This window comes from Streptomyces roseolilacinus (assembly GCF_014649335.1).
GTDB lineage: Bacteria > Actinomycetota > Actinomycetes > Streptomycetales > Streptomycetaceae > Streptomyces > Streptomyces roseolilacinus.
Window position 1 is genome coordinate 113047 of sequence record NZ_BMSV01000013.1, and the last position, 56386, is coordinate 169432.

50 protein-coding genes and 1 pseudogene (1 of these 51 cut by a window edge) are annotated in these 56386 nt (G+C 74.3%); 28 read left to right on the plus strand and 23 right to left on the minus strand.

All coding sequences use genetic code 11. The features are described 5' to 3' along the window. The 3 genes from hpt to folE form a co-directional block, all read left to right on the plus strand. On the plus strand, positions 1 to 426 hold the 3' portion of the coding sequence (hpt, locus tag IE106_RS26775; RefSeq protein ID WP_037947448.1) for a hypoxanthine phosphoribosyltransferase. 114 nt of this gene lie to the left of the window's left edge; only the last 426 of its 540 coding nucleotides appear in the window; its start codon lies beyond the left edge, outside the window; it ends in the stop codon at positions 424 to 426. Between the two features lie 207 nt (positions 427 to 633). Continuing rightward, positions 634 to 2661: an ATP-dependent zinc metalloprotease FtsH gene (ftsH, locus tag IE106_RS26780; protein ID WP_189537799.1), complete on the plus strand. Its 2028-nt coding sequence runs from the start codon at positions 634 to 636 to the stop codon at positions 2659 to 2661. 98 nt (positions 2662 to 2759) lie between these two features. After that, positions 2760 to 3365, plus strand: coding sequence for a GTP cyclohydrolase I FolE (folE, locus tag IE106_RS26785; protein ID WP_189537800.1), 606 nt, complete (start codon positions 2760 to 2762; stop codon positions 3363 to 3365). A 40-nt stretch (positions 3366 to 3405) separates the two neighbouring features. On the opposite strand, the gene IE106_RS26790 is transcribed toward folE, so the two are convergent. The 6 genes from IE106_RS26790 to IE106_RS26815 form a co-directional block, all read right to left on the minus strand. Then, on the minus strand, positions 3406 to 3891 hold the full coding sequence (locus tag IE106_RS26790) for a DUF3180 domain-containing protein (protein ID WP_189537801.1): 486 nt from the start codon (positions 3889 to 3891) through the stop codon (positions 3406 to 3408). Positions 3892 to 3945: 54 nt separating this feature from the next. Further along, positions 3946 to 4545 carry a 2-amino-4-hydroxy-6-hydroxymethyldihydropteridine diphosphokinase gene (folK, locus tag IE106_RS26795; protein ID WP_189537802.1) on the minus strand — a complete coding sequence of 200 codons (600 nt, stop codon included), beginning with the start codon at positions 4543 to 4545 and terminating at the stop codon, positions 3946 to 3948. Then, positions 4542 to 4901, minus strand: a complete 360-nt coding sequence (gene folB, locus IE106_RS26800; RefSeq protein ID WP_373295989.1) for a dihydroneopterin aldolase — start codon at positions 4899 to 4901, stop codon at positions 4542 to 4544. The genes folK and folB overlap by 4 nt, the downstream gene beginning before the upstream one ends. A gap of 154 nt (positions 4902 to 5055) precedes the next feature. Further along, positions 5056 to 5517: a nuclear transport factor 2 family protein gene (locus IE106_RS26805; RefSeq protein WP_189537804.1), complete on the minus strand. Its 462-nt coding sequence runs from the start codon at positions 5515 to 5517 to the stop codon at positions 5056 to 5058. Beyond that, positions 5514 to 6377 carry a dihydropteroate synthase gene (gene folP / locus IE106_RS26810; RefSeq protein WP_189537805.1) on the minus strand — a complete coding sequence of 288 codons (864 nt, stop codon included), beginning with the start codon at positions 6375 to 6377 and terminating at the stop codon, positions 5514 to 5516. The genes IE106_RS26805 and folP overlap by 4 nt, the downstream gene beginning before the upstream one ends. 98 nt (positions 6378 to 6475) lie before the next feature. Next, entirely contained in the window at positions 6476 to 8314 is a 1839-nt protein-coding gene (locus IE106_RS26815) for a phosphatidylglycerol lysyltransferase domain-containing protein (RefSeq protein ID WP_189537806.1), read from the minus strand. 160 nt (positions 8315 to 8474) lie between these two features. Here IE106_RS26815 and IE106_RS26820 point away from each other — a divergent pair, with 160 nt between their 5' ends. Beyond that, positions 8475 to 9587 carry an alpha/beta hydrolase gene (locus tag IE106_RS26820; protein ID WP_189537807.1) on the plus strand — a complete coding sequence of 371 codons (1113 nt, stop codon included), beginning with the start codon at positions 8475 to 8477 and terminating at the stop codon, positions 9585 to 9587. Here IE106_RS26820 and IE106_RS26825 read toward each other — a convergent pair. Then, positions 9574 to 10749: an ABC transporter ATP-binding protein gene (locus IE106_RS26825; RefSeq protein ID WP_189537808.1), complete on the minus strand. Its 1176-nt coding sequence runs from the start codon at positions 10747 to 10749 to the stop codon at positions 9574 to 9576. The two genes, IE106_RS26820 and IE106_RS26825, sit on opposite strands and share 14 nt — an antisense overlap. Positions 10750 to 10909: 160 nt before the next feature. Here IE106_RS26825 and IE106_RS26830 point away from each other — a divergent pair, with 160 nt between their 5' ends. From IE106_RS26830 to IE106_RS26845, 4 genes are all read left to right on the plus strand, one after another. Then, positions 10910 to 11728 carry an ABC transporter permease gene (locus IE106_RS26830; RefSeq protein ID WP_189537809.1) on the plus strand — a complete coding sequence of 273 codons (819 nt, stop codon included), beginning with the start codon at positions 10910 to 10912 and terminating at the stop codon, positions 11726 to 11728. A 3-nt stretch (positions 11729 to 11731) separates the two neighbouring features. Then, on the plus strand, positions 11732 to 12415 hold the full coding sequence (locus tag IE106_RS26835; protein WP_189537810.1) for an ABC transporter permease: 684 nt from the start codon (positions 11732 to 11734) through the stop codon (positions 12413 to 12415). Further along, positions 12415 to 13392: an ABC transporter substrate-binding protein gene (locus IE106_RS26840; RefSeq protein ID WP_189537811.1), complete on the plus strand. Its 978-nt coding sequence runs from the start codon at positions 12415 to 12417 to the stop codon at positions 13390 to 13392. Before IE106_RS26835 ends, IE106_RS26840 begins: the two co-directional genes overlap by 1 nt. Before the next feature lie 107 nt (positions 13393 to 13499). Further along, positions 13500 to 14474 (plus strand): coiled-coil domain-containing protein, encoded by a 975-nt coding sequence (locus IE106_RS26845; protein ID WP_189537812.1) that lies wholly within the window; start codon positions 13500 to 13502, stop codon positions 14472 to 14474. Positions 14475 to 14566: 92 nt separating this feature from the next. On the opposite strand, the gene IE106_RS26850 is transcribed toward IE106_RS26845, so the two are convergent. Both IE106_RS26850 and IE106_RS26855 read right to left on the minus strand, forming a co-directional pair. After that, positions 14567 to 15727: an NADH-quinone oxidoreductase subunit D gene (locus IE106_RS26850; RefSeq protein WP_189537813.1), complete on the minus strand. Its 1161-nt coding sequence runs from the start codon at positions 15725 to 15727 to the stop codon at positions 14567 to 14569. Between the two features lie 4 nt (positions 15728 to 15731). After that, on the minus strand, positions 15732 to 16775 hold the full coding sequence (locus tag IE106_RS26855; RefSeq protein ID WP_373295990.1) for an SAM-dependent methyltransferase: 1044 nt from the start codon (positions 16773 to 16775) through the stop codon (positions 15732 to 15734). 88 nt (positions 16776 to 16863) lie between these two features. On the opposite strand from IE106_RS26855, the gene IE106_RS26860 reads away from it, so the two are divergent. Both IE106_RS26860 and IE106_RS26865 read left to right on the plus strand, forming a co-directional pair. After that, the gene (locus IE106_RS26860) at positions 16864 to 18060 is read left to right on the plus strand and encodes a sensor histidine kinase (RefSeq protein ID WP_189537814.1); all 1197 of its coding nucleotides are present in this window, start codon (positions 16864 to 16866) and stop codon (positions 18058 to 18060) included. Positions 18061 to 18128: 68 nt separating this feature from the next. Continuing rightward, complete coding sequence (locus IE106_RS26865; protein WP_189537815.1) at positions 18129 to 18809, plus strand: response regulator transcription factor; 681 nt, start codon at positions 18129 to 18131, stop codon at positions 18807 to 18809. Between the two features lie 126 nt (positions 18810 to 18935). Here the strand turns inward: IE106_RS26865 and IE106_RS26870 are convergent, their stop codons facing one another. Together IE106_RS26870 and IE106_RS26875 are read right to left on the minus strand one after the other, a co-directional pair. After that, positions 18936 to 20036: a DUF5937 family protein gene (locus tag IE106_RS26870; RefSeq protein WP_189537855.1), complete on the minus strand. Its 1101-nt coding sequence runs from the start codon at positions 20034 to 20036 to the stop codon at positions 18936 to 18938. A gap of 255 nt (positions 20037 to 20291) precedes the next feature. Continuing rightward, on the minus strand, positions 20292 to 21680 hold the full coding sequence (locus IE106_RS26875) for a threonine aldolase family protein (RefSeq protein ID WP_229840825.1): 1389 nt from the start codon (positions 21678 to 21680) through the stop codon (positions 20292 to 20294). Between the two features lie 159 nt (positions 21681 to 21839). On the opposite strand from IE106_RS26875, the gene IE106_RS26880 reads away from it, so the two are divergent. From IE106_RS26880 to IE106_RS26920, 9 genes and pseudogenes are all read left to right on the plus strand, one after another. After that, complete coding sequence (locus IE106_RS26880; protein ID WP_189537816.1) at positions 21840 to 22784, plus strand: Rossmann-like and DUF2520 domain-containing protein; 945 nt, start codon at positions 21840 to 21842, stop codon at positions 22782 to 22784. Then, the gene (gene panC, locus IE106_RS26885; protein WP_189537817.1) at positions 22781 to 24019 is read left to right on the plus strand and encodes a pantoate--beta-alanine ligase; all 1239 of its coding nucleotides are present in this window, start codon (positions 22781 to 22783) and stop codon (positions 24017 to 24019) included. Before IE106_RS26880 ends, panC begins: the two co-directional genes overlap by 4 nt. Then, entirely contained in the window at positions 24016 to 25746 is a 1731-nt protein-coding gene (locus tag IE106_RS26890) for an L-aspartate oxidase (protein WP_189537818.1), read from the plus strand. Before panC ends, IE106_RS26890 begins: the two co-directional genes overlap by 4 nt. After that, positions 25743 to 26798 (plus strand): carboxylating nicotinate-nucleotide diphosphorylase, encoded by a 1056-nt coding sequence (nadC, locus tag IE106_RS26895; protein WP_189537819.1) that lies wholly within the window; start codon positions 25743 to 25745, stop codon positions 26796 to 26798. Before IE106_RS26890 ends, nadC begins: the two co-directional genes overlap by 4 nt. Before the next feature lie 3 nt (positions 26799 to 26801). Continuing rightward, positions 26802 to 27608, plus strand: a complete 807-nt coding sequence (locus IE106_RS26900; protein WP_189537820.1) for a type III pantothenate kinase — start codon at positions 26802 to 26804, stop codon at positions 27606 to 27608. Between the two features lie 583 nt (positions 27609 to 28191). After that, the gene (locus tag IE106_RS26905) at positions 28192 to 28380 is read left to right on the plus strand and encodes a hypothetical protein (RefSeq protein ID WP_189537821.1); all 189 of its coding nucleotides are present in this window, start codon (positions 28192 to 28194) and stop codon (positions 28378 to 28380) included. Between the two features lie 140 nt (positions 28381 to 28520). Next, positions 28521 to 28845 (plus strand): annotated as a pseudogene (locus tag IE106_RS26910) (BlaI/MecI/CopY family transcriptional regulator); the annotation flags it as partial. A gap of 586 nt (positions 28846 to 29431) precedes the next feature. Then, positions 29432 to 30004 (plus strand): amino-acid N-acetyltransferase, encoded by a 573-nt coding sequence (locus IE106_RS26915; RefSeq protein ID WP_373295991.1) that lies wholly within the window; start codon positions 29432 to 29434, stop codon positions 30002 to 30004. A 144-nt stretch (positions 30005 to 30148) separates the two neighbouring features. After that, positions 30149 to 30484, plus strand: coding sequence for a histone-like nucleoid-structuring protein Lsr2 (locus IE106_RS26920; protein WP_189537823.1), 336 nt, complete (start codon positions 30149 to 30151; stop codon positions 30482 to 30484). Between the two features lie 97 nt (positions 30485 to 30581). Here the strand turns inward: IE106_RS26920 and IE106_RS26925 are convergent, their stop codons facing one another. Then, positions 30582 to 31187, minus strand: a complete 606-nt coding sequence (locus IE106_RS26925; RefSeq protein ID WP_189537824.1) for an SCO3374 family protein — start codon at positions 31185 to 31187, stop codon at positions 30582 to 30584. 430 nt (positions 31188 to 31617) lie between these two features. Here IE106_RS26925 and IE106_RS26930 point away from each other — a divergent pair, with 430 nt between their 5' ends. Then, complete coding sequence (locus IE106_RS26930) at positions 31618 to 34143, plus strand: ATP-dependent Clp protease ATP-binding subunit (RefSeq protein ID WP_189537825.1); 2526 nt, start codon at positions 31618 to 31620, stop codon at positions 34141 to 34143. Positions 34144 to 34236: 93 nt separating this feature from the next. On the opposite strand, the gene dacB is transcribed toward IE106_RS26930, so the two are convergent. Further along, positions 34237 to 35853: a D-alanyl-D-alanine carboxypeptidase/D-alanyl-D-alanine endopeptidase gene (gene dacB / locus IE106_RS26935; protein WP_189537826.1), complete on the minus strand. Its 1617-nt coding sequence runs from the start codon at positions 35851 to 35853 to the stop codon at positions 34237 to 34239. 440 nt (positions 35854 to 36293) lie between these two features. On the opposite strand from dacB, the gene IE106_RS26940 reads away from it, so the two are divergent. Then, entirely contained in the window at positions 36294 to 36962 is a 669-nt protein-coding gene (locus IE106_RS26940) for a M23 family metallopeptidase (RefSeq protein ID WP_189537827.1), read from the plus strand. A gap of 51 nt (positions 36963 to 37013) precedes the next feature. On the opposite strand, the gene cseC is transcribed toward IE106_RS26940, so the two are convergent. From cseC to IE106_RS26970, 6 genes are all read right to left on the minus strand, one after another. Continuing rightward, entirely contained in the window at positions 37014 to 38342 is a 1329-nt protein-coding gene (gene cseC, locus IE106_RS26945; protein WP_189537828.1) for a two-component system sensor histidine kinase CseC, read from the minus strand. 6 nt (positions 38343 to 38348) lie between these two features. Then, complete coding sequence (gene cseB, locus IE106_RS26950) at positions 38349 to 39047, minus strand: two-component system response regulator CseB (RefSeq protein ID WP_189537829.1); 699 nt, start codon at positions 39045 to 39047, stop codon at positions 38349 to 38351. A 19-nt stretch (positions 39048 to 39066) separates the two neighbouring features. After that, positions 39067 to 39768, minus strand: a complete 702-nt coding sequence (locus IE106_RS26955; protein ID WP_189537830.1) for a hypothetical protein — start codon at positions 39766 to 39768, stop codon at positions 39067 to 39069. Then, entirely contained in the window at positions 39756 to 40358 is a 603-nt protein-coding gene (locus tag IE106_RS26960) for a SigE family RNA polymerase sigma factor (protein ID WP_189537831.1), read from the minus strand. Before IE106_RS26960 ends, IE106_RS26955 begins: the two co-directional genes overlap by 13 nt. A gap of 297 nt (positions 40359 to 40655) precedes the next feature. Further along, the gene (locus IE106_RS26965) at positions 40656 to 41570 is read right to left on the minus strand and encodes an HhH-GPD family protein (RefSeq protein ID WP_229840828.1); all 915 of its coding nucleotides are present in this window, start codon (positions 41568 to 41570) and stop codon (positions 40656 to 40658) included. A 70-nt stretch (positions 41571 to 41640) separates the two neighbouring features. Next, positions 41641 to 42321, minus strand: coding sequence for a phosphatase PAP2 family protein (locus IE106_RS26970; RefSeq protein WP_189537832.1), 681 nt, complete (start codon positions 42319 to 42321; stop codon positions 41641 to 41643). Between the two features lie 169 nt (positions 42322 to 42490). Here IE106_RS26970 and IE106_RS26975 point away from each other — a divergent pair, with 169 nt between their 5' ends. Then, positions 42491 to 43327, plus strand: coding sequence for a hypothetical protein (locus IE106_RS26975; RefSeq protein WP_189537833.1), 837 nt, complete (start codon positions 42491 to 42493; stop codon positions 43325 to 43327). A 28-nt stretch (positions 43328 to 43355) separates the two neighbouring features. On the opposite strand, the gene disA is transcribed toward IE106_RS26975, so the two are convergent. Together disA and radA are read right to left on the minus strand one after the other, a co-directional pair. Next, positions 43356 to 44477, minus strand: a complete 1122-nt coding sequence (gene disA / locus IE106_RS26980) for a DNA integrity scanning diadenylate cyclase DisA (protein ID WP_189537834.1) — start codon at positions 44475 to 44477, stop codon at positions 43356 to 43358. 174 nt (positions 44478 to 44651) lie between these two features. Continuing rightward, positions 44652 to 46052, minus strand: a complete 1401-nt coding sequence (radA, locus tag IE106_RS26985) for a DNA repair protein RadA (RefSeq protein ID WP_189537835.1) — start codon at positions 46050 to 46052, stop codon at positions 44652 to 44654. Positions 46053 to 46431: 379 nt separating this feature from the next. Between radA and IE106_RS26990 the strand changes: the two genes are divergently transcribed. Further along, positions 46432 to 48117 carry a BACON domain-containing protein gene (locus tag IE106_RS26990; RefSeq protein WP_189537836.1) on the plus strand — a complete coding sequence of 562 codons (1686 nt, stop codon included), beginning with the start codon at positions 46432 to 46434 and terminating at the stop codon, positions 48115 to 48117. 43 nt (positions 48118 to 48160) lie between these two features. On the opposite strand, the gene IE106_RS26995 is transcribed toward IE106_RS26990, so the two are convergent. Beyond that, positions 48161 to 49000, minus strand: a complete 840-nt coding sequence (locus tag IE106_RS26995; protein WP_373295992.1) for a DUF3109 family protein — start codon at positions 48998 to 49000, stop codon at positions 48161 to 48163. Positions 49001 to 49085: 85 nt separating this feature from the next. Here IE106_RS26995 and IE106_RS27000 point away from each other — a divergent pair, with 85 nt between their 5' ends. From IE106_RS27000 to ilvD, 3 genes are all read left to right on the plus strand, one after another. Next, positions 49086 to 50015 carry a Ppx/GppA family phosphatase gene (locus IE106_RS27000; protein ID WP_189537838.1) on the plus strand — a complete coding sequence of 310 codons (930 nt, stop codon included), beginning with the start codon at positions 49086 to 49088 and terminating at the stop codon, positions 50013 to 50015. 35 nt (positions 50016 to 50050) lie between these two features. After that, a complete protein-coding gene (locus IE106_RS27005; RefSeq protein ID WP_189537858.1) occupies positions 50051 to 50881 on the plus strand; it encodes a sugar phosphate isomerase/epimerase family protein in 831 nt (276 codons plus the stop codon). Positions 50882 to 51025: 144 nt separating this feature from the next. Further along, complete coding sequence (gene ilvD / locus IE106_RS27010) at positions 51026 to 52879, plus strand: dihydroxy-acid dehydratase (RefSeq protein WP_189537839.1); 1854 nt, start codon at positions 51026 to 51028, stop codon at positions 52877 to 52879. Between the two features lie 78 nt (positions 52880 to 52957). Here ilvD and IE106_RS27015 read toward each other — a convergent pair whose 3' ends face one another. Next, positions 52958 to 55180 carry a serine/threonine-protein kinase gene (locus IE106_RS27015; protein ID WP_189537859.1) on the minus strand — a complete coding sequence of 741 codons (2223 nt, stop codon included), beginning with the start codon at positions 55178 to 55180 and terminating at the stop codon, positions 52958 to 52960. 160 nt (positions 55181 to 55340) lie between these two features. Here IE106_RS27015 and IE106_RS27020 point away from each other — a divergent pair, with 160 nt between their 5' ends. Both IE106_RS27020 and IE106_RS27025 read left to right on the plus strand, forming a co-directional pair. Further along, positions 55341 to 55604, plus strand: a complete 264-nt coding sequence (locus IE106_RS27020) for a peptidase (RefSeq protein WP_189537840.1) — start codon at positions 55341 to 55343, stop codon at positions 55602 to 55604. A gap of 42 nt (positions 55605 to 55646) precedes the next feature. Beyond that, positions 55647 to 56195 (plus strand): hypothetical protein, encoded by a 549-nt coding sequence (locus tag IE106_RS27025; RefSeq protein WP_189537841.1) that lies wholly within the window; start codon positions 55647 to 55649, stop codon positions 56193 to 56195. Positions 56196 to 56386: the final 191 nt, after the last annotated feature.

The following is a 56386-nucleotide window of genomic DNA, read 5'->3' on the forward strand; positions in this document are numbered from 1 at the left end:
GGCGTCCTCAAGGGCGCCGTGATGGTGATGGCGGACCTGGCGCGCGCCCTGTCCACCCCCGTCACCATGGACTGGATGGCCGTCTCCTCGTACGGGGCGGGCACCCAGTCCTCGGGCGTCGTCCGGATCCTCAAGGACCTGGACACCGACATCAAGGGCAAGCACGTCCTGATCGTCGAGGACATCATCGACTCCGGACTGACCCTGTCCTGGCTGCTCTCCAACCTCGGCTCGCGCGAGCCGGCCTCCCTGGAGGTCTGCACGCTGCTGCGCAAGCCCGAGGCGGCCAAGGTGGCGATCGACGTGAAGTGGATCGGCTTCGACATCCCCAACGAGTTCGTCGTGGGATACGGGCTGGACTACGCCGAGAAGTACCGCAACCTCCCGTTCGTCGGGACGCTCGCACCGCACGTCTACGGCGGCTGACGACCCGGGGCCGCGGCGGCCCGGGAACCCTGACCGCCTTCTCCGCGTTGGACTGGGGAAGGCGGTCACGGGCAACAATGCTGGGGTACCGTCCGAAGAACAGCTTTTCCCACACCGTGCCGGCCCGGGCGCCGGCACGTAGTCTCACACTCTCACAGCAGCATTTACCTACGGGCAGGAGGGACGGGGCGTCATCGCTCCGTATGGATGGACGTGAAGCGATACTTCCGTGGGCCGGTCATGTGGATCGTGCTGGCCGTCCTCGCCGTGGTCGTGTTGATGCAGGTCGTCGGCTCGTCGGGCGGCTACAAGACGGTGGACACCGGCAAGGTCGTCCAGGCGATCGCCAAGAACCAGGTCGACCAGGTCAAGCTGACCACCGGCGACGAACAGATGATCAAGGCCGACCTGAAGGACGGCCAGAAGATCGACGGCAGCGACAAGATCCAGGCGAGCTACATCGGGACCCAGGGTTCCGACCTCGCCACGACGCTGCAGCAGAAGTACGAGGCCGGTGAGATCGAGCACGGCTACACGATCTCGCCGACGAAGCAGAGCGCCTTCGTCTCCGTGCTGCTCTCGCTGCTGCCCTTCGTCCTGATCGTCCTGGTCTTCCTCTTCCTGATGAACCAGATGCAGGGCGGCGGCTCCCGCGTCATGAACTTCGGGAAGTCCAAGGCCAAGCTGATCACCAAGGACACCCCCAAGACGACGTTCGCCGACGTCGCCGGGTCCGACGAGGCCGTCGAGGAGCTCCACGAGATCAAGGAGTTCCTCCAGGAGCCCGCCAAGTTCCAGGCAGTCGGCGCCAAGATCCCCAAGGGTGTGCTGCTCTACGGCCCGCCCGGAACGGGCAAGACGCTCCTCGCGCGGGCCGTCGCCGGCGAGGCGGGCGTCCCGTTCTACTCGATCTCCGGATCCGACTTCGTCGAGATGTTCGTGGGTGTCGGCGCCTCCCGCGTCCGCGACCTCTTCGAGCAGGCCAAGGCGAACGCCCCGGCGATCGTCTTCGTCGACGAGATCGACGCCGTCGGCCGGCACCGCGGCGCGGGCCTCGGCGGCGGCCACGACGAGCGCGAGCAGACCCTGAACCAGCTGCTCGTCGAGATGGACGGCTTCGACGTCAAGGGCGGCGTCATCCTGATCGCCGCCACGAACCGCCCGGACATCCTCGACCCGGCCCTCCTGCGCCCCGGCCGCTTCGACCGCCAGATCGCGGTCGACCGCCCGGACATGCAGGGCCGTCTGGAGATCCTCAAGGTCCACCAGAAGGGCAAGCCGGTCGCGCCCGACGTCGACCTGGCCGCCGTCGCCCGCCGCACGCCGGGCTTCACCGGCGCCGACCTGTCGAACGTGCTGAACGAAGCGGCGCTCCTCACGGCGCGCAGCGACAAGAAGCTCATCGACAACCACATGCTGGACGAGGCGATCGACCGCGTGGTCGCGGGCCCGCAGAAGCGGACCCGGATCATGTCGGACAAGGAGAAGAAGATCACCGCGTACCACGAGGCCGGTCACGCCCTCGTCGCCGCGGCGTCCCCGAACTCCGACCCCGTCCACAAGATCACCATCCTGTCCCGCGGCCGCGCCCTGGGCTACACGATGGTCCTGCCGGACGAGGACAAGTACTCGACCACGCGCAACGAGATGCTCGACCAGCTCGCGTACATGCTGGGCGGGCGCGCCGCCGAGGAACTGGTCTTCCACGACCCGACCACGGGCGCGGCCAACGACATCGAGAAGGCCACCGCCACGGCCCGCGCGATGGTCACGCAGTACGGCATGACCGAGCGGCTCGGCGCGATCAAGTTCGGCGGCGACAACACCGAGCCGTTCCTCGGGCGCGAGATGGCGCACCAGCGCGACTACTCCGAAGAGGTCGCCGCGCTGGTCGACGAAGAGGTCAAGAAGCTCATCGAGACCGCGCACAACGAGGCGTGGGAGATCCTCGTCGAGAACCGCGACGTCCTCGACAACCTGGTCCTGCAGCTCCTGGAGAGGGAGACGCTGGGCAAGGAGGAGATCGCCGAGATCTTCGCCCCGATCGTGAAGCGCCCGCCGCGCCCGGCGTGGACCGGCTCCTCGCGGCGCACGCCGTCGACGCGTCCGCCGGTGCTCTCCCCGAAGGAGCTGGCGCTGACCAACGGCGCCACCCCGGCGACGGCCACCACGGCCACGTCGGTGGAGACGACGAAGGTCACCGACGCGGTCCCGGAGGACCGCCCGGAGTCCTGATCCGGACCCCACCCGGAATGGATGCCGCGCCCCCCAGGTTCTAGCCTGTGGGGGGCGCGGCATTCGCGCACTCCCGGGCAAGACGGAACGAGGCACACATGACCGACGCGGTGACGCTGGACGGCGAGGGCACGATCGGCGAGTTCGACGAGAAGCGCGCCGAGAACGCCGTACGCGAACTCCTCATCGCGGTCGGCGAGGACCCGGACCGGGAGGGACTGCGGGAGACGCCGGCACGGGTCGCGCGGGCCTACAAGGAGATATTCGCCGGGCTGTGGCAGGAGCCGGAGGACGTGCTGACCACGACCTTCGACCTCGGCCACGACGAGATGGTGCTGGTCAAGGACATCGAGGTCTTCTCGACCTGCGAGCACCACCTGGTGCCGTTCCGCGGGGTGGCCCACGTCGGCTACATCCCCTCGACCAACGGCAAGATCACCGGCCTGTCGAAGCTGGCCCGGCTGGTGGACGTGTACGCGCGCCGCCCGCAGGTGCAGGAGCGGCTGACCACGCAGATCGCCGACTCGCTGATGAAGATCCTCGAACCGCGCGGCGTGATCGTGGTCATCGAGTGCGAGCACATGTGCATGTCCATGCGCGGGATCCGCAAGCCCGGCGCCAAGACCCTCACGTCGGCCGTGCGCGGCCAGCTGCGGGACGTGGCGACCCGCGCCGAGGCGATGAGCCTCATCATGGCCGACTAGCGGCACCCCGCCGCACGGGTACGTGCGCGGCGGGGCGCGGCTACGCCGTCGTCGGGGAGGCGCCCGGAGGCTCGTCGTCCTCGGGGAGCCGGCACACCCGCTCCAGGAACAGGGCCGCCGCGACCACCGCGATGCCGGCCAGTACGGCGAAGCCCGCGTAGACGGCCTGGTCACGGCGGGCCGGGACGTCCAGGAAGCCCAGCAGGAACGCCCCGGTCCCCCCGTACATCCCGCTCACCGCGGCCGTGACCAGCGCGCTGGCCTGGCCGAAGACGACCGCGCGGGCCGCCATCAGCGGCTCGACGCCCTTCGCCCCGGGACGGCGCTCCCGCTGCGCCTTCAGGCGGGAGCGCAGGGACAGCGCCGTCGCCGCGAGGACCGCCGCGATGGCGGCCAGCACGATCGGCGCGGCCAGCGGGACGCTCGGCAGCGTGCCGAACGCGTCCCACAGCCGGGCGCCGCCCCAGGAGAGGACACCGGCCGCCACGAAGAGCCCGGCCAGTACCTTGACCCTCAGTTGTCTCACCGGTGTCCTTCGCGTCTGTCAGTGCCGTCGTTCGCCGTCCCGTAGGGGCAACGGTCAGTCGGGGAGGCGGAGTTCCAGGTCGCCGCGGACGGCCACGCCTTCCTGGGCGACACCGGCCAGCAGGTCCGCGACCCGCCCCGCCCCCGGGAGCTGGGCCTCCGGCTCCACGTCCAGCCACGGGCGCAGCACGAAGGCCCGCTGGCGGGCCCGCGGGTGGGGCAGGGTGAGGGCCGGGTCGTCGGAGACCTCGTCCGCGTACGACACGATGTCCACGTCGACGGTCCGGGCGCCCCACCGCTCCGTGCGCACGCGGTCGAAGGCCTCCTCCACGGCGTGCGCCCGCTCCAGCAGCGAGGAGGGGGGCAGCGTGGTCTTCACCAGGACCACGGCGTTCAGGTACGGGGGCTGGGTGCCGGGCTCGACGCCCCAGGGCTCCGTCTCGTAGACCGGCGACACGGCCTTGACCCGCACGCCGGGCGTGTCCTCCAGCGCGTCGATGGCGCCCTGGAGGTTCTCCAGGCGGTTGCCGAGGTTGCCGCCCAGGGAGAGGACGGCCATCTTGGGGTTGGCCAGCGTCGTGTCGGCGGCGTCGACCTGCGCCGTCACGGAGGCGGGCACCGGCTGTACCGTCGGGTCGCTGGGCGTGCGGTTCATACGCGGCTCCGGGTGATCGTGATGGTCACGTCGTCGAACGGGACGGTGATCGGGGCGTCCGGCTTGTGCACGCACACCTCGACCTCCTGGACACCTTCGTGCTTGAGGCAGCTCTGGGCGATGCGCTCGGCCAGCGTCTCGATCAGGTCGACCGGCTCGCCCCGCACCACGTCGACGACCTCCTCCGCCACGATGCCGTAGTGGACGGTCTTCGCCAGGTCGTCCTCCGCGGCGGCGGGCCGGGTGTCGAGGCCCAGCACCACGTCCACGATGAACGTCTGGCCCTCCTCCCGCTCCTTGGGGAAGACGCCATGGTGCCCGCGGGCCCTCAGGCCGCGCAGCGCGACACGATCCACGCGAATCACTCCTGCTGTCGTAGGTCTGGGCTGCTCCCGTCCGGGTGCGGTCGGTCCGGTCGCAACACCCCGAATCTACCCGCGGCCACCGACACGGTCCGCGCGCGGCCCCGTCGGCGATTTCCCCAGGGGCACGCTTACCCACTCGGAGGGCTCACACCGCGCCCTCGTCGTCCTCCTCGTCCTCGGACTCCGCCAGGACGGGTGACCCGTGGTGGGACCAGACCTTCCAGCCGTCCGGGGTGCGGCGGAACACGTTCGTCGCGACGACCAGCTGCCCGACCAGCGGGCCCAGCTCGGCGCCGTCCTCGGCGGGGCCGCCGCTGAGGATGTTCTCCGTGCAGGTCACCACCGCCGTGTCCGCCGCGACCGACACCTTCACGTCGGTCAGGAAGAACTGGATGTACTCGGTGTTCGCCATGATCAGCGCGTACGAGCGGAGGACCTCGCCCCGGCCCGACAGCACCGGCCAGCCCGGGTGGACGCAGGAGATCCCGCCGGAGCGCTCGTCCAGCCACAGGTCGGCGATCGCCTCGAAGTCGCCCTGCTCCATGGCCTCGTAGAAGGCGGTGTTGGCCTGTTCGACGGCCTCGGTGTCGGTGCGGGCGTCGCTCACGAGGCGGCGCCCTCGACGGCGCGGGCCACGCGGACCGCGTCCGCCGTCGCCCGCACCTCGTGGACGCGCACGGCCCAGGCGCCCTCGTGGGCGGCGATTGCGGAGACCGCGGCCGTCGCGGCGTCCCGCTCCCGCGCCGGCGGCGGGGTGTGCCCCTCCCCGGCCAGCACGCGGCCCAGGAACCGCTTCCGGGAGGCGGCGACCAGCAGGGGCCGCCCGAGGGCCCGCAGCTCCGCCAGGTGCGCCACGAGGGCCAGGTCGTGCTCGGCCTGCTTGGCGAAGCCCAGGCCGGGGTCGACGATGAGCCGTTCGGGGGCGATGCCGCCCGCGACGACGGCCTCCACGCGCGCGCGGACCTCCGCGACGACCTCGGCGACCACGTCGTCGTACACGGCGAGGTCGTTCATGCCCGCGCTGAAGCCGCGCCAGTGCATCACGACGAACGGCACCCCGGCGGCGGCGACGGACGGGACCATGTCCGGGTCGGCCAGGCCGCCGCTGACGTCGTTGACGAGCGCGGCGCCCGCCTCCACCGCCCGGCGGGCGACCGACGCGCGCATCGTGTCGACGGAGACGACGACCCCTTCCGAGGCCAGGCCCCGCACGACCGGCACGACCCGCCGCAGCTCCTCGTCCTCGTCCACCCGGCTGGCGCCCGGCCGCGTCGACTCCCCGCCGACGTCCACCAGGTCCGCGCCCTGGGCGACCAGCTCCAGGCCGTGCTTGACGGCGGCGGTGGTGTCGAACCAGCGCCCGCCGTCGGAGAAGGAGTCGGGCGTCACGTTGACGACGCCCATGACCGCACAGCGGTCCCACTCCGGCAGTCCCTGGACCGTGCCCCGTCCGCGCAACGTACTCATGCCCCCAGCCTAGGCCCGTACGGGGAGCGCGGCGCCGACCGGGCCGGGCCCCGGGCCCCGGCCGGGCGGCGCCCCGCCGCGGGGGCGCGGGCGGTGCCTCAGGCCGCGCGCACGCCCTGCTCGGGCGTGGCGGGGGCGAGGTGGGCGCAGGGGCGGGCCGGGCGGCCGGCGCGGCGGCGGAACGGGCGGGGCGGGACGACGTTCACGAAGCCCTCGGCCTGCATCGCGGCGAAGCCGATGCGGGGCAGGTCGCGGGTGTTGCGGTACACGACGAAGCGGGGCTCCCAGCGCGGCTGGAACTTCGCGTTGAACTTGTACAGCGACTCGATCTGGAACCAGCGGGACAGGAAGACCAGCAGCCCGCGCCACACCCGCAGGACCGGGCCCGCGCCCAGCTTCTCGCCGCGGGCCAGCGCCGAGCGGAACATCGCGAAGTTCAGCGACACCCGCGCCACGCCCAGCTTCGGGGACGCCTGGAGGGCGGCGACGATCAGCAGCTCGTTCATGCCGGGGTCGGCGGACCGGTCGCGGCGCATCAGCTCCAGGGACATGCCGTCCGGCCCCCACGGCACGAAGTGGATGATCGCCTTCAGGTCGCCGTACGGGGACGTGTCCGCCGTGTCGTCCGCCTTGTGGGCGGTCGCGATGACCGCGTCGCCGTCCGCCGGGTCCCCGACGCGGCCCAGGGCCATGGAGAAGCCGCGCTCGGTGTCGGTGCCCCGCCAGTCGGCCGCGGCCCGCCGTATGCGCTCCAGCTCGCCGTCCGACAGGTCACGGGCACGCCGCACCCGGGTCTCGTAGCCGTTGCGCTCGATGCGCTTGACCATCTGGCGCACGTTCCGCATCGCGCGCCCGGAGAGCGAGAAATCCGCGACCTCCACCACCGCCTCGTCGCCCAGCTCCAGCGCGTCCAGACCGGTCTCGCGGGTCCACACCTGGCCGCCGGTCTCGGAGCAGCCCATGACGGCGGGGGTCCAGGAGTGCGCCTTGGCCTCGTCCATGAACCGCTCGATGGCGCCCGGCCAGGCCTCCACGTCCCCGATGGGGTCGCCGCTGGCCAGCATCACCCCGGAGACGACGCGGTACGTGACGGCGGCCTTGCCGCTCGGGGAGAAGACGACCGCCTTGTCGCGGCGGAGCGCGAAGTGGCCCAGCGAGTCCCGGCCGCCGTGCCTGGCGAGCAGTTCCCGCAGCCGGGCCTCGTCCTCCTCGGTGAGCCGGGCGACCGGGTGCTCGGGGCGGAACGCCAGGTAGACGGTGGTGACCGCGGTGAGCAGGCCGAGCGCGCCGAGCGAGTAGCCGACCGTCCAGGACACGCTGCCGCCGTACCCGACGGGCCCCTCGACGCCGAACAGGCCGAGCAGGACGTGCTCCAGCCGGTCGCTGAGGCTCGGGTCGCCGATGACCTTGCGGGGGTGGGCGCTCACGATGACCAGGCCCAGGCCCAGCGAACCGGCGCCCATGAGGACGAAGTTGGCCAGCGCCCGCCAGCGGCTGCGCGGGTCCGGCAGCGCCGCGAACTCCTTGCGGTGCCGCAGCAGCAGCGCCAGCAGGGCCAGCGACAGCAGCGCGCCGACGACGGAGTGGCGGTACAGGAACTGCGCCACCGCCCCGGCCGGGAGCAGGACCACCGCGGCCCGCCAGGCGCGGCGCTTGTGGCGCTTCAGGCCGTGCGCGAGCAGGAGCAGCAGTACGCCGGCGCTGAGGGACAGCGCGGCGGACAGCGGGCCGAGCGTGCCGGGCAGGACCTCCACCAGGTCGTGGAACCGGCTCGCCCGGAAGCGGGGGAACACCCCGGCGGCGATGTCGATCAGACCGATGAACGTACAGGCCGTGCCGACGAGCGAGGGCACCTTCTCGGCACGCGGTCCGCGCAGGACCCGGCGTACCCGAGTCGGAACCGATGCCGACTTATCCCCATCTACCGTGACAGACATGGCTTCCCGTGGCTCTGCGAGAGATTGACGCGTCCCTTCGGCCCGAACGGCGCCGGGGCCGGACAACCGGACGATGTGCGCCCTCTAGGACGGCGCGTCCGGGCGGAGGGTTCACTCGCGCCCCGGAAAATCTCGACGAAGAAGAAGGCTTGGACGACGCATGGGTCTCACCAGCAACAAGGTCCTGGCGCTGGCCGTCCTCGTGGCCGTCGCGCTGTTCGCGGTCACGGTGTGGCTGTGGCCGCGGCTCGCCCGGCGGTCCTGGCGCGCCGTGCTCGGCAGGGTCGGACTGCTCCTGGCGACCCAGCTGTCGCTGTTCGCGGCCGTGGGCCTCGCCGCGAACAACTACTTCCTCTTCTACGGCTCCTGGGCGGACCTCCTGGGCCGGGAGCAGGAGCTGGGCGTGGTCGTCGACCACGCGGCGGGCGGCGACCGCGTCAAGGTCGTGGAGAAGCGCCGGATGGACGTGCCGGGCGGCCAGGACCCGCAGATCGGCGGGCAGGTCCAGAAGGTCGTCATCTCGGGCGAGGAGTCGGGCATCGACAGCCCCGCCTACGTCTACCTGCCGCCGGAGTACTTCCAGCCCGCCCACGCCCGGCGCACCTTCCCCGCCGCCGTCGTCCTCACCGGCTACCCGGGCACCGCCGAGAACCTGCTCAAGGGCCTGCGCTACCCGCGCACCGCGTACGAGCAGGCCAAGGCCGGGAGGATGCAGCCGATGATCCTGGTGATGCTCCGCCCGACCGTCGCGCCGCCGCGGGACACCGAGTGCGTGGACGTGCCGGGCGGGCCGCGGACGGAGACGTACTTCGCCCGGGACCTGCCGAAGGCGGTCTCGGAGACGTACCGGGTGGGCCGGGCGGCGCGGAACTGGGGGTTCATCGGCAACTCGACCGGCGGGTACTGCGCGCTGAAGATCGCGCTGCACCACCCGGACCGGTTCGCGGCCGGCGCGGGCCTCTCGGCGTACTACAAGGCGGCCGAGGACGTCACGACCGGCGACCTGTTCAAGGGTGACGCGGGGCTGCGCAACCGGGCCGACCTGCTGTGGAGCCTCGACCACCTGCCGCAGGGCAGGTCGTCGTTCCTGGTCACCACCTCCCGGCAGGGCGAGGGGAACCTGAAGGGGACGCGGGAGTTCGTCGGGAAGGTGAAGGCCCCCGCGCGCGTGTCGTCGATCACGCTGGACAGCGGCGGCCACAACTTCGGCACCTGGAACCGCGAGGTACCGCCCGCCCTGGTCTGGCTGGGCGGGCGCCTCAGCGCGGCGTGACGCCGCCCACCGACCGGCGCAGCGCCTCGTGCAGCCGCTCCGGGGTGAGGACGCCCAGGTAGCGGCCGTCGCCGTCGGGGTCCACGACGGCGATCCAGCCCGCGTCGTACCGGAGCATCGCGGAGAACGCCTCCCGCAGGGACCCGCCCAGCGGGACCCGCGCCTCCATGGGCCGGGCGCCCTCCCGCACGGTGCGGGGCCGCCGGGCGGTGTCCTGCCCCGGTGCGGTGCCGTGGCCCGGTGCGGTGCCGTGCTCCCGGGTGGTGCCGTGCTCGCGGGCCGCCTCCGCGGCGCCCGGCAGCCAGCCGTACGGGCGGCCGTCGGCGTCGAGCACCACGGCCCGTGCGCCGTCCCGGGGGAGCGGGTCGTCGAGGCGCACGACGGGCGGCCGGTCGAGGTGGGCCTCCTCGACCGGGGTGACGGACAGCCGCCGCAGGGCGCGGTCGGCGCCCACGAAGTCCGCGACGTACGGGGTGGCCGGGGCGCCCAGCACGGTGGCGGGCGTGTCCAGCTGCTCGATCCTGCCGTGCCCGTACACGGCCATCCGGTCGCCGAGCCGGACCGCCTCCTCCAGGTCGTGCGTGACGAACAGGACCGTCTTGCGCATCCGGGACTGGAGCTTCAGGAACTCGCTCTGCAGCCGCTCGCGCACGACCGGGTCGACCGCGCCGAACGGCTCGTCCATCAGCAGGACCGGCGGGTCGGCCGCCAGGGCCCGGGCGACGCCGACGCGCTGGCGCTGGCCGCCGGAGAGCTGGTCGGGGTAGCGGTCGCCGAAGGTGCGCGGGTCGAGGCCGACCAGGTCGAGCAGCTCCGCCGCGCGCGCGTGGGCCGCGGCGCGGCCGGTGCCCAGGAGGCGCGGCACGGTCGCCGTGTTCTCCAGGACCGTGCGGTGCGGGAAGAGGCCGACCTGCTGGATGACGTACCCGATGCGGCGCCGCAGCTCCACGGGGTCGGTGGCGGTGACGTCCCGGCCGTCGACGAGGACGCGGCCCGAGGTCGGCTCGACGAGCCGGTTGACCATCTTCATGGTGGTGGTCTTGCCGCAGCCGGACGGGCCGACGAGGGTGACCAGTTCGCCCTCCGCCACCTCGAACGACAGGTCGTCGACGGCCGTCGTGCCGTCCGCGTAGCGCTTGGTGACGTGTTCGAATCGGATCACTGCTCCCCCTTGTGGCGCGTGGTGGCGTTGAGGCCCATGGTGCCGGTTCGGAGCGTCTTCCGGGTGGTTGTCGGTGCCGGGCGTTAGGGTCGGTCCCGTCGAACACCACATCGACGGCGGGGGGTTGCCCCCGTCCGGAGAGCGGGGGAGGTGGGAAGCGATGAGCGGCTGCCTGGCGGCCAACGACTGGATCTGCCCGGAGTACGTGCGCTCCCGTGCCCAGGAGCTCGCCGACGCGACCGTGCAGCACGTGTGGATCACCGGGGTGTCGGTCCTCGTCGGGATCGCCGTCGCCTTCCCGCTGGCGCTGCTCGTGCGGGCCAGGCCGGCGTGGGGCGGGCCCGTGCTGGGGCTGACGACCGTGCTGTACGCGGTCCCGTCGCTGGCGATGTTCTCGCTGCTGCTCCCGGTGTTCGGGCTGTCGGCGGCGCTGGTGGTGACGGGCCTGGTGCTGTACTCGCTGACGATCCTCGTCCGGAACGTCCTCGCCGGCCTCGCCGCCGTGCCCGCCGAGACGCGGGAGGCCGCCCGGGGGATGGGGTACGGGCCGGGCCGGATGCTGTGGGAGGTCGAACTGCCGCTGGCGCTGCCCGCGGTGCTGGCCGGGGTGCGGATGGCGACGGTGTCGACGGTCGCCCTGACCACCGTGGGCGCCCTGGTGGACTACGGCGGGCTGGGCACGCTGATCACCAGCGGACTCAAGAGCTTCTTCAAGGCCCAGGTGCTGACCGCGTCGGTGCTGTGCGTGCTGCTGGCGGTGACCGCCGACGTGCTGCTGCTGGGCCTGCAGAGGCTGCTGACGCCGTGGACGCGGGTGGCGCGGGCGCGGTCGTCCCTTCCGATACCGGAGCGGCGACCGGTACCGGAGCCGCGACCGGCACTCCAGGAGCGACCGGCACTCCAGGAGCGACCGGTACCCCAGGAGCGGCCGGCGCCGGAGCGGCGGTCGGCGCCGGGTGGCGTCGGGAAGGCGGGCTGAGCGATGGGTGTGGTGGGCGACGCCTGGACGTGGCTGACGACCGGGGCCAACTGGCAGGGCGAGGCGGGGGTGTGGCACCGGCTGGGGGAGCACCTGTGGTTCAGCGGGGTGTCCCTGCTGGTCTCCTGCCTGATCGCGCTGCCCCTGGCGTTCTGGCTGGGCCACGTCGGCCGCGGCGGCGCCCTGGCGGTGAACGTGTCGAACGTCGGGCGGGCGGTCCCCACGCTGGCGGTGCTGGTGCTGCTGACGCTCACCCCGCTGGGCCGGCACGGCGGCGTGCCGACGGTCGTCGCGCTGGTGCTGTTCGCCGTGCCGCCGCTGCTGACCAACGCCTACCTGGGCATGCGGGAGGTGGACCGGGCGGTCGTCGAGGCGGCGCGCGGCATGGGGATGTCGGGCGGCCAGCTGTTCCGCACGGTCGAACTGCCGCTCGCGCTCCCGCTGGTGATGACCGGTCTGCGGCTGGCCGCCGTACAGGTGATCGCCACGGCCACGCTCGCCGCGATGGCGGGGGAGGGCGGCCTGGGCCGGATCATCACCGCGGGTTTCCACACCTACGACACCGCGCAGGTGTTCGCGGGGGCGCTGCTCGTCGGTGCCCTCGCCCTGCTCGTGGAAGGCGTGCTGGTGGCGGCGGGCAGGGTGCTCGCAGGCCATGGACCGAACGGACGGAGACCCGAATCGTGATGAGTGGAAGCACCCGCCTGGCCGGCGCGGTCCTGGGCGCGCTCGCGCTGACCGGCGGGCTCGCCGCGTGCGGCGGCGGCAGCCTGGAGGAACGCGGCGGGGGCTCCGGCGGCCCGTCCGGCTCGGCGGCCGGGGGCACGGTGGTCGTCGGCTCGGCCGGCTTCACCGAGTCGCAGGTGCTCGCGGAGCTGTACGCGGGCGTCCTCACCGACGCGGGGTACCGCGCGTCCATCCGGACGGTGGAGAACCGCGAACTGTACGAACCCGCCCTGGAGAAGGGCGAGATCGACGTCGTACCGGAATACGCGGCTACGCTTGCGGAATTCCTGAACGCGAAGGCGAACGGGCCGAAGGCGCCGGAGGAGAAGCCCGTCGCGTCCGCCGATGTGGCGGCCACCGTGGCCGCCCTGGAGAAGCTCGCGGCGCCGCGCGGACTGAAGGTCCTTCCGGCGGGTGGGGCCGTCGACCAGAACGCTTTCGCGGTGACCGGGGAATTCGCGGCGCGGCACCAGCTGAAGACCCTTTCCGATCTCGGCCGTTCGAAGGTGAAGGTGAAGATCGCGGCGGGTGACGAGTGCGCCGTGCGGCCGTTCTGCGCGCCCGGTCTGAAGTCCGTCTACGGAATCGACGTGGCGGGCGTCGACCCCAAGGGCGTGGGCACGCCGCAGGCCAAGCAGGCCGTGAAGGACGGGGTCGACCAGCTCGTGCTCACCACGACGACGGACGCCACCCTCGACGCCTTCGGACTGGTGCTCCTGAAGGACGACAAAAAGCTGCAGAACGCCGACAACGTCCTGCCCGTCGTCAATGCCCGGGACGCCGGATCACCCGAGATCGCCGCCGCCCTCGGCAAGATCACCAAGACGCTGACGACCGCCGATCTGGTCGAGTTGAACCGGAAGGTCGACGCCGAGCGCGCAAAGCCCGCCGACGTCGCGAAGGCTTACCTGGAGGAGAAGGGACTGATCGGCGGGTAACGGCGCCGGTACGGGGAAGTGGAGTGGTCGGCCCGGACGGATCGCGTGGGCAAAACATTGCCGGGCCGACACCCCAAAGGACTCACACGCAAGGTAAATTTCAGGCCATGCCACGTGGACGCCACCGCCATTCCCCACCCCTGCACCGGCTGCTGCCGCCCTCCGCGGTGGCCGGCGCGTCCGTCGTCTGTGCCGGAGGCGCCTGGCTCCTGGCCGACCCGCTCGGACTGCGCCTGCTCGTCGCCGCCGCGGCGGCGGTCGCCGTCACGGGCGCGGCCCTCATGCGCGCCTGGGACCGCACGGCCGGCCGGCGCGTCGCCGAGCTGACGCGCGCCCGCGCCAGCGACCAGTGGAAGACCGAGGAGCGCATAGCCGAACTGGAGGCCGACCTCGACGAGGCCCGCGAACTGCGCGCCAAACTCGACGCGAAGCTGCGCGCCAAGCGGGTCGAACTCGCCGGCCTCCGCAACGAGCACGCGGAACTGCTGCGCCGGTACGCCACCGCCGAGACGGAGCGCGCCAGCGCCCTGGAGGGACGCCGCCGGCTCGCCCTGGGCTCCGCCCCCGGCACCCCGGCGGGCGTTTCCGGTGCCCCGGCGGCCGCGTCCACGGCGCCGACCCGGGAGGACTACGTCCGCGCCGCGCAGGCCCTCGGCCGCCTCACGCGCAACGCCGCCGCCCAGGAGGCCCGCGAGGCCGCCGAGGCCGCGTTCCGCCCCTCGGGCCCCACCGCCGGCGCGGCCGGGACGTCCGCCCTCGCGATGCGCCCCGTCCCCGCGGCGGCCACCGTCGTCCCGTACGCCGCCCAGCGCCGCTCCGTCCCGCGTCCCGTGGGCGGTTTCGACTTCTTCGGCACGCAGAAGGCGGCCCGCGGGCAGGGCGGCGGCAAGCCCGCCGCCATCGAGGCCGCCGTCCAGGACGAGGACCTGGCGGACGTCGTGGGCGAGGAGGCCCTGGCCGCCGCCGGTCCGGCCGGACGGCGGGACGGGGAGCAGGCCGTCGGCGAGGTCATCGACCTCACCGCGCACGACGAGACCGAGCAGCTCGACGTGGCCGGGCTGCGGAACGCGGTCAGCTCGTAGGGCGCCCTCCACGGGCACACGCGTGAGGACGGCGGCGGGGAACCCGGTTCCCCGCCGCCGTCCTCACGCGTGCGGCGCCCGCCCGCCGGCGCCTACTTGTCGATGTCGCCGACGACGAAGAAGAACGACCCGAGGATCGCCACCATGTCCGCGACCAGCGTCCCCGGCAGCAGCTCCGACAGCACCTGGATGTTGTTGTACGAGGCGGAGCGCAGCTTCAGCCGGTACGGGGTCTTGTCGCCCTTGGAGACCAGGTAGTAGCCGTTGACGCCGAGCGGGTTCTCCGTCCACGCGTACGTGTGCCCCTCGGGGGCCTTGAGGACCTTCGGCAGGCGCTGGTTGATCGGGCCGGGCGGCAGCTCCGCGATCCGGTCCAGGCAGGCGTCGGCCAGGTCCAGCGCGTTGTGCGTCTGCTCCAGCAGGCACTCGAACCGGGCGAGGCAGTCGCCCTCCTGCCGGGTGACGACCTTCAGCGTGTCCCGCAGCTCCCCGTAGCCCAGGTACGGCTCGTCGCGGCGCAGGTCGAAGTCGACGCCGGACGCGCGGGCGATCGGGCCGCTCACGCCGTACGCGTGCACCGCCTCCGGGGACAGCACGCCGACGCCGCGGGTGCGACCGCGGAAGATCTCGTTGCCGAGGACCAGCCGGTCGTACACGTCCATGCGGGAGCGGACGGCGGCGACGGCCTCGCGGGTCCTGCCCAGCCAGCCCGCGGGCAGGTCCTCCTTCAGCCCGCCGACCCGGTTGAACATGTAGTGGATGCGGCCGCCGGAGACCTCCTCCAGGATGTGCTGGAGGTCCTCCCGCTCCCGGAACGCGTGGAAGATCGGCGTGATGCCGCCCAGCTCCAGCGGGTACGAGCCGAGGAACATCAGGTGGTTCAGGACCCGGTTCAGCTCGGCGAGCAGGGTCCGCGTCCACACGGCCCGCTCCGGCACCTCCATGCCGAGCATCCGCTCGACGGCGAGGACGACGCCCAGCTCGTTGGAGAACGCCGAGAGCCAGTCGTGGCGGTTGGCCAGCACGATGATCTGCCGGTAGTCGCGCGCCTCGAACAGCTTCTCGGCGCCGCGGTGCATGTACCCGATCACCGGCTCGGCGTGCCGGATGACCTCGCCGTCGAGGACCAGGCGGAGGCGGAGCACACCGTGCGTCGAGGGGTGCTGGGGACCGATGTTCAGCACCATGTCGGTGCTCTCCGCGGCGCCGCCGATGCCGACCGTGGCCTGCCTGGGCTGGGTGGTCTCCGTCATGCGCTCAGTATCCCCCGGCGGGCCGCCGCTGGAGCAGCCAGGTGAAGTCGCCGAGCCCGCCGCGCGCGGTCAGCTCGGCGGCCTGGCCGGCGGCGGCGAGGGCCCGGACGTACCCGGCCGGGTCGGACGAGGCGAGCGCGAGCGCCGGCCGCTCCCCGGACACCCCGAGCCGCCGGAGGGCCTCGCGCTGCGACAGCGGTTCGGCCGGTCCGGCCGCCGCGGCCCCGCAGGCGTCCAGGGCCACGTGGGAGGTGAGGTCGCAGGTGCCGTCCGGGACGGGTGGGACCTCGCGGCCCTCGCGGAAACCGGTCAGCGTGCCGAAGGGGGGCCGGGCGTCCGCCGTGTGCGCGTAGTCCACCGCGACCGCCAGCCCGGCCGACAGGCTGCGCACCGCGGCCGCCCACGCCTCGTCGCGGGGCCGGCCGATCTCGGCGCGTTCGCCCGGCTCCCGCAGCGGCCACCAGCGGTCGAGCCACGCCGCGTCCGCCCCGGTCACCGGCGCGCCGAGCCGTTCGGAGCCGTCCCGCCGCACCTCCACGTACCGGGGCGTGCCGTCGTCGTCGGCCTGGGCGACGTCGACCGGGACGTTGTCCAGCCACTCGTTGGCGAACAGCAGCCCGCGCACCCCGGCCGGCGGCCGCGCGACCCACTCGACGCGCGGGTCCAGGTCCGGGGGCCGGGGCGCGCGCTCCACGGCGTACGCCCGCACGCGCAGCCCCGGCGGCAGCGCGGCCAGCACCCCGGTCACCAACTCTCCGCGGCCCGCGCCCATGTCGACGAACGCGACCTCGTCCGCGCCGTCCGCCCCCGCCGCCCGCCCGAGTCCGGCGGCGACGCGCTCCAGCAGGCGGGCCACGGCGGCGGCGTACAGGGGCGAGGCGTGTACGGAGGTACGGAAGTGGCCGGCGGGGCCCTCGGGGCGGAGGTAGAACCCGCCCGGCCCGTACAGCGCGTCCTCCGTCGCCGCCCGCCAGCCCCGCCAGGACCGGTCGCTCCAGGTCACGTCGCTCTCCCCGGCCGTCTTCGCCGCCTCATCCGCCACGGGCACAGTGTCCACCTTGCGGAGTAGGAGCCCCCGCATCGGATCGCTCTCCTGGTTGACCCATGCACCTATCCGGTTTCCCTACGCTGGCTACGTGCAGCGCCTCTACGACTTCCTCCGCAGGCACCCGACGGGCGTCGACAGCTTCTGGGCGGTGATGCTGTCCGGGTTCTCCGTCCTGTGGGTGGCCACGGTCCCCAAGGGCCCGGACGGCCCGGCCGCCGCCGCGGTCGTCCTGCTGTTCGGGCTGGTCGTGGCGCTGCGGCGCCGTGTGCCGGAGACGATGCTGCTGCTGGCCGTGGCCCTCGGGCTCGTCCAGCTCCTGGTGGACCTGCCGCCCAACCCGGCCGACTTCGCGATGCTCGTGATCATCTACAGCGTCGCCGCCCACGACGGGCCGCGCTGGGCGTCGCGGCTCGCCCTGGTCGGCGGGGCGTGCGCGGCGACGCTCTCGCAGCTGCGGTGGCCGGTGGAGGACGTCGCCCCGGCCGGCCAGGTGTTCTTCACGACCGTGATGTCGGTGCCGTTCGTGCTGGCCTGGGTGCTCGGCGACTCCATGCGCACCCGCCGCGCCTACCTGGCCCAGCTGGAGGAGCGCGCGGACCGGCTGGAACGGGAGCGGGAGGCGCAGGCCAAGGTCGCGGTCGCCGCCGAACGGGCCCGCATCGCCCGCGAACTCCACGACGTGGTCGCCCACAACGTGTCCGTCATGGTCGTCCAGGCGGACGGCGCCGCCTACGTCATGGACAGCTCGCCGGACCAGGCGCGGCAGGCGCTGGAGACCATCTCGTCCACCGGCCGCCAGGCCCTCGCGGAGATGCGCCGGCTGCTCGGCATCCTGCGGACCGGCGAGCCGGAGGAGGCGGGGGAGTACGTCCCGCAGCCGGACGTGCAGCAGATCGAGGACCTCGTCGAACAGGTCCGCACCTCCGGCCTCCCCGTCGACTTCAAGGTCGAGGGCACCGCGCGCCGACTGCCCAGCGGCGTCGAGCTCACGGCGTACCGCATCGTCCAGGAGGCCCTGACCAACACCCGCAAGCACGGCGGCCCGGACGTCGGGGCGTGCGTGCGGCTGACGTACTTCGACGACGGGCTCGGACTGCTCGTCGAGGACGACGGCCGGGGCGCCGCGCACGAGATGTACGTGGACGGCGGCGCCGACGGCAGGGGGCACGGCCTGATCGGCATGCGCGAGCGGGTCGGCATGGTCGGCGGCACCCTGGACGCGGGCCCGCGCCCGGGCGGCGGCTTCCGGATCAGCGCGCTGCTGCCCCTGAAACCCGCCCACTAGACCGCCCCGCCCCGCTCGCAGGACCCCCGCAGGACCCCGCCCCCTCCCCCTAGGAACAGGACCCCGACATGGCGATCCGTCTGATGCTCGTCGACGACCAGGTGCTGCTGCGCACCGGCTTCCGCATGGTGCTGGCCGCCCAACCGGACATGGAGGTCGTGGCGGAGGCGGGCGACGGGGTGGAGGCCCTGCAGGTGCTGAAGTCGACACCGGTCGACGTGGTGCTGATGGACGTCCGCATGCCGAAGCTCGACGGGGTGGAGGCCACCCGCCGCATCTGCGCCGAGCCCGGCGCGCCCCGCGTCCTCATCCTCACCACCTTCGACCTGGACGAGTACGCCTTCTCCGGGCTGAAGGCGGGGGCCAGCGGCTTCATGCTCAAGGACGTGCCGCCCGGCGAGCTGCTCGCCGCGATCCGCGCCGTCCACAGCGGTGACGCGGTGGTCGCGCCCTCCACGACCCGCCGGCTCCTGGACCGGTTCTCCCCGATGCTGCCCAGCGGCACCGGCCGGCAGACGGAGCACAAGGCGCTGTCCCGCCTCACCGACCGCGAGCGGGAGGTCATGCTCCTCGTCGCCCAGGGGCTGTCGAACGGCGAGATCGCCGCCCGCCTCGTCCTCTCCGAGGCGACCGTGAAGACCCACGTCGGCCGCATCCTCACCAAGCTGGAGCTCCGCGACCGCGTCCAGGTCGTCGTCCTCGCCTACGAGACCGGCCTGGTCCGCGCCGGCGGCGGCCCCCTCCCGTGACGCCCCTCCACCCGACGCCCCCGCCCCGCCCCCTCCTCCGCCTCGGTGGCCCCCTTCGCACCGGCGGCCCCGTGGCGGCGGCCTCGTGGCGGCGGCCTCGTGGCGGCGGTGCGCCCGTCCCGGCGGCTAGCGCAGCACCGTCTCCAGGAAGTCGCTGCCGATCCGGGCCACCGCCGCCACGTCCAGCTGGTGCAGGACGTAGCGGCCGCGGCGGCGGACCGTCACCAGCTCGGCCTTCTTCAGGACCGACAGGTGCCGCGAGACCTCCGGCGGGGTGATCCCGTACGTGTCGGCCAGCTCGCTCGTCGTGTACGAGCCGCGCGCCAGCTGCCGGCACAGGCGCATCCGCATGGGGTGGGCGAGCGCGTCCATGCGTCGCTGCAGCAGTTCCACCGACGCCGGACCCGCCACGGACGGCGCACCGACCGGGTACTGCACCACCGGCCGCCAGCCCGGCGCGTGCAGCACCAGCAGGTGCGGCCAGCCGAAGCTGGTCGGCACGAGCGTCACCCCGGCCCCGACCTCCGGGTCCACCGCCGTCGTCCGGCCGTGCGCCATCTTGTCCACGTGGATGCGCCGCCGCGCCCCCTCCTCCTGGACGGTGACCGCCGGGGACACCGCGCGCAGCGCCTCGGCCAGGCCCCGGTGGCGCAGCAGTTCGGCCTTCTCCCGCGCGTCGGCGGCCAGGCCCGGCCCGGCCCGCCGCCAGGTGTCCGCGAAGAACGCCTCGTCGCAGTCCTCGAACAGGCGCCGCAGCCACGCCCGGACCCCGCTCGGGTCGTCGAGCAGCCGGCGGGTGAAGTCCAGCTGCCGGGGGCCCCGGTTGGCGGCCAGCTCCAGCACGCGGGCGGGCTGCACCGGCGCACCGGCCGTGTACGACACGGAGCAGCTGAACTCCAGCGCCGCCGTGACGAACCGCTCCTCGTCCAGCCGGTCGAGTATGTCCAGCTCGTCCGCGAGCGTCGCCCCCGGCCGCCCGTCCCCGCCCCGCAGCCCGGCGTACGGCTGGAACACGTCGGACAGGGTCGCCGTCCACAGGAAGTTCGCCTCGTGGAGCCGGTCGGCCAGGTCGGGCTTGAGACCCGCGGCCGTGGCCGTCGCCCACCCGTGCAGCCCCGGGTGGTGCCCCGGCTCGGCCAGCGCGTGCAGGGCCACGCCCAGCTCGGCGAGGGGCGAGATCGCGAAGTCGATCCGCTCGGGCGGCAGGCCCGTGATGTCTATCGTCACGCTCACGCCCCCATGGTGCGGTGCGCCGGGCGGCGCGGGCGGTCGCTTGACGAGCCTCGTCAATCGGCGGGGCACCACGGCCGCGACCGTCGCAGCCTGGTTCCGTGAACGTGACCCAGCAACACCTCCTCGACTCCTACCGCGCCGCCCAGCGGGGACTGCCGTACCCGCCCGCGCCGGGCCGCGTCCCCCTGCGCCTCGGCACGCTCCTCCGCCGGCGGCCGCGCACCGCTCCGCCGTCGGAGCGACCACCGCTCACCCCTCCCGCACCACCCGGTGCACCGACTCCATGAACACCGACACCGCCTCCCCCACGTCGGCCGCCGACCACTCCAGCCCCGGCGCCGTGACCGTCACCTCGGTCATCGCGACCCCGGGCGGACCGCCCGCGCTCGCCTCGAACCAGCGCCGGAAGAGGACCGTCCCCGTCTCCTCGGCCTGACGGACGGCCGCCTCCGTCAGGACCTCCGGCGCGTACGGGAGCCACACCTGGAACTCGTGGGTGTGCGGCACCTCCGGGTGCACCCGGAACCACGGCACCGCCGCCGCCTCGAACCCCTCCCGCAGACCGGCCGCCACGGCCCGCGCGTGCGCCGCGTACGACGGCAGCCTCGGCAGCTCCCGCTCCAGGCCCAGCAGGGCCGCCAGCGCCGCCGGGTGCTGCTGGAACACGTTGCCCCCGTACCGGTGGCGCCACGCCCGTGCCTCCTCCACGAACGACTCGGGCCCCACCAGCGCCGCCCCGGACAGTCCGCCCAGCGACTTGTAGAAGGACACGTAGACGCTGTCCGCCAGGCCCGCGATCTCCGGCAGGTCCCGCCCGAAGTGCGCCGTCGTCTCCCACACCCGGGCGCCGTCGAAGTGCACCACCGCGTCCCGCTCCCGGGCGGCCTCCACCACCTCCTCCAGTTCGTCCCAGGCCGGCAGCACGAACCCCGCGTCGCGCAGCGGCAGCTCCAGCATCAGCGTCCCGAACGGCTCCTCCACCGCCCGTACCTCGTCCGCGGTCGGCAGCCGGCCCGCGTTCGTCGGATGCACCGTCCGCAGCCCGCTCACCGCCCCCAGCGCGCCCCGCTCGTGCACCTCCGGATGGGCCAGGGGGTGCAGCGCCACGACCCGGTTGCCGGTCCGCCCCGCCCAGCACCGCAGGGCCACCTGCTGGGCCATCGTCCCGGTCGGGAAGAACACCGCCGCCGGGAACCCGAGCAGCCCGGCCACCCGCCGCTCCAGGTGCTCGACGACCCCGTTCCCGTACAGGTCGACGCTCTCGTCCAGGTCGTACACCGACGGCCCCCCGGCGGCCAGCGCCGCGAGCCACTCGCCCGGCGTCGCCTCCGCCGACGACCGGTGCAGCACCCGTCCGGCCGCCCGCCACGCGGCGATCCGACGCCGCCGCTGCCCCGCCTCGTCCTCCCCCGCCTCGTCTCCTCGCGCCTCCTCTCCCTGCGATCCGTCTCCCCGTGCCTGGTCTCCCCGTGCCTCCTCACCCCGCGATCCGTCCGCCCCGGGCTGCGCCTCCGCCCTGCCTCCCCGCTTCTCCGCGCCGTGCCGCCCGGCTCCGGCCGCCTCCTCTCCCCGCTGCTCCGCCCCGGTCCCGTCCCACCGCTCGACGCGCTCGCCGCCGTCACCCATCGCATCAGTCATGCGGCGATCATGCCTGCGGGTTGTCCACAGGGGCGTGTGATTATCGGGCTGGGCAGGGGTGGCCTGTGGACAGCGCGGAAGCGGCGGCGACACGCTGGCGTAGCATGACGAGGAATCGTCCGGTACCCGCCGAGGACTGGAACGGAAGGCCGTCGCCACGTGAACCCACCAGCAGAACCCCGCCCCGCCAGGCTCGCCGTCGGCGTCGTGGGCGCCGGCCGGGTCGGACCCGCCCTGGCCGCGTCCCTGCAGCTCGCCGGACACCGCCCGGTCGCCGTCTCCGGGGTGTCCGACGCGTCCCGGCGGCGCGCCGCCGAGCTGCTGCCCGACGTACCCGTCGTCCCGCCCGCCCAGGTGCTGGAACGCGCCGAGCTGGTCCTCCTCACCGTCCCCGACGACGCCCTGCCCGGCCTGGCCGAGGGCCTCGCCGAGACCGGCGCCGTACGGCCCGGACAGCTCCTCGTCCACACCTCCGGCCGGTACGGCGTCAGCGTGCTCGACCCCGCCCGCCGGGTCGGCGCCCTGCCGCTCGCCCTGCACCCCGCCATGACGTTCACCGGTACGAGCGTCGACGTCCAGCGGCTCGCCGGGTGCTCCTTCGGGGTGACCGCGCCCGAGGAGCTGCGGCTGGCCGCCGAGGCGCTCGTCATCGAGATGGGCGGCGAGCCCGAGTGGATCGCCGAGGAGGCCCGCCCCCTGTACCACGCGGCCCTCGCCCTGGGGGCCAACCACCTCGTCACCCTGGTGGCCCAGTCGATGGAGCTGCTCCGCCGGGCCGGAGTGGGCGCGCCCGACCGGATGCTCGGCCCGCTGCTCGGCGCCGCCCTCGACAACGCGCTGCGGTCCGGTGACGCCGCCCTGACCGGGCCCGTCGCACGCGGTGACGCCGGTACGGTCGCCGCGCACGTCGCGGAGCTGCGCAAGCACGCCCCGGCCACGGTCGCCGGCTACCTGGCGATGGCCCGCTCGACCGCCGACCGCGCCCTCGCGCACGGCCTGCTCAAGCCCGAGCTCGCGGAGGACCTGCTCGGGGTCCTCGCCACCGGGCCCGCCGGCGAAGGACGCCCCGACACCGAGGGCCCGGAAGGAGACACCAGCCGATGAGCCCGACCCCGCACGCCACCAGGCCGTCCGACGGGGCTCCGGGCGCACGTCCCGGTGTCACGCTCGTCCACACCCGTGAGGCACTGGACCGGCTCCTGGACCAGGCCCGGACCCGGACCGCGAAGGCCCCCGCCGCGCCCCGCGCCGCGCCCGCCGCGCCCGTCGCGCCCGCCGGGACCGAGCCCGCCCGCACCGAGCCGCCCGCCGACACCCCCGGTCCCGAGGGTCCCGTCCCCGGCCCCGAGGTTCCCGGCCCCGGCGCCCCCGGCGTCCGCCCCGCCACCCCGCGGGTCGCCGTCGTCATGACCATGGGCGCGCTCCACGACGGCCACGCCACGCTGGTGCGGACGGCCCGGGAGCGGGTCGGGCCGGACGGGTCCGTCGTGGTCACCGTCTTCGTCAACCCCCTGCAGTTCGGGGCGGGAGAGGACCTCGACCGCTACCCCCGCACCCTCGACGCCGACGTGCGGGTCGCCGAGGCGGCCGGCGCCGACATCGTGTTCGCGCCCTCCGTCGACGAGGTGTACCCGGGCGGCGAGCCGCAGGTGCGGGTCTCCGCCGGCCCCATGGGACAGCGGCTGGAGGGGGCCTCCCGCCCCGGCCACTTCGACGGCATGCTGACGGTCGTGGCCAAGCTCCTCCACCTCACCCGCCCCGACGTGGCGTTCTTCGGCCAGAAGGACGCCCAGCAGCTGGCCCTGATCCGGCGCATGGTGCACGACCTGGCGTTCCGCGTGGAGATCACCGGCGTGCCCACCGTCCGGGAGCCCGACGGCCTGGCCCTGTCCAGCCGCAACCGCTACCTGTCGACCCGGGAGCGCCGCACCGCGCTCGCCCTGTCCACCGCGCTGTTCGCCGCCCGTGACCGGCTCGCCGCCCAGCAGGCGCTGCGCGCGCGTGCCGAGACCCTGCCCGCGTCGCCCAGCCGTGCCGAGGCCCTGTCCCGGATCGGCGAGTCCCGCGCGGCGGCCGACGCGCACGCCGTCGCCCAGGCGGCCCAGCACGGCCAGGGCGGCGGCGCCGACGCGGTCCGCGCCGCCGCCCTGGCCGTCCTGGACGAGGCCGCGAAGGCGGAGCCGCCGCTCGCCCTCGACTACCTCGCCCTCGTGGACCCGGCCGACTTCACCGAGGTCCCCGACGACCACACCGGAGACGCGGTCCTCCTCGTCGCCGCCAAGGTCGGCACCACCCGGCTGATCGACAACCTGCCCCTCACCTTCGGAGCCCCCGCATGACCGGCATACGACTGCAGGCCCCGGCGCCCGGCTGGGCCATCGACGCCGACGTGGTCGTCGTCGGCTCCGGCGTCGCCGGTCTGACCGTCGCCCTGCGCTGCACGGCGGCCGGGCTCCGTACGGTCGTCGTGACCAAGGCCCGCCTCGACGACGGGTCCACCCGCTGGGCGCAGGGCGGGATCGCCGCCGCGCTCGGCGACGGCGACACCCCCGAGCAGCACATGGACGACACCCTCGTCGCGGGCGCCGGCCTGTGCGACGAGGAGGCGGTCCACGCGCTGGTCACCGAGGGCCCCGACGCGGTGCGCCGCCTCATCGCCACCGGGGCCCGGTTCGACACGGACGCGTCCGGCACCATCGAGCTGACCCGCGAGGGCGGCCACCACCGCCGCCGCATCGCGCACGCGGGAGGCGACGCGACGGGCGCCGAGATCTCCCGCGCCCTCGTCGACGCGGTCCGCGAGCGCGCCGTCCGCACCATCGAGAACGCGCTCGTCCTCGACCTCCTCACCGACGCCGACGGCCACGCGGCGGGCGTGACCCTGCACGTCATGGGCGAGGGCCAGCACGACGGCGTCGGCGCCGTCCACGCCCCGGCGGTCGTCCTCGCGACCGGCGGCATGGGACAGGTCTTCTCCGCCACCACCAACCCGGCGGTCTCCACCGGCGACGGCGTCGCGCTCGCCCTGCGCGCCGGTGCCGAGGTCAGCGACCTGGAGTTCGTCCAGTTCCACCCCACCGTCCTGTTCCTGGGCCCGGACGCGGAGGGCCAGCAGCCGCTGGTCTCCGAGGCGGTACGGGGCGAGGGCGCCCACCTGGTCGACGCGGACGGCGTCCGGTTCATGGTCGGCCGGCACGAGCTCGCCGAGCTGGCCCCGCGCGACATCGTCGCCAAGGGCATCATGCGGCGGATGCGCGAGCAGGGCGCCGCCCACATGTACCTCGACGCCCGCCACTTCGGCGCCGAGATGTGGGAGTCCCGCTTCCCGACCATCCTCGCCGCGTGCCGCACGCACGGCTTCGACCCGGTCACGGAGCCCATCCCGGTCGCCCCCGCCGCCCACTACGCCTCCGGCGGAGTCCGCACCGACCTGCGCGGCCGCACGACCGTGCCGGGCCTCTACGCGTGCGGGGAGGTGGCCTGCACCGGCGTCCACGGCGCGAACCGGCTCGCCTCGAACTCCCTCCTGGAGGGACTGGTCTTCGCGGAGCGCATCGCCGACGACATCGCGGACGGCACCGCCGCCCGGAAGACGCGGGCGGCCGCCCCCGTCCCGCACCCCGCGCCGCGCGTCCTGCCGCTGCTCGACCCGGCCGCCCGCGCGCGCGTGCAGCACGTGATGACGCTCGGCGCCGGCGTCCTGCGCTCCGCCGCCAGCCTCGCCGAGGCGGCCGAACGGCTGGACGCCATCCACCGCGAGGCCCTCGGCGGCGCCGGAGGGGACGGCCACAAGACGGCCGAACCCGGCGTCGAGTCCTGGGAGACCACCAACCTCCTGTGCGTCGCCCGCGTCCTGGTCGCCGCCGCCCGCAGCCGCGAGGAGACCCGCGGCTGCCACTGGCGCGAGGACCACCCCGACCGGGACGACGCCGCCTGGCGCCGCCACCTCGTCGTACGCCTCTCCCCGGACCGGAGCCTGGACGTCCGTACGACCGGCACCCACGACTTCCCCCCGACCGTCCAGCCCGCCGAACAGGCCGCCGCCCGCAGGGAGCAGCAAGCATGACCACGCCCGAAGAACGCCCGCAGCCCGTGGACGTCCCCCTCATCCGGATCGGCGCGCCCGGGTCCGCCCGGGACACGGCAGGACCGGCAGACGAGGCGGTCGGCGGCTGCGGCGACGGCTGCGGCTGCGCGGCCGGCCCGGAGGACGACGAGGCGTACGAGTGCGGGCTCGACCCGGCGCTCGTCGAGCTCCTCGCCCAGCTGGGCCTCGACCCGGTCCTCGTCGAGGACGTCGCGTACCGCGCGATCGAGGAGGACCTGGACGGCGGCGTGGACGTCACCACGGTGGCGACCGTCCCCGAGGACGCCGTCGCCACGGCGGACTTCACCGCGCGCGAGGCGGGCACGGTCGCCGGCATCCACATCGCCGAGGCGGTGCTGTCGATCGTCTGCACCGACGAGTTCGAGGTCGAGCGGCACGTCCTGGACGGCGACCGCGTCGAGGCCGGCCAGAAGCTGCTCTCCGTCACCACCCGCACCCGGGACCTGCTGACCGGCGAGCGCAGCGCCCTCAACATCATGTGCCGCCTCTCCGGCATCGCCACCGCCACGCGCGCCTGGGCGGACGCCCTGGAGGGCCACAAGGCGAAGGTCCGCGACACCCGCAAGACCACCCCCGGCCTGCGCGCCCTGGAGAAGTACGCCGTCCGCTGCGGAGGCGGCGTCAACCACCGCATGTCGCTCTCCGACGCCGCGCTGGTCAAGGACAACCACGTGGTCGCGGCGGGCGGCGTCGCCCAGGCGTTCAAGGCGGTGCGGGAGCGGTTCCCGGACGTGCCGATCGAGGTCGAGGTGGACAACCTCCACCAGGTCCGCGAGGTCCTCGAAGCGGGCGCCGACCTGATCCTCCTGGACAACTTCACGCCCGCCGAGACCGAGGAGGCCGTCACGCTCGTCGCGGGCCGCGCCGTCCTGGAGTCGTCCGGCCGGCTCACCCTGGAGAACGCCGCCGCCTACGCCGCGACCGGTGTCGACTACCTCGCGGTGGGCGCCCTCACCCACTCGTCGCCGATCCTCGACATCGGCCTCGACCTGCGAGAGGCCCAGGGCTGACCGATGCTCCTCACCATCGACGTCGGCAACACCCACACCGTCCTCGGTCTCTTCGACGGCGAGGAGATCGTCGAGCACTGGCGGATCTCCACGGACGCCCGCCGCACCGCCGACGAGCTGGCGGTGGTCCTCCAGGGCCTGATGGGCATGCACCCGCTGCTCGGCGACGAGCTGGGCGACGGCATCGAGGGCATCGCGATCTGCTCCACGGTCCCGTCCGTGCTGCACGAGCTGCGCGAGGTGACCCGGCGCTACTACGGCGACGTGCCCGCGGTCCTCGTCGAGCCCGGCATCAGGACGGGGGTGCCGGTCCTGACCGACAACCCCAAGGAGGTCGGCGCCGACCGGATCATCAACTCGGCGGCGGCGGTCGAGCTGTACGGCGGCCCGGCGATCGTCGTCGACTTCGGTACGGCGACGACGTTCGACGCGGTCAGCGCGCGTGGGGAGTACGTCGGCGGGGTCATCGCCCCCGGCATCGAGATCTCCGTCGAGGCGCTCGGCGTCCGGGGCGCCCAGCTCCGCAAGATCGAGGTGACGCGGCCGCGCGGAGTGATCGGCAAGAACACGGTCGAGGCGATGCAGTCGGGCATCGTGTACGGCTTCGCCGGCCAGGTCGACGGGGTCGTCCAGCGCATGCGGCAGGAACTGGTCGGCCCGGACGGCGACCCCTCCGACGTGACGGTCATCGCGACGGGCGGGCTGGCGCCGATGGTGCTGGGCGAGGCGAAGCTGATCGACGAGCACGAGCCGTGGCTGACGCTGATCGGGCTCCGCCTGGTGTACGAGCGGAACATCTCCCGCATGTGACGGCCCGCGCGGCCCGGGCCGCCCGGACGGCGCGTGACAGCCGAGCCGCGCGGCCCGGACCGCCCAAGCGGCCCCGGCGGCCCGACCCACCCGGCCCGCCCGGCCGGGAGGGCCGCCCCGGGAGCCGGACGGGAGGGCCGCCCCGGGAGCCGGGCACGGTTCGGGAACGGGAACGAGGCGGCGGGGGAGCGGGGCCGGGGGCTGAACGCGCCCGGCCCCGCTCCTGCACGAAGCTTGTCCTATATGCACGTATTGTCGTCACCATGCCCACGCCACACGGATCACGAGGCGGCCTGGCGTCCAGCGCGGACGAGCTGCGTGTGCCGCGACGCGCCCCGGCCGTCCCCGCCCCCCGCCGCGCCTCCCCGCCCGTCGCCGCCCCCGGCGGCCCGGAGCCCCTCCCGGGGGCCCTCGCCGCCGGAGACGCGCCGGAGGGGCCGAAGGAGCCGCGGCCGCCCAGGCCGTCCGCCCCCGCGCCCTCGGAGCGTCCGGCGCCCAAACCGTCCGAGGTCTTCCCGCCCCGGCGCCGCCCCGCCCCGCCCCCGCCGGGGAAACGGGCCGCCGGGTAGTTAGGCTGGATGCCATGGACTACGTATCCGCGCTCCTTCCGCCCGTGGTGATGGCCGTCTTCTTCACCGCGATCGTGGTGACGATCGTCAAGAGCCAGGGCGGCCCGAACAAGTCCAAGGAGGACGCGGCCGTCGACGCGGCGCTCGCGCGCGTCGAGGCCGGACGCCACGCCGACGGCTCGGCGGAGCCCGGCCGGGAGTGACCCTCCGGGGACCGCTTCGAGGACGTACGGCGTGAATCACGCCGTACGTCCTTTTTGTTACGTCAATGGCTGTTCGTTCCGGGAACTCCCACTATGGTGGCGGTGTGCCCCGTCAATTGGGAGAGCTTGAAGACGCCGTCATGACGCGCGTCTGGCAATGGAACCGTCCGGTCACCGTCCGGGAAGTCCTGGAGGATCTCCAGCGGGAACGGTCCATCGCCTACACCACGGTCATGACCGTGCTGGACAATCTCCACCAGAAGGGCTGGGTGCGGAGGGAAGTCGCCGGCCGGGCCTATCGATATACGGCGGTGTCCACGCGCGCGGCGTACTCGGCCGCACTGATGAACGAAGCCTGGTCGCGGAGCGACAACCCGGCCGCCGCACTCGTCGCCTTCTTCGGCATGATGTCGTCCGAGCAGCGGGAAGCGCTCAACGACGCGATCCGCATCGTCCAGCGCGACACTCCGGAAGGAACACCCGAAGGGCCGGAAGGCGCCGCGCCGCCGGAACGTGAAACTCCCGGAAAAGGCTCCTCCGCCCCGTCCGGAGAACCCCCGAATGCGCCGGGGGAAGGTGCCGCTCCTGACGTCGACACTCCGCGCTCGGACGAAAACGCAGAGCGAGGCACGGGCCAAGGGCGCCCCGGAAGCGCCGAGGCGCCCGCCGCCCCGCAAAGCGGCGCCGAACGCCCCGGGGAAAGCCCGGAGGACGGATTCGGCGGTACGACTCCGCAAAGCGCCCTCCAAGGCGCCGCGACACCCCCCGGAGAAACCCCGCAGGCCACCCCCCACACCTCCCCGCCCGGCCCCGGCCAGGTGCCCCCGGGCACCCCACCGCCCCCCGGCGAAGGCCCCGCCCACCCCGCCGCCCCCCAGGACCCGGTCCCGCAGGCTCCGCCCCCCGCCGCCCCCGCGCCCGGGGTCCTCCCGGCCCCCGACCCCACGACCACCGGGCCCACCGATCCCGCCGCCCCCGCCGGGGGCTCCGCGCGCCAGGGTGACGACGGGCCGGGTGCCGCGGAGCGATAGCGTTCCCAGCCATGTCGTCCATGCCACCCGCCTCCGCCTCCGCCGCCCCCACCCCGCCCTCCCCGCAGCCGTCGGGGAATGCCCGGGCGAAAGCCGTCACCGTCCGCCGCGCGCGGACCGGCGACGTCCCGGCCGTGCGCCGCCTCGTCGATCCGTACGTCACCCGGGGCATCCTCCTCGACAAAGCGACCGTGACGCTTTACGAGGACATCCAGGAGTTCTGGGTCGCCGAACGGGACGAGGACGCGACCGTCGTGGGTTGCGGCGCACTCCATGTGATGTGGGAAGATCTCGCCGAAGTCCGCACTCTCGCCGTCGACCCCGACTTCAAGGGCGCCGGCGTGGGCCATCAGGTGCTGGACAAGTTGCTGCACACCGCCCGCTGGCTCGGAGTGCGCCGGGTATTCTGCCTCACCTTCGAAGTGGACTTCTTCGCCAAGCACGGCTTCGTCGAGATCGGGGAGACGCCCGTCGACGGAGATGTCTACAGCGAGCTCCTGCGTTCCTATGACGAGGGCGTCGCCGAGTTCCTCGGTCTCGAACGGGTGAAGCCGAACACCTTGGGCAACAGCCGGATGCTTCTGCACCTGTGACCCTCCCCCCGGACGCGATCCCTATGTCCGAATCGCGTATGTTTCCCGCGTTCTCGCGGTTCTGAACCCGTCCCGGGGGTTTGTGTTTTCCAGAGAAAAGCGGTTTCCTTTCCGCGTACTGCATTTTCGATGAAAGGAAATCCGGTGGCACAGAAGGTTCAGGTCCTTCTTGTCGACGACCTCGACGGCGGCGAGGCGGACGAGACCGTGACGTTCGCTCTGGACGGCAAGACCTACGAGATCGACCTCACCACCGCCAACGCGGACAAGCTGCGTTCCCTGCTCGAGCCGTACACCAAGAGCGGCCGGCGCACCGGCGGCCGTACCGCGGGCGGCCGCGGCAAGGGCCGTGCCGCCGCGGGTGGCAGCCCGGACACCGCGAAGATCCGCGCGTGGGCCAAGGAGAACGGTTACAACGTGAACGACCGCGGCCGCGTGCCGGCCGAGATCAAGCAGGCGTACGAGGACGCCAACCGCTGAGCGGCGGCCTTCCGAAGCCCGGCCGACGCCCACCCGGCGTCCGTCCCGGGCGCCCGGACGCCCCGGGCACCCCGGACGCACGGACGCGCGGGCGTCCTCACCGCAGGGCCGCTCCCCGGCTCCGGGCGCGGCCGCCGGCAGCGGCGGCCAGCAGCCTGACCCGGTGGCACTCCGTCGCCGCCACGGCGACGAGCCGCACGAGCCCGGAACGGCCCGGGGACCCCGCACCCCCCGCGACACCCGGAAACCCCGCGAGCGTGGCCTCCACCTCGCACCCCGGCTCGGGCGGCCGCAGCCACACGGCGGCGCCGGGCGTGCCGGACGCGTCCCACCCCGGAGGGGTGGGGGCGGCCATCCGGTCGCCCGCTCCCCGCGCGGCCAGGTCCAGGCCGACCCCGCCCCACTCGAGCCAGTCGAGGAGGCCGGGGAGCTCCTCGGCGCTCCCTGCGGCCACGAGGACGCTCATCCGCCGTCCGGCGACCGCGACGGGCCAGTCGCCCCGCACCCGCCGCAGCACGGCGAGCCCGGCGGCGGCGGGCAGGTCCAGGACGTCGAAGCGGAGCCCGGTCGGCAGGCACACCGGCGGCCCGTCGGCCGTGGCCCAGCCCAGCTCGTCCTCGTACCACCGGGCGACGGGCGAACCGGGCGCGCGACGCCCGTCGGACGGTGCGCGCGGGGCGGGGACGGGGAGGGTGGCGGCCATGCCGGGGGAACTCCCGGCCCCCACCGGAGGTTACGCACGGTGGGCAACCGGTCGCCGTGCGTGCGGGGAGCGGATCGGTGCGACGGGGTACCGCGGCGCAAGGGTGTTCGCCCGTAGCTGAGGCCACGGGGGTGCGCCGCATGGACTGTCACCGCTTGCGGGTAAGACATCCCTAGTGGGGAGGGGCGACACGCGGGCGCGGACGTCTCACGTTCGCCATCGGCGTACTGCCGGTGAGGGTATCTGCCTGGCCTGCGGGAACATCGTCTCGCACCATCGGGTTGGAGCAGTTGTCGGCGTTCGGGGTCAGGAGGCCATCGACGGGTGTCGGCAGTTGGAATGAGCGGTCCCCGCTTGCGGGACTAAGCTGCGGAAGGACAGGGAGGGGACCGACCCCTTACTGCCTGACCGCTCTGAGGAGCGATTAACGATGTTCGAGAGGTTCACCGACCGCGCGCGGCGGGTTGTCGTCCTGGCTCAGGAAGAAGCCCGGATGCTCAACCACAACTACATCGGCACCGAGCACATCCTCCTGGGCCTGATCCACGAGGGTGAGGGTGTCGCCGCTAAGGCCCTGGAGAGCCTCGGGATTTCGCTCGAGGCGGTCCGCCAGCAGGTGGAGGAGATCATCGGCCAGGGCCAGCAGGCCCCGTCCGGTCACATCCCCTTCACGCCCCGTGCCAAGAAGGTGCTGGAGCTGTCGCTCCGCGAGGCCCTTCAGCTCGGCCACAACTACATCGGCACCGAGCACATCCTGCTCGGCCTGATCCGCGAGGGCGAGGGCGTCGCCGCCCAGGTCCTCGTGAAGCTGGGCGCCGACCTCAACCGGGTGCGGCAGCAGGTCATCCAGCTGCTCTCCGGTTACTCCGGGGGCAAGGAAGCCGCCACCGCCGGCGGTCCCGCCGAGGGCACGCCCTCGACCTCCCTGGTCCTCGACCAGTTCGGCCGGAACCTCACCCAGGCGGCCCGCGAATCCAAGCTCGACCCGGTCATCGGGCGCGAGAAGGAGATCGAGCGGGTCATGCAGGTGCTGTCCCGCCGCACCAAGAACAACCCGGTCCTCATCGGCGAGCCCGGCGTCGGCAAGACGGCGGTCGTCGAGGGCCTGGCGCAGGCCATCGTCAAGGGCGAGGTGCCCGAGACCCTCAAGGACAAGCACCTCTACACCCTGGACCTCGGCGCGTTGGTCGCCGGCTCCCGCTACCGCGGTGACTTCGAGGAGCGCCTGAAGAAGGTCCTCAAGGAGATCCGCACGCGCGGCGACATCATCCTGTTCATCGACGAGCTCCACACCCTGGTGGGTGCGGGCGCCGCCGAGGGTGCCATCGACGCCGCGTCCATCCTGAAGCCGATGCTCGCCCGCGGTGAGCTCCAGACCATCGGCGCCACCACGCTCGACGAGTACCGCAAGTACCTGGAGAAGGACGCCGCGCTGGAGCGCCGCTTCCAGCCCATCCAGGTCGCGGAGCCGTCGCTGCCGCACACGATCGAGATCCTCAAGGGCCTGCGCGACCGGTACGAGGCGCACCACCGCGTGTCCATCACGGACGAGGCGCTCGTCCAGGCGGCCACGCTGGCCGACCGGTACATCTCGGACCGCTTCCTGCCGGACAAGGCGATCGACCTGATCGACGAGGCCGGTTCCCGGATGCGCATCCGCCGGATGACCGCGCCGCCGGACCTCCGCGAGTTCGACGAGAAGATCGCCGCCGTCCGCCGGGACAAGGAGTCCGCGATCGACGCGCAGGACTTCGAGAAGGCCGCGTCGCTCCGCGACAAGGAGAAGCAGCTCCTGGCCGCCAAGGCCAAGCGGGAGAAGGAGTGGAAGGCCGGCGACATGGACGTCGTGGCCGAGGTCGACGGCGAGCTGATCGCCGAGGTCCTCGCCACCGCCACCGGCATCCCGGTCTTCAAGCTGACGGAGGAGGAGTCCTCCCGTCTGCTCCGCATGGAGGACGAGCTCCACAAGCGCGTCATCGGCCAGAAGGACGCCATCAAGGCCCTGTCGCAGGCCATCCGCCGTACGCGGGCCGGCCTCAAGGACCCGAAGCGCCCCGGTGGCTCGTTCATCTTCGCCGGCCCGTCCGGTGTCGGTAAGACCGAGCTGTCCAAGACGCTCGCCGAGTTCCTCTTCGGCGACGAGGACGCGATGATCTCGCTCGACATGTCGGAGTTCAGCGAGAAGCACACGGTGTCCCGCCTCTTCGGCTCCCCGCCCGGATACGTGGGCTACGAGGAGGGCGGCCAGCTCACCGAGAAGGTGCGCCGCAAGCCGTTCTCCGTCGTCCTCTTCGACGAGGTCGAGAAGGCCCACCCCGACATCTTCAACTCCCTGCTCCAGATCCTGGAGGACGGTCGCCTGACCGACTCCCAGGGCCGGGTCGTGGACTTCAAGAACACGGTCATCATCATGACGACCAACCTCGGGACCCGGGACATCTCCAAGGGCTTCAACCTGGGCTTCGCCGCCCAGGGCGACGTCAAGACCGGCTACGACCGGATGAAGGCGAAGGTCAACGAGGAGCTGAAGCAGCACTTCCGCCCCGAGTTCCTGAACCGTGTCGACGACACCGTGGTCTTCCACCAGCTCAGCCAGGAAGACATCATCCAGATCGTCGACCTGATGATCGACAAGGTGGACGAGCGTCTGAAGGACCGCGACATGGGCCTCGAGCTCAGCGGTGACGCGAAGATCCTCCTGGCGAAGAAGGGCTACGACCCGGTGCTGGGTGCCCGTCCGCTCCGCCGGACGATCCAGCGCGAGATCGAGGACATCCTGTCGGAGAAGATCCTCTTCGGCGAGCTGCGCCCCGGTCACATCGTGGTCGTGGACACCGAGGGCGAGGGTGAGGAGAAGAAGTTCACCTTCCGCGGCGAGGAGAAGTCGGCCCTGCCGGACGCTCCGCCGATCGAGGCGGCCGGCGGCGCCGGACCGAACCTGTCCAAGGACGCCTGACGCGCGGCGGCTCCCTGCCGCAGTGACGATCGAAGGGCCCGCCCCGGACCGTGACACCCACGGTCCGGGGCGGGCCCCTTCGCGTGCCGTGCGTCAGCAGGGCGCCTCGGGCTTGAGCCAGCCGCATTCGAGCGGGGCGGCCGGCGGGGCCGCGCGGCGCTCGGCGCGCGGGGCCGGCCCGGTGATCGCGCCCGCCGCGGTGTCCGAGGAGGCGAGGGTCACCACGATGGCGTCCTCGACGTCCTTCACCGACGACGCCAGGTGGTTGTTGAGGACCACGCTGTAGACGAGGCGGCGGCCGGCCGCGTCCGTGACGTACCCGGAGAGGGCCGAGGCCCCGGTCAGGGTGCCGGTCTTGGCGCGGGCGTTCAGGGCGGCCGGGGTGTCGCACATGCGGCGCCGCAGCGTGCCGCCGACGAGGCGGTCCGGGTCGCAGGCCACGGGCAGGGAGGCGTACCAGTCGGCGTACCAGGGGGCGTCCTGGACGGCGAGGAGCAGCGCGGCGAGCTGACCGGCCGGGAAGAGGTTCATCCGGGACAGCCCCGAGCCGTCGGCCTGGCGCAGCCGGGACGTGTCGACGCCCTCCTTCTCCAAATACGCGCCGACGGCGGCGAGTCCGGCGTCCCAACTGCCGCTGCCCGAGACCTCGTAACCGACGGCCTTGGTGAGCGCCTCGGCGTGCATGTTGTTGGAGAGCTTCATGAACGGGTGCATCAGCTGCCTGAGCGGCATGGACTCGTGCGCCGCCACCGGCCTGGCCGAGGCGGGGGTCCTCAGCCCGAGCCGGGTGGGGCCCTCGACGCGTACGCCGTGGGCGGCCAGCGCGTCCGCGAAGACGGCGGTCGCGTACCCGGTCGGCTCGTCGACGGTGATCCACTCTTTGGTGGGGGAGGCGCCTACCGGGATCTCGCCGCTGATCACGAGGGTGTTGGTGCCGTGGGCCCGCTCGATGGTGAGCGTGTCCGGGCGGCCGCTGCCGACGGTGGTGGCGCGGTTGTCGACGCGGACGTAGTCGTTGCGCGGGGTGAGCGTGACCGCGGGACGCTGCCCCGGGGCGCCGGCGGCCGCCGCCTCGACGATGACGGTGCCGGAGTCGTAGTCCGTGTCCGGGGCGAGGGTGAGCGCGGAGATCTGCGCGGAGTAGTACGACGACTCGTCGTCCGCGGCCCAGGAGCGGCCCAGCCGGTTGGCGTCGAAGTGGGTGTCGTCGCCGACGAGGCGGCCGGTGACCCGCCGGACGCCGGCGGCGGCCACGCGCGCGGCGAGCCGGTCGTAGTCGGCGGCGAGGGTGGTGGGGTCGCCGGTGCCGCGCAGGTAGAGGTCGCCGTGGAGGGTGTCGGCGTACCGGCGGCCCGTGGCCAGCACCTCCGTGCGGAACCGGTGGTCCGGGCCGAGGAGGGCCATGGCCGCCACGGACGTGGGGATCTTGGTGTTGGAGGCCGGCATGAGGCGGTCGCCGCCGTCGCGCTGGTACAGGGTGGCGCCAGTCGTGGCGTCGGCGACGACGACCCCGGCGGCGCCCCCGTCGAGGCGGGGGTCGGTGAGGATCTCGTCGATGGCGCCCTTGAGGCCGGTGTCGGACGGGCCGGCGTCGGCGGGCGCGCCGGCCAGGCCCTGGACGGTCCAGGCGAGGAGCGCGGCGAGGCCGAGCGCGGTGGCGCGGACGGCCGGGGACTTGCGCGTCTGTGTGGTGCGTGTCACGGGTCTCATGGCCAGAGGATCCCGGAGCGGGGGCCGCTCAGGAAGAAGGCGGGCCCGTTCCCCGTGACGATGCGCACAGGGCAATCCGGACGTACTAGGCGGAATAGTGAACCTGGGGAGATATTGATCTTCCCTCGGGGTGGTCGCGAGGGGGGCGTGCGCCGTGGAAGCCCGGCGTGCGGAGGGGGAACGCGCGCCGGTGCGGGGTGGCGGGCCCCGCTTGCCTGGGAGATGCGGGGTCAATGTCCCTTTTGAGTGCATTTCTCAAGGGTGGTGACGGAATCGTCCGGGGCGTCAAGTGTCCACGTCACACAACGGACACTACGACCGTATGTCGTAGAAAGGGCACTTGAGGCATGTCGGGAGAAGCCGGTACCAATGAGGACCGAAGCCCGGTGCGTCGCTCGTGCCGGGCAGGTCCTTGCCCCTCACCCGGAGGTTCACCTCGTATGTCGCAGCGCGCCAAGCACCCCACCCGTAACGCCGTCGTCGCCCTCGCTGCCGCCGGCATGGGAGTCACCGCGGTGTTCGGAGCCGGTGCGTCGGCCGTCGCGGCCGAGGCCCAGGCCCCGCTCGCCATGGACACCGCCGCCGCCGTCACCGCCCAGGCCCAGGCCCAGACCGCCAAGGCGGCCCAGGCGAAGGCCGTCAAGGCCGCCGCGGTCAAGGCCGCCGCCGCCAAGAAGGCCGCCAAGGCCGTCGGCTGGATCAAGCCCGTCACCGGCTACACCCTGACCGCCGGCTACAACCAGGGCGGCGCCATGTGGACGAACAAGCACTCCGGCCAGGACTTCGCCGTCCCGGTCGGCACCCTGGTGAAGGCCGTCCACGGCGGCACCGTCGTCAAGGCCGGCCCCAACGGCGGCGGCGACGGCCCGGCGTACGGCAACGCCATCGTGATCAAGCACGCCAACGGCACGTACTCGCAGTACGCCCACCTCTCGAAGATCAACGTGAAGATCGGTTCGAAGGTGAAGACCGGCCAGCTCATCGCCCGGTCCGGCAACACCGGCAACTCGTCCGGCCCGCACCTGCACTTCGAGATCCGTACGACGCCGAACTACGGCTCCTCGGTCAACCCCGCGTCGTTCCTGCGCGCCGAGGGCGTCTTCATCTGACGCCCCGGGGGCGCGCCACGGCGCCCCCCCGCCGTCCCCGACGGCCCCGGTTCAGTCCCCCTCGGGGAACTGGATCATCGGGAAACTCCCCGTGTTCGTCGGAGCGTGCTCCGGCAGCCACAGCACCGCGATGGCACCGCCCACCCCCGGGGCGGTGCCGTCCGGCGTCGCGGCGTTGCGGAAGGTGAGCCGGGCGCCCAGCACCCGCGCCTGGCCCGCCGCGATGGTCAGCCCCAGCCCGTGACCGGCGCCCGCGCGGCCCCGGTCGCTGGCGCCCGTGCGGAACCGGCTCGGCCCCTCGCGCAGCAGCGCCTCGGGGAACCCGGGGCCGTGGTCCCGCACCCGCACGACCCGGCCCTCGACGGTCACCTCGACCGGGGGTCTGCCGTACTTGGCGGCGTTGGTCAGCAGATTGCCGAGGATGCGCTCCAGACGGCGCGGGTCGGTGCTCACCCACGACTCGTGCACCACCCGCATCACTGCGTCCGGGTTCATCAGGGCCACGCGGCGGCTGACGAACTCGCCGAGGGCTATCTCCTGGAGCTCGGCACGCTCCGACGCGCTGTCCAGCCGGGCCACCTCCAGCACGTCCTCGACCAGGGTCCGCATCGCCCGCGCCCGGTCCCGCACCAGCTCGGTCGGCCGGCCGGGCGGCAGCAGCTCGGCGGCCGTCAGCAGCCCGGTGACCGGGGTGCGCAGCTCGTGCGCGATGTCCGCGGTGACCCGCCGCTCGGCCTCGATCCGCTCGTGCAGGGCGTCCGTCAGGGCGTCCACGGCACGTGCCAGCTCGTCCGTCTCGTCCCGTACGATCCCGCCGATCGCGTCCCGCACCCGCACGTCCGTGTTGCCCTGCGCGACCCTCCCCGCGGCGGTGGCCGCCTTCCGCAGCCGCCGCGACAACTGGCCGCCGATCAGCACGCCGAGCGCCGACCCGGCGAGCACCACCGACACCGAACCGACGATCAGCGCCTCGTCGAGCCGCTTCATCACCGTCGCGCTGCGGTCCGCGAACGGCGTGTGCAGCGACAGCACGTCGCCGTTGCCCAGCGGCACCGCCGCCCACACGTCCGGCGCCCCGCCCGCGTGCTCCTCCACGTAGGTACCGCGGTGCTTGCGCGCCATCAGCCGGTCCAGCTCCCGGGGCAGGCTGGGATCGTTCAGCTTGGTGCCGAACCGCGGCTCCTTCGGCTTGGACGCCTCGTACACGCGCTGCGCGAACAGCAGCCGCTCCATCTGCACCTCGCGGGCGTTGTCGAGCATCGACACCCGGGCGGCGTTGTGGACGACGAGGCTGAGCGCGAACGCGATCAGGGCGCCGACGGCGGCGATCGCGACGGAGATCTTCCACCGCACGCCGGTCCGCAGTGCGGGCTGCTTCATGATGCGTCAGGCCCTGAGCTTGTATCCGAAGCCGCGGACCGTCTCGATCCGGTCCTGGCCGATCTTGGCGCGCAGCCGCTGCACGTGGACGTCCACCACGCGCGTGTCACCGCCCCAGCCGTAGTCCCAGACGCGCTCCAGCAGCTTGTCCCGCGACAGGACGGTGCCCGGCGCGGAGGAGAACTCCAGCAGCAGCCGCATCTCCGTCGGCGTCAGCGCGACCGGCGCCCCGCCCCTGCGGACCTCCATGCCCTCGGTGTCGACCTCCAGGTCCCCGAAGGCCAGCAGTCCGCGCTCGCCCCGGTCGCCGGCGTCCGGGCCCGCCGCGCCCCCCGCGTTCTCGAAGCGGCGCAGCACGGCGCGGATGCGCGCCATCAGCACGGCCCCGTCGAACGGCTTGGTGACGTAGTCGTCGGCGCCCGCCTCCAGGCCCAGCACCACGTCGATCGAGTCCGCGCGCGCGGACAGCATGATCACCGGCACCGTCGACTCGTCCCGGATGCGGCGGCACAGGCTGACCCCGTCCATGCCGGGCAGCATCACGTCCAGCAGCGCGATGTCCGGCTGCCGCGCCCGGAACGCCTCCAGGCCGGACAGCCCGTCCGGCATCGCCGTGACCGTGAAACCGTCCCGCTCCAGGGCCAGCTGTGTGGCCTCCCGGATGACGTCGTCGTCCTCGACGAACAGGACGTGCGTCTCCGCCATGCCGCGCCCTCCCGCGCCCTCAGTCCTCGCTCGGCGCGGTCGGTGCGGGACCGCTGATGTCTCCGCCCTCGACCGCCTTGCTGTACTCGTTGTGCACCACGTAGTGCTCGGTGAACCGGTCCGACGACCACCGGTAGGTGATCACCTCCTCGCCGGACGGGTAGGCGATCGGGTCGCCCTTCGCGTACACCTGCTTGGTGACGACCAGGTCGCCGCGGTCGATCGCGGAGTAGACGGCGGGCTCCTCCAGCGAGAACACGTTCTCGTACTGCTTGCCCCGCATCCGGTACACGTACGTGCCGACGCCCACCGCGTCACCGCAGGTCAGCACGTTGACGACGACGTCCGCCACACCGGACCCGGTGAGGTTGCCGTACGAGGTGTCGACCGGATAGGCGTCCGGGCCGCACGGCTTGAGGTCCCGCTTCACCTGGTCCCCGACCTTCGGGTCGCCCTTCAGCAGCGCGATCACGTCGACCCGCCGGAACGGCGACGGCGCCGACGCGGCCGGCGTGGACTGGCCGGAGGGGACGCCCTGGTCGGTGGGGGCGGCGCCCTCGTCACGCGTACCGGTGCCGCCGGTGGAGCAGCCGGCCGTGAACAGCCCGAGCAGGCCGGCGGCGGCGAGCGCGGCCACCGCCGCCCTCCCCGCCGCCGTGCCACTCCCGGGTGCCGGCGGCCGTGTGCCGCCGCTCCCGTGTCCGCCGCTCAGGCCGCGCACCGCTCCTGCTCCCGTCCGTGACGACGCCCGTTCACCGCCCGCGTGCCGCGCTCCGCGGGCCGGGCCCGGTCCCCGCCCCGGTCCAGGGCGCGGGCGTCGACGTCCCGGCTCTCCAGCTCCTGGCGGAGACGGGCGAGCGCACGGTGCAGTGTGCTCTTCACCGTACCGGTCGACATGCCGAGCGCCGCAGCGGTCTCCTCGGTGCTCATCTGCTCCCAGTGGCGCAGGACGACCACGCTGCGCTGCTTCGGCGCCAGCACCTTCAGCACGTCCATCAGCAGCGCCCGGTCGGCGTGCTGCTCGGTCGCGTCGTCGACGGACGCGTCGGGCAGCTGCTCGGTGGGCACCTCCTCCAGCTTGCGGGCGCGCCACCACTCGGTCCGGGTGTTGATCATGACGCGGCGCAGGTAGGCGTCGGCGAGCGTCTTGTCGGCTATGCCGTCCCAGCGGCCGTACGTGCGGGCGAGGGCGGTCTGCAGCAGGTCCTGCGCGTCGACCGGGTCCGGGACGAGCCGCCGGGCGCTGCGCAGGAGGGCGTCCTGCCGTACGCGTACGTACTCCTCGAATTCGAGCACCTCGCCGTGCGACATCCCGAACCGCCTCCGTTTCCCCGTGACAAGCCGTGGCCCCCGCAGCGCCTCCGGCCACTTCGGCCGGTGTCCCGCGCTGACACCACGAGAAGCTACGGAGCGCTTGTCACGGCACTGTCCGGGGCACCCTTCGGCGGACGCACGGCTGCCCATCGGTTGTGTAACAGCGGCTCTGTCACAGCGGTGGGTGAGGGCGCGGACGCGGAGCGGGACGGCCCCGAGGGGCGGCCGGGCGGACGGGAGCGGGTGGGGAGGGGGCCCGGCCGGGCGGACGGGAGCGGGTGGGGGAGGGGCCGGTCAGGCGGACGGGAGCCGGTACCGGCCGCCGTCCAGGGGCTCCACCAGGCCGTCCGCGACGAGGCCGTCCAGGGCGCGGGCGCGCTGCACCGCGTCGTGCCACACCGCGTCCAGCGCGGCCTGCGGCACCGGGGCGGTCGCCTCCCGCAGGACGGCGAGCAGCTTGCCGCGGACCTGCCGGTCCGTGCCCGCGTACGTCTGGCCGCGCCGCGGCGGGCCGTCGTGGGCGGGCTTCCCGGCGAGCCGCCAGGCGCACGCGCGGGCGATCGGGCAGCGCCCGCAGTCCTCGCCCCGCGCCGTGCACACCAGGGCGCCCAGCTCCATCGAGGCCGCCGCCCAGCGGGCCGCCGTCGCCTCGTCGTCCGGCAGGAGGGCGCGCGCGAGACGGCGCTCGGCGGCGGTCGTGGCGTTCGGCGGGTACTGGACTCCGGTCACCGCGCGCGCGAAGACGCGGCGGACGTTGGTGTCCAGCACGGGGTGCCGCCTGCCGTACGCGAACGACGCCACCGCCGCCGCCGTGTACTCCCCGATGCCGGGCAGCGCCAGCAGCTGGGCGTGGTCGCTCGGTACGTCGCCGCCGTGCCGTTCCGTTATGGCGACGGCCGCGCCGTGCAGGCGCAGGGCGCGGCGCGGGTACCCCAGCCGGCCCCAGGCACGGACCGCCTCGCCGGGGGCCTCGGCCGCCAGCGCGGCGGGGCGCGGCCAGCGCGCCATCCACTGCTCGTACACCGGCAGGACCCGGCTGACGGGGGTCTGCTGGAGCATGAACTCGCTCACCATCACCCCCCAGGCGCCCGCCTCGGGGCGCCGCCAGGGCAGGTCGCGCGCGTGCTGCTCGAACCACGCGAGGACGGGCGCGTGGAGCCGCTCGGTCGGGGGGACGGGGGCCGCTTCGGGAGTCTCGGTCGCAGTCATGGCCCTCCGATCCTGACACGGCCGGGCGGGTTTTCCGCGCTCCCGCCCCCGACCCGGCCGCCCGCGCCCCTCAGGAGACCCGGCGACGGCCCGCCGCGCGGCGGGGGGCGGCGCGGCGGCCGCGCTGCCGGGGGAGCGCCGCGGCCGGCTCGATGCCGGGACCGGGGCCCGCCAGCCACCGCGCGGCACCCGAGCGGCTCATGCGCATCGTCTCCACCAGGCGCTGCGTCGGGCCCGTCAGCAGGCGGACGAACAGGACCACCGCCAGCGCGCCCACCACGAGGCCCGCGGCCACGTCGTGCGGGTAGTGCACGCCCACGAACACCCGCGAGGACGCCATCACGACCGCCAGCGGCATCGTCAGCCACGCGATCCGCCGCCACGCCAGCGCGAGCGCCATCGCCGACGCGCCCGCGATGGCCGAGTGGTTGCTCGGGAACGACCAGTCCCCGTACGGGGGGCACTCCGCGATCGACGCGACGGCGCCCACCACCGCGCGGCACGGCCTCTCCTCGTCCACCAGCGACTTCAGCGTCTCGCTGACGACGTAGCCGAAGGCGGTGGCGACCGGCGCGAGGGCGGCGAGCGCCACCGCCCGCCCGTCGGCGGGCCGCACCCGCCACCAGGCGGCGACGAACAGCACGCCGAAGAGCAGCAGTCCGGCGTCGGTGCCGATCTCGGCGAAGACGTGCACCCAGGGGGGAGTGTCCCGGGCGAAGTCGGTGACGGTGCGATAGAGGTCCTCACTCATGAGCAGGGACGGTACCCGGCCGCCGGAACCACCCGTTCGGCGCCATCCGCCGCGGACACGCCCGCGGGTCCTCGCAAACCGGCCACACAGATGTGATCATCGGTAAAACTTGGCGCAGGAGCGGCGCGTGCGGCCGGAGTCGGCCGCGATCTCTCGTACAGTTTTCGCCGTGGGATCTCTGCGCAATCCGGTCGGGCCGCTTCCCTCCTCCATCTACTGGCGGCGGAGGGCGATCGTCGCGGCCGTGGTCGCGCTGCTCGCCGTCCTGATCGCCTGGTTCGTCGGTTTCGGGAACGACGGGCCCTCCCAGGGCAACGACGGCGCCAACGCCGGCTCGCCCGCCCCGTCCATCACGCCGGGCCCGTCACCCTCGGGCCCCGCCATCAGCACGCAGCCCGGCGGCCGCGACGAGTCCGGCGCCTCCGGAGGCTCGTCCGGCTCGGGCGGCTCCGATACCGGCGGCTCCGGCACCGGCGGGAGCGGCTCCGGCGCGGGCGGGGCGACGGGCGGCGGCTCCGGCCCGGGTGCGGGCACGGGCTCCGCCGCGGGCGGCCAGGGCGGCGGTTCGGGCTCCGGCCGGCAGGTCCCGGCCGGCTCGCCGCTGCCGAACTGCGTGCCGGGCACCCTCCAGCTGACGCTCGGCAGCACGGAGGTCTCGTACGCCCCCGACGAGAAGCCGCAGTTCCGGCTGACCGCGCGGAACACCTCCGCGACCGGGTGCAAGACCGATCTCGGCCCGGCCACCGCGGTCCTGACGATCAGTGACGAGGGCGGCGACGAGGTCTGGTCGTCCAAGGACTGCCCCAAGGGGCCCGGCAGCGTGTACGTCGCCGTCCCGGCCGGGGGCACCGCCACTTACCTGATCGAGTGGGACCGCCGCCACAGCGCGCCCCGCTGCGCCACGCCCCCCGTGAGGACGGCGGGCCCGGGCACCTACCTGGCGGAGGCCACCGTGCCGGGCGTGAAGGGCGTACTGCGGTCGTCGATCACGCTGGCGAAGGACTGAACGGCGGGGGCCGGCGCCCCCGCGCCCGTCAGACGTACCGTTCGAGGATCGACGACTCGGCGAGCCGCGACAGGCCCTCCCGGACGCTGCGGGCGCGCGCCTCGCCGACGCCGTCGACGGCCTGCAGGTCGTCGACGCTCGCCGCGAGCAGCTTCTGCAGCCCGCCGAAGTGCTCCACGAGCCGCTCGATGATCGCGCCCGGCAGGCGCGGCACCTTCGCCAGCAGCCGGTAGCCGCGCGGCGACACCGCCGAGTCCAGGGTCTCCGGCGAACCGCTGTAGCCGAGCGCGCGGGCCACCGTCGGCAGCTCCAGCAGCTCGGCGTGCGAGAGCGCGTCCAGCTCCGTCAGCGCCTCCGCGACCGTACGGGACCGCTTCGCGGTCGGCTCGGGCACGTAGTCCCGCACGACCAGCTCGCGCTCCGGCTCCACGCCCGCGATCAGCTCGTCCAGCTGGAGCGCGAGGAGGCGGCCGTCCGTACCCAGCTCGACGACGTACTCCGCGATCTCCGTGGCGATCCGGCGGACCATCTCCAGCCGCTGCGCCACGGCCGTCACGTCCCGGACCGTCACCAGGTCCTCGATCTCCAGCGCGGAGAGCGTCCCGGCCACCTCGTCGAGGCGCAGCTTGTACCGCTCCAGCGTGGCGAGGGCCTGGTTGGCGCGCGACAGGATCGCGGCGGACTCCTCCAGGACGCGGCGCTCGCCGTCCACGTACAGGGCGATCAGCCGCATCGACTGCGACACGGAGATCACCGGGAAGCCGCACTGCTTGGACACCCGGTCCGCCGTGCGGTGCCGCGTGCCGGTCTCCTCGGTCGGGATCGACGCGTCGGGGACCAGCTGGACGCCCGCGCGGAGGATCTTGGTGCTGTCCTTGTCGAGGATGAGCGCGCCGTCGAGCTTGCACAGCTCGCGCAGCCGGGTCGCGGTGAACTCGACGTCCAGCACGAAACCGCCGGTGCACATCGACTCGACGGTCTTGTCCATGCCGAGGACGATCAGACCGCCCGTGTTGCCGCGGAGGATGCGCTCCAGTCCGTCCCGCAGCGCCGTGCCGGGGGCGACCGCGCTGAGGGACGCGCGCATCAGCGCTTCGTTGCCGGAGCCTCCGCCCGACTTTCCGGGTGTTGCCCGGTCGTTGGCTGCCACTGCACTCCTCCGGCTCGTACGGGTGGGCGAGACCAGCCCAAAGTCTAGCGACCCCCACCGCACCGGTGGCTCCGCCGACGGATCCCCCGCCCGCCGGCCGCCCTCCCCGGTCCCGGGCGGAGGACCGGGGAGGACCGGGTCGGACCAGGGCGGACGGCGGGCGGGTCCGGCCTCCTACTCCGCGGCCGGGGCGGACGGCCGGCGGCCGCGGGGGAGGACCCGCAGGGCCTCGCCCACGTCCGCGACCTCCAGCACCCGCATCCCCGCCGGCACCTTCCCCGGGTCCCCCGGCACCAGCGCGTGCGTGAACCCCAGCCGGTGCGCCTCCGCGAGCCGCCGCTGCACCCCGGTCACCCGCCGGACCTCCCCGGCGAGGCCCACCTCCCCGATCGCCACCAGGTTCTTCGGCAGCGGCGTGTCGGACGCCGCCGACGCCAGCGCCAGCGCGACCGCCAGGTCCGCCGCGGGCTCGGTCAGCCGCACGCCGCCCACCGTCGCGCTGTAGATGTCGCGCTTGCCGAGCGCGCTGATCCGCCCCCGCTGCTCCAGGACCGCCAGCATCATCGACACGCGGGACGTCTCCAGGCCCGAGGTCGTACGCCGGGGCGACGGGATCTGGGAGTCGACCGTCAGCGCCTGCACCTCCGCGACCAGCGGCCGCCGCCCCTCCAGCGTGACCGTCAGGCACGTGCCCGGCACGGGCTCGGCGCGCTGGGTCAGGAACAGCCCGCTCGGGTCGGCCAGGCCCGTGATGCCCTCGTCGTGCAGCTCGAAGCAGCCCACCTCGTCGGTCGCCCCGTACCGGTTCTTCACGCCCCGCACGAGCCGCAGCCGCGCGTGCCGGTCGCCCTCGAAGTGCAGCACCACGTCGACCAGGTGCTCCAGCAGCCGCGGCCCCGCGATGGCGCCGTCCTTCGTGACGTGGCCCACCAGCAGCGTGGCCATGCCGCGCTCCTTGGACGCCCGGATCAGCGCCCCGGCCACCTCCCGCACCTGCGCCATGCCGCCCGGCGCCCCCTCGATCTCCGGCGACGCCACCGTCTGGACCGAGTCCAGGACGAGGAGCGACGGCTTGACCGCGTCCAGGTGCCCCAGGACCACCGACAGGTCCGTCTCCGCCGCCAGGTACAGGTGGTCGTGCAGCGCGCCGATCCGGTCGGCCCGCAGCCGCACCTGGCTCGCCGACTCCTCACCCGTCACGTACAGCGTCGGGTGCTCCTCGCTCGCCGCCTTCGCGGCCACGTCCAGCAGCAGCGTCGACTTGCCGACGCCGGGCTCGCCCGCGAGCAGGACGACCGCGCCGGGCACGAGCCCCCCGCCCAGCACCCGGTCCAGCTCGTCCACGCCCGTCGAGCGGGCCGTGGCCTGCCGCCCGTCGACCTGGCCGATCGGCACCGCCGCCGTCGACACCCGGCCGGCCGCCGTCGTCCGGACGGCGGGCGCGCCGCCGTACTCCTCCACCGTCCCCCACGCCTGGCACTCGGGGCAGCGGCCGAGCCATTTGGCGGTCGTCCAGCCGCACTCGGTGCAGCGGTAGGACGGCCGGTCCTTGGTGGATTTCGTACGGGCAGCCATGCGACCCACCGTAGCCGCCGCCACTGACAGCGGACGGCCGCCCGCCGTGCGCCCGCGGGGACGCGCTCCCGCGGGCGTTCCCGAGGCCGCGGACCCCGGGCCGCTCACCGGCCCCGGCCCGTGCGCCAGCCCGCCCCGCCCATCCCGCCCCGTCCGACCCGGCCCCGGTCCGCCCGGCCCCCACCCCGCCCCGGGCCGGCCGGGAAGGCGCCCGTACGGCCCGTCGGCCCGGGACCGGTGGGCGGGGCTTCCGCTAGGGCCGACACGGGACATTGGCAAATCCCCCTGTCCCCTTTCGAGGGATACGTTCACCCATAAGGCTTAAAAGTGTCGGAGCGGCACGAGGAGTGTGCCTCAAGGCGCCTACGGTCGCCGGGTGATGAGCAGCAGGCTGGAGCACCCCACGGACACCACCGGCGCACACCGGGCGCAGCGCGGTGCGCCCCGGAGCGGGCGGGCGGTCGCGCAGGACCCGCCCGCCACCTACGAGCCGTACCTCGACGGCCTCTTCACCTACTGCCTCTCCGTGCTGTGCGACCACGACGCGGCCACCGCCGTCCTCGGCGAGGTCCTGGCCGTCGCGGAACGCCAGCAGGGGCGCTGCCCCGCGGAGCCCCCGCTCCGCAAGGCGTGGCTGTACGCCCTCGCCCGCTGGGCCTGCCTGCGCGAACTGGCCCGGCGGCGGCGCGCCCGGCACGGCGCGCACACCCGGCGGCCGGCCTCCGGGGAGGCCCCCCGCGTCCCCGAGGAGACCGCCGAGCGCCGCGGCGAACTCGCCCTCCTCGCCTGGCCGGAGGCGGCCGGCACCACACCGGAGCAGCGCGAGGCCCTGGAGCTCGCGGTACGGCACCAGCTGGGCGCCCCCGAGGTCGCCGCCGTCCTCGGCATGGCCCCGCAGGCCGCCCGCGAGCTGCTGTCCGCCGCCGCGTGCGAGGTGGAGCGCACCCGCGCCGCCCTCGCCGTCGTCGAGACCGGCACGTGTCCCGCCGTCGCCCGTCTCACCGGCGACCACCGGGTGCTGCTGTCCACGGCGCTGCGCCGGGAGCTGGTCCGGCACGTCGACGACTGCCCGCTGTGCCGCCGTGCCGCCGAGCGCGCCGAGGCGGCCGGCCCCTGGCCGGGCTCCACGGTCACCCCCGCCACGCTCCCGCTCGTGCCGGCGCCCCGGTCGGCGGCGCGCGCCGCGATGCTGCACGCCCCCCGCGCGCGCTCCGCCGGGCCGCGCTTCGGGCGGAACGGTTTCCCTCTCGACCCCAAGGACCACGCCGCGCGCCGCGACCGGATGCGCGCCCGCGCCGTGACCACCACCGTCATCGCCACCGTCGTCGCGGCGCCCGTCCTCGCGCTGTGGGCCGCGTACCGGGGCGACACGGCGATCGACGAGGGCCGCGGGGACCAGACGTTCAGCGCCTCCGACGAGGCCGGCGCGAGGGCCGGCGGCGGCCACTACGCGAACGCCGGCAACGCCCGCACCGGCCCCGACCTCCGGTTCCGCACGCCCCGCCAGGCCCCCGGCGTCTCGGTGGAGGTGGTCGGCGGCGGCTCGGCCCCGTCGCCGGCGCTCGCCGGCCGCCTGGGCCCCGGCCGCGTCGCGGTCACGGCCCAGCCGTACGGCGACGCCACGGCGCTGACGCTCACCGCCACCGGCAGCGCCCCCGTCGACTGGTCCCTGCGGACGGACGCCCCCTGGCTCCGCGCCGACCGCGCGTCCGGCACGCTGGAGCCCGGCCGGTCGGTCACGGTGTACGTCTCCGTCGACCGCGCCCGCGAACCGCGCGGGCCCTGGAGCGCCCGCATCCACGTCAGCCCGTCCGGCGCGGTCGTCGTCCTCACCGGGCACGGGCCCGACCGCCCCCCGGCCCACCAGGTGCCGCCCCACCGCCCCGCCGCGCCGCCCGCCCCGCGGCCGGACGCCCCGTCGGGTCCGTCGCCCACCCCGCCCCCGGCGAGCGAGCCGCCCCCGGCGACGGAACCCCCGCCGTCCTCCGACCCGCCGCCGGCGACGGACGCCCCGCCCCCGGCGAGCGAGCCGCCCGCGACCGAACCGCCGCCCCCCGCCCCGTAGGCGCGGTGACCGGCGGGCGTAGGCGCGGTGAGCCGGCGGTGCCCTACGCCACGGGGCCGGCCGGGCCCGCCGGGCCCGCCGGGCCCGCCGGGTCCGCCGGGTGCGGGGCCACCAGCGGCAGCGCGGACGCCAGCCGTGCCTCGCACAGCTCCACCAGCACGCCGTACGCCGCCTCGCCCATCAGCTCCGTCAGCTCCGGCCGGTACGTCACGTACACCGGTTCGCCCGCGCCGTGCGCCGAGGTGGCGGAGGTGCACCACCAGTGCAGGTCGTGGCCGCCGGGGCCCCAGCCCCGGCGGTCGTACTCGCCGATCGACACCTGGAGCACCTTCGTGTCGTCGGGCCGCTCGATCCAGTCGTACGTCCGCCGCACCGGGAGCTGCCAGCACACGTCCGGCTTCGTCTCCAGCGGCTCGCGCCCCTCCCGCAGCGCCAGGATGTGCAGCGCGCACCCCGCGCCGCCCGCGAAGCCGGGGCGGTTCTGGAAGACGCACGAGCCGTTCCAGCGGCGCGTCTGCCGCTCGCCGTCCTCGTCGAGCTGCACCCAGCCCGACTCCGTCCCCACGTCGTGGAACTGCCACAGCTCCGGCGTGAGCCGCGCCACGTGCCCGGCGACCCGCTTCTCGTCGTCCTCGTCGGAGAAGTGCGCGCCCAGCGTGCAGCACCCGTCGTCGGCGCGGCCCGCCTGGATGCCCTGGCAGCCGCTGCCGAAGACGCACGTCCAGCGGGACGTCAGCCATGTCAGGTCGCAACGGAAGACCTGGTCCTCGTCCGCCGGATCGGGGAACTCCACCCACGCGCGGGGGAAGTCCAGGCCCTTCTCGTCGTCCTCGCGGAGGACGCCGAACCCGGCCGCCGGGGCGTCACGCTTCTTGCCGGAAATCGATTTGCCCGGCTTGTCCTTCTTGGTCTTTGGCACTCCACCAGCGTAGGCGCAGCCCGTCCCCCGCTCGCAGTAGCGTGCTGGCATGAGACTCGGAGTCCTCGACGTGGGGTCGAACACGGTGCACCTGCTGGTCATGGACGCGCATCCGGGCGCCCGGCCGCGGCCCGCCCACTCGCACAAGGCGGAACTGCGCCTGGCCGAACTGCTGGACGCGGACGGCTCGATCGGCGCGGCCGGCGTCGACCGGCTCGTCACGATCGTCGGGGACGCCCGGCACACCGCCGAGGAGAAGGGCTGCGAGGCGGTCCTCCCCTTCGCGACCTCCGCCGTCCGCGACGCCGCCAACGCCGAAGCCGTCCTCGCGCGCGTGAAGGCCGAGACGGGCGTCGACCTCCAGGTCCTCACCGGGACGGAGGAGGCCCGGCTCACCTTCCTCGCCGCCCGCCGCTGGTTCGGCTGGTCGGCCGGGAAGCTGCTGCTCCTCGACATCGGCGGCGGCTCCCTGGAGATCGCGTACGGCATCGACGAGGAGCCCGACGCGGCCGCCTCCCTCCCGCTCGGCGCCGGGCGGCTCACCGCCGGCTGGCTGCCCGGCGACCCGCCGGACCCGGCCGACGTGAAGGCGCTGCGCCGCCACGTGCGCGCGGAGATAGCCCGGACGGTCGGCGAGTTCGCCCGCTTCGGCAGGCCCGACCACGTCGTCGCCACGTCCAAGACGTTCAAGCAGCTCGCCCGGATCGCCGGGGCGCCGGGTTCCGGCGACGGCCTGTACGTGCAGCGCGTGCTGAGTCGTACGTCACTGGAGACGTGGGTGCCGAAGCTGGCCGCCATGACCGTCGCGCAGCGCCGCGCCCTGCCCGGCGTGTCCGAGGGCCGGGCAGGGCAGCTGCTGGCCGGGGCGCTGGTGGCGGAGGGCGCGATGGACCTGCTCGGCATCGACGTGCTGGAGATCTGCCCCTGGGCGCTGCGCGAGGGCGTCATCCTGCGCCGCCTCGACCACCTCCCCGAGTGACGGACCGGACCCGTACCCTTTCCCTCGTGGCAGACGTGGCAGAGCAAGCGGGGCGGCCGGCGGCGCGCGTGCCCCGCACGAAGGTCGCCCTCTCGACGGCCTCGGTCTATCCCGAGTCGACGGCGACGGCCTTCGAGGTGGCCGCGCGCCTCGGCTACGACGGCGTCGAGGTCATGGTGTGGACGGACCCCGTCAGCCAGGACCTGGAGGCCCTGCGCCGGCTCTCCGACTACCACCAGGTGCCCGTCCTCGCCGTGCACGCCCCCTGCCTGCTGATCACCCAGCGCGTCTGGTCGACCGACCCGTGGACGAAGCTCCAGCGGGCCCGGGCGGCGGCGGAGAGGCTCGGCGCGTCGACGGTCGTCGTCCACCCGCCGTTCCGCTGGCAGCGGCAGTACGCGCGCGACTTCGTCACCGGCATCCGGCGGATGGCGGACGAGACGGACGTGCGCTTCGCCGTCGAGAACATGTACCCCTGGCGGTACCGCGACCGCGAGATGCTCGCGTACGCCCCCGAGTGGGACGTCACCAAGGACGACTACCGCCACTACACGGTCGACCTCTCCCACACGGCGACCGCCCGCACGGACGCGATGGCCATGGTCTCCCGCATGGGCGACCGGCTGGGCCACGTCCACCTCGCGGACGGGCGCGGCTCAGCGAAGGACGAGCACCTCGTACCGGGCCGCGGCACGCAGCCCTGCGCCGAGCTGCTGGAACACCTCGTGCGCACCGGCTTCGACGGGCACGTCGTCATCGAGGTCAACACCCGGCGCGCCATGTCCGCCGCCGAACGGGAGGCCGACCTCGCCGAGGCGCTGGCCTTCACCCGGCAGCACCTGGCGTCGTCGGTCCGCCTCCCGTGACCGGGCGTGACCCCCGGGCCGGGGCCGCGGGAGGGTGACCGGCAGGCGATCCGCACGTCCCGCCATCCGGACATGGTGTCCACTTCCTGGAGAGGCGGCGTACGCTCGGAAGGAGCCAGTCTCTCTGATGAGGAGCGAGCGACGATGCCCGAGCTGAGGTCCCGCACTGTCACCCACGGCCGCAACATGGCGGGCGCCCGTGCCCTTATGCGCGCCTCCGGGGTACCGGGCGAGGACATCGGGCGCAAGCCCATCGTCGCCGTCGCCAACTCCTTCACCGAGTTCGTCCCCGGCCACACGCACCTCCAGCCCGTCGGCCGGATCGTCAGCGACGCCATCAGGGCGGCCGGGGCGATCCCGCGCGAGTTCAACACGATCGCCGTCGACGACGGCATCGCGATGGGCCACGGCGGCATGCTGTACTCGCTGCCCTCCCGCGACCTGATCGCCGACTCCGTCGAGTACATGGTCGAGGCGCACTGCGCGGACGCGCTGATCTGCATCTCCAACTGCGACAAGATCACCCCCGGCATGCTGATGGCGGCGCTGCGCCTGAACATCCCGACGGTCTTCGTCTCCGGCGGCCCCATGGAGTCCGGCCGGGCCACGCTCGTCGACGGCACGGTCCGCACGCTCGACCTGGTCGACGCGATCTCCGACGCGGTCAACGACAAGATCTCCGACGAGGACATCCTCCGCATCGAGGAGAACGCCTGCCCGACCTGCGGCTCCTGTTCGGGCATGTTCACCGCCAACTCGATGAACTGCCTGACGGAGGCCATCGGCCTGTCCCTCCCCGGCAACGGCTCCGTCCTCGCCACGCACACGGCCCGCCGCGCCCTGTACGAGAACGCGGCGCGCACGGTCGTCGAGGTGACGAAGCGGTACTACGAGCAGGACGACGAGTCGGTCCTGCCCCGCAACGTCGCCACGTTCGCCGCCTTCGAGAACGCGATGGCCCTGGACATCGCCATGGGCGGCTCCACCAACACGATCCTGCACCTGCTGGCCGCCGCCCAGGAGGCGGGCGTCCCCTTCGGGCTGGAGGAGATCGACGCCGTCTCGCGCCGCGTGCCGTGCCTGGCGAAGGTCGCGCCGAACGTCGCGAAGGACCGCACGTACTACATGGAGGACGTGCACCGCGCCGGCGGCATCCCCGCCCTGCTGGGCGAGCTGCACCGCGCGGGCCTGCTCAACGAGGACGTGCACGCCGTCCACAGCCCGTCCCTGGCGGACTGGCTGAAGACCTGGGACGTGCGCGGCGGCTCCCCGTCCGCCGAGGCCGTCGAGATGTGGCACGCGGCGCCCGGCTGCGTGCGCTCCGCGGAGGCGTTCTCCCAGTCGGAGCGCTGGGAGGCCCTGGACCTCGACGCCGAGAACGGCTGCATCCGCTCCGCCGAGCACGCCTACTCCGAGGACGGCGGCCTCGCGGTCCTGAGGGGCAACCTGGCGGTCGACGGGTGCGTCGTGAAGACGGCCGGCGTCGACGAGTCGATCTGGACGTTCGAGGGGCCGGCGGTCGTCTGCGAGTCGCAGGAGGAGGCCGTCGAGAAGATCCTCAACAAGCGGGTGAAGGACGGCGACGTCGTCGTCATCCGCTACGAGGGCCCCAAGGGCGGTCCCGGCATGCAGGAGATGCTCTACCCGACGTCGTTCCTGAAGGGACGCGGCCTCGGCAAGACCTGCGCGCTGATCACCGACGGCCGCTTCTCGGGCGGCACGTCCGGCCTGTCCATCGGCCACGCCTCCCCGGAGGCGGCGTCCGGCGGCACGATCGCGCTGGTCGAGGACGGCGACCGCATCCGCATCGACATCCCCGACCGCACGATCGAGCTGCTGGTCGACGACGCGACGCTGGCCGCCCGCCGCGACGCCCTGGCCGGCGCGTACGCCCCGAAGAACCGCACGCGCAAGGTCTCGGCGGCGCTGCGCGCCTACGCGGCCATGGCCACCAGCGCCGACAAGGGCGCCGTCCGCGACGTCACGAAGCTCCCGTAGCCCCCCGGCCGAGAGCGGCCCGGCGCCCCGTCCGGTACGGGGCGCCGGCACGGCGGACGCGCCCGCCCGCCGGGCGCGTCACCACCCGGCGGGGTCCACGCCGAACACCACTCCGTCCGGCGCCCCGCCGTACACCTTGCCCCCGGCCGTCACCGGCGCGGCCAGTAACGGCACGATCCCGGCCGCCATCCGCGGCCCGCTCTGCCCGACCAGCGTCCCGCGGGCGGCGTCGGCACCCAGCAGCCGCCCGTCACCGGCCATCAGGAAGACCCGGCCGTCCGCGGCCACCGGCCGCGACACCCGTGCCGCCCCGGTCTCCAGCCGCCACAGCTCCCGCCCCCGCCCGGCCCCGGCACCCAGGTCGACCGCGGCCAGCGACCCGCCCGACCCCACGACGTACGCGGTCTCCCCGTCCACCACGGCCTGCGCCTGGTCGGCCGCCCCCGTCAGCGCGACCCGCCGCACCCCCCGGTCCCGCAGGTCCAGCCGCACCACGGCGTCGGTGTACAGGTCCCGGTCGGCGGAGAGCAGCACCAGCGCCCCCTCCGTCGCCTGAACGGGCGTCAGCGAACCGGGCACCCGCTTGCGCCACAGCACCCCGCCGTCCGCCGGGTCCACGGCGCTGACCAGCGTCGACACCCCGTCCCCCGCGACCGCCGCGGCGAAGACGGGCCCGCCCGCCGCCCCGGCCACCCACTGCGCGCCGCGCGCCGCGGGCCGCCCCGTCCACCGCTCGGCGCCCGTCGCGCCGTCGAGCGCCCGCACCCGCCCGTCCCCGTCGACCACGAACACCGCGTCGGCACCGTGCACGACCTGGGCGTACGCGCCGAGGCCGGCGCCCCAGCGGACCGCGCCCGTCGCGGGGTCGAGCGCCTCCAGCCGGGCGCCCCCGCCGGCCGTCGTACGGGGGCTCACCACACGTACCAGCCCCCCGGCCGCCACCACGGCGGCGCCCTCCTCCGGCGCGGCCGGCCCTCCGGCCGGCACCGACCAGGCCACCGTCCCGTCCGCCGGGTCCAGCCGCGCGGCCTTCACGCCGGGCGCGGCGCAGTACAGCGCGCCGTCCGCCGCGGCGCACACCGGCGGCCGCGCCGTCCCGGCGCCCGCGCCCAGCGGCACCGCCCACGCCCGGAAGCTCCGCGCCGCGGCGGCGGGCCCGGCGTCCCGCGCACCGCCTCGGCCGTCCCCGGCCCGTACGGCGACCAGCCCCCCGACGAGGGCCCCGGCCAGCGCGACCGCCGCGGCGACCCACACCAGCCGCCGCCGCGCCCCGGCCCGCCCGCCGGCGGGCGGGCGCGCCCCGGACCCCGGCCGCCCGGCGGTCCCCGCGCCCACCTTCCCGGGCCGGCGCCGGCGCTGCTCGGGCACCCGCGCCCCCGGAGGGTCCCCGCCCGGCGAGCCGTCCCCCGGCGTGTCCCCGGCCCCGCGCCGCGCGGACGGCCGGACGGCCCCGGCCGCGCCGCCCCCGGCACCCCCGTCCGGCACCCGCAGGGCGACCATCACCTGCTCCGGCGTGGGCCGCTGCGCCGGGTCCTTCGCGAGGCACCGCCGCAGCAGCGGCGCGAGCTCCTCCGGCACGCCCGCCAGGTCCGGCTCGTTGTGCACCACCTGGTACGCGACCAGGTACGGGCTGTTGGAGTCGAACGGCCCCCGCCCCGTCGCCGCGTGCGCCAGCACCGCGCCCATCGCGAACACGTCCGCCGCCGGCCCCACGTCCCGGGGCCGCTGGAACTGCTCGGGCGCCATGAACGGCGGTGTGCCGATCAGCTTCCCGGTCTCGGTGCGCACGTCGCTGTCGGCGGGCCGGGAGATGCCGAAGTCGATGACCTTCGGCCCGTCCGCCGCGAGCAGGACGTTGCTGGGCTTCAGGTCCCGGTGGACGACCCCCGCCCGGTGGATGTCGCGCAGCGCCTCCGCGAGCCCGGCCCCGAGTCGGCGCAGCTCCGCCACGTCCAGCGGCCCGTTCCGCTTGACCCGCTCCGACAGCGTCGGCCCGTCGATGAACAGGGTCGCCATCCAGGGCCGCGCGGCCTTCGGGTCGGCGTCGACGACCGGTGCGGTGAACGCCCCGCTGACCCGCCGGGCGGCCTCGACCTCCTGCCGGAAACGCGCCCTGAACTCGGGGTCCGCCGCGTGTTCGAGGTGGATCACCTTCACGGCCAGGCGCAGGCCCGAGTCGGACGTGGCCAGCCGGACGACCCCCATGCCGCCCGAACCCAGCCAGTCCTCCAGCCGGTACCTCCCGGCGTACTCCGGATGCTCCGCTTCCGGTACGGTCCCGGGGCTGCGCAGCGGCGGCATCATCCACCCCCGTGTGTGCTCGCTCGGACGCGCGGCGCACGACCGGCGCACGCGCGACGCACGGAGCCTAGTCGATGATGCGTGCGATGTCGGTGTGGCTTGTTAGCCTCCCCTCCACAGACGCGCCCGCATCCGGCGGGAGCCTCGGGGGGAGGCACACATGGAGACGTACTCGGTCAAGCGCTACCCGGTCGCGCCGGGGGTCCGGCTCAACGTCCGCAGCGGCCCGGGCACGCACTACGGCATCGTGAAGGTCCTGCCGGAAGGCGTGAACGTGCCGATCAACTGCCAGACGCCCGGCACGTGGGTCTCGGGCCCGTACGGCACGTCGAACCTCTGGGACAACATCGCCAACGGCCAGTACGTGGCGGACGCGTACGTCCGGACCGGGGCCGACGGGTACGTGACGGTGCGCTGCGCCTGACGCCCACCGCGGCGGCGCCGGCTGGCGGGGGATAATCGACCCGTGAGCGACCCCACGGACCCGACCGGCCCCACGGACCCGACCGGCCCCGCCGACACCACCGGCCCCGCCGGCGCGCCCGGCGGCCCCCGGCCCGAGCCCCTCCGCTTCTTCGGCACGACCTGGGTCGACCACGACGGCGGGTACGGGCTGCGGCGCGCCGGTGTCGCCGCCGGCTCCCTGGCCGCGGCCGCCGCGGGCGCGTTCGTCCTGCGCTTCGCGTACGAGGGCCTGGCCATCGCCCGGGTCGGCGGCTTCGTCAACGGCCTGATGATCGTGATGTTCGCGGTGTGCACGGCCCTCGCGTTCCAGCGGACCTGGGAGGGCTTCGGCCGCCGCCCCGCCGACCCGGCCCGCGAGGACGCCCTGCGCAGCCTGAAGGCGATCGGCTTCGTCGGCTCGCTCCTCGCCTACTTCGTCCGCTCCCTCTTCGAGGCGCCCGGCGAGAAGCTCGTCCGCGCCGAGTACGAGACCGCCCGCGCCCGGTACGAGAAGCGCCGCACCACCCGCGCCGGCAACCCGGCGGCCCGCAGGAAGCGCCCCCGCCGCTAGGTCGTGTCTTCGAAGTGGCGACGTTCGCCCCGTCGGCGGCCGGCGGGTGGGCGAATTCGACGCGCCCCATCCGTACGCCTCCGATCCGTACGCCGCGGCCGCGCCCCCCGCTCCCGTACCGCCCCTCGGACAACCGCGCCACCACCCGCCGCCCCGGTGGAAGGATGGCCCCAGGCACGTACCCCACGGCG

Excerpts from the sequence above, each read along its gene's own strand:
- ftsH (WP_189537799.1), top strand. The coding sequence starts at position 634 with ATGGACGTGAAGCGATACTTCCGTGGGCCGGTCATGTGGATCGTGCTG.
- folE (WP_189537800.1), top strand. The coding sequence starts at position 2,760 with ATGACCGACGCGGTGACGCTGGACGGCGAGGGCACGATCGGCGAGTTC.
- folK (WP_189537802.1), bottom strand. The coding sequence starts at position 4,545 with ATGAACCGCACGCCCAGCGACCCGACGGTACAGCCGGTGCCCGCCTCC.
- folP (WP_189537805.1), bottom strand. The coding sequence starts at position 6,377 with ATGAGTACGTTGCGCGGACGGGGCACGGTCCAGGGACTGCCGGAGTGG.
- IE106_RS26815 (WP_189537806.1), bottom strand. The coding sequence starts at position 8,314 with ATGTCTGTCACGGTAGATGGGGATAAGTCGGCATCGGTTCCGACTCGG.
- IE106_RS26820 (WP_189537807.1), top strand. The coding sequence starts at position 8,475 with ATGGGTCTCACCAGCAACAAGGTCCTGGCGCTGGCCGTCCTCGTGGCC.
- IE106_RS26830 (WP_189537809.1), top strand. The coding sequence starts at position 10,910 with ATGAGCGGCTGCCTGGCGGCCAACGACTGGATCTGCCCGGAGTACGTG.
- IE106_RS26835 (WP_189537810.1), top strand. The coding sequence starts at position 11,732 with ATGGGTGTGGTGGGCGACGCCTGGACGTGGCTGACGACCGGGGCCAAC.
- IE106_RS26840 (WP_189537811.1), top strand. The coding sequence starts at position 12,415 with ATGAGTGGAAGCACCCGCCTGGCCGGCGCGGTCCTGGGCGCGCTCGCG.
- IE106_RS26845 (WP_189537812.1), top strand. The coding sequence starts at position 13,500 with ATGCCACGTGGACGCCACCGCCATTCCCCACCCCTGCACCGGCTGCTG.
- IE106_RS26850 (WP_189537813.1), bottom strand. The coding sequence starts at position 15,727 with ATGACGGAGACCACCCAGCCCAGGCAGGCCACGGTCGGCATCGGCGGC.
- IE106_RS26865 (WP_189537815.1), top strand. The coding sequence starts at position 18,129 with ATGGCGATCCGTCTGATGCTCGTCGACGACCAGGTGCTGCTGCGCACC.
- IE106_RS26875 (WP_229840825.1), bottom strand. The coding sequence starts at position 21,680 with ATGACTGATGCGATGGGTGACGGCGGCGAGCGCGTCGAGCGGTGGGAC.
- panC (WP_189537817.1), top strand. The coding sequence starts at position 22,781 with ATGAGCCCGACCCCGCACGCCACCAGGCCGTCCGACGGGGCTCCGGGC.
- IE106_RS26890 (WP_189537818.1), top strand. The coding sequence starts at position 24,016 with ATGACCGGCATACGACTGCAGGCCCCGGCGCCCGGCTGGGCCATCGAC.
- nadC (WP_189537819.1), top strand. The coding sequence starts at position 25,743 with ATGACCACGCCCGAAGAACGCCCGCAGCCCGTGGACGTCCCCCTCATC.
- IE106_RS26900 (WP_189537820.1), top strand. The coding sequence starts at position 26,802 with ATGCTCCTCACCATCGACGTCGGCAACACCCACACCGTCCTCGGTCTC.
- IE106_RS26905 (WP_189537821.1), top strand. The coding sequence starts at position 28,192 with ATGGACTACGTATCCGCGCTCCTTCCGCCCGTGGTGATGGCCGTCTTC.
- IE106_RS26915 (WP_373295991.1), top strand. The coding sequence starts at position 29,432 with ATGCCACCCGCCTCCGCCTCCGCCGCCCCCACCCCGCCCTCCCCGCAG.
- IE106_RS26925 (WP_189537824.1), bottom strand. The coding sequence starts at position 31,187 with ATGGCCGCCACCCTCCCCGTCCCCGCCCCGCGCGCACCGTCCGACGGG.
- IE106_RS26930 (WP_189537825.1), top strand. The coding sequence starts at position 31,618 with ATGTTCGAGAGGTTCACCGACCGCGCGCGGCGGGTTGTCGTCCTGGCT.
- dacB (WP_189537826.1), bottom strand. The coding sequence starts at position 35,853 with ATGAGACCCGTGACACGCACCACACAGACGCGCAAGTCCCCGGCCGTC.
- IE106_RS26940 (WP_189537827.1), top strand. The coding sequence starts at position 36,294 with ATGTCGCAGCGCGCCAAGCACCCCACCCGTAACGCCGTCGTCGCCCTC.
- cseC (WP_189537828.1), bottom strand. The coding sequence starts at position 38,342 with ATGAAGCAGCCCGCACTGCGGACCGGCGTGCGGTGGAAGATCTCCGTC.
- cseB (WP_189537829.1), bottom strand. The coding sequence starts at position 39,047 with ATGGCGGAGACGCACGTCCTGTTCGTCGAGGACGACGACGTCATCCGG.
- IE106_RS26960 (WP_189537831.1), bottom strand. The coding sequence starts at position 40,358 with ATGTCGCACGGCGAGGTGCTCGAATTCGAGGAGTACGTACGCGTACGG.
- IE106_RS26965 (WP_229840828.1), bottom strand. The coding sequence starts at position 41,570 with ATGACTGCGACCGAGACTCCCGAAGCGGCCCCCGTCCCCCCGACCGAG.
- IE106_RS26970 (WP_189537832.1), bottom strand. The coding sequence starts at position 42,321 with ATGAGTGAGGACCTCTATCGCACCGTCACCGACTTCGCCCGGGACACT.
- radA (WP_189537835.1), bottom strand. The coding sequence starts at position 46,052 with ATGGCTGCCCGTACGAAATCCACCAAGGACCGGCCGTCCTACCGCTGC.
- IE106_RS26990 (WP_189537836.1), top strand. The coding sequence starts at position 46,432 with ATGAGCAGCAGGCTGGAGCACCCCACGGACACCACCGGCGCACACCGG.
- IE106_RS27000 (WP_189537838.1), top strand. The coding sequence starts at position 49,086 with ATGAGACTCGGAGTCCTCGACGTGGGGTCGAACACGGTGCACCTGCTG.
- ilvD (WP_189537839.1), top strand. The coding sequence starts at position 51,026 with ATGCCCGAGCTGAGGTCCCGCACTGTCACCCACGGCCGCAACATGGCG.
- IE106_RS27015 (WP_189537859.1), bottom strand. The coding sequence starts at position 55,180 with ATGCCGCCGCTGCGCAGCCCCGGGACCGTACCGGAAGCGGAGCATCCG.
- IE106_RS27020 (WP_189537840.1), top strand. The coding sequence starts at position 55,341 with ATGGAGACGTACTCGGTCAAGCGCTACCCGGTCGCGCCGGGGGTCCGG.